This is a genomic window from Bacteroides sp. PHL 2737 (genome assembly GCF_004115325.2).
GTDB lineage: Bacteria > Bacteroidota > Bacteroidia > Bacteroidales > Bacteroidaceae > Bacteroides > Bacteroides hominis.
This window is the reverse complement of record NZ_CP040630.1, coordinates 1,384,117-1,441,787: the sequence shown is the minus strand read 5'-3', so window position 1 is coordinate 1,441,787 and position 57,671 is coordinate 1,384,117. Positions and strand designations below refer to the sequence as shown.

Genomic DNA, 57,671 nt, shown 5'->3' with positions numbered 1-57,671 from the left:
TATCTGTCGGACTTCTTTGAATTACTTCTTACTACCGGTCTCAAACAGGAGACTGGACAGTATTTCACACCTGTACCTATTGCACAATTTATCATAAAGAGTCTTCCTTTGGATTCTATTATGGCAGAAAAACTATCTCGTAAAGATGGCGAAATTTTGCCATATATGATTGACTATGCGGCTGGTAGCGGTCACTTTATCACAGAGTTTATGCACGAAATTCAGGACATCATAAACGATTGTGATATCTCTAAATATATTGAAGAGACAAGAAAGCATCTTATCAATTGGCAGAATTGCCATTTCGATTGGGCAACAGACTATGTATATGGTATTGAAAAGGACTATCGACTTGTAAAAGTTGGTAAGGTAGGCTGCTATTTGCACGGTGATGGTTTAGCCAATGTTATATTGAGCGATGGACTTGCTAACTTCTGCAATAACAAAGAGTATAAGGGCAAACTGCGCAAGAAAGTAAATGATGTTCAAAAGGACAATCAGCAGTTTGATATAGTGTTGAGTAACCCTCCATACTCAGTATCATCATTCCGTCAAACCACTCGTGATTATTATACGGAACAAGATTTTGAGTTGTATAACTCATTGACAGATAATAGCTCTGAAATTGAATGTTTGTTTGTTGAGCGTACGAAGCAGTTACTTAAAGATGGCGGTATAGCAGGAGTTATTCTTCCAAGTTCAATATTGAGCAACTCGGGTATCTATACGAAGGCTCGTGAAATTATCTTGCAATACTTTGATATTGTTGCAATAGCAGAATTGGGTAGTAATACCTTTATGGCTACCAATACAAATACTGTTATTTTATTCCTCCGCCGTAGAGATAATTATTTTGCAGCCAACACAAAGAGCGCAGTTGATACGTTTTTCCGCACATTGAATGATGTAACTATTAATGGTATAGAAACCCCTGCATCAAAATATGTAGCTCATGTTTGGGAGGGACTTGATTATACTGATTATGTTACATTGTTACAGAAATCGCCAAATGATAAAGTAAAAGCACACGAAATATATGCAGAGTACAAAAAGAAAATCTCTGCAAGAAATGATGCAAAGTTGTTTGAGGCGATCCTAAGTATAGAAGCAGAGAAACTATTGTACTTTGTTTTGGCATATTCCCAAAAGGTAGTTATTGTCAAGAGTGGAGAAAAAGATATTGAAAAGAAATTCTTGGGTTATGAGTTCTCAAATCGAAGAGGGAATGAAGGTATTCATGCCATTCAAAGAGGTAAGAACATTGATGAGTGTACTAAACTTTTTGATGCAAATATATACGACAATCCTAAGAAAGCAAGTACTTATGTATATAGGGCTTTTAAGGGAGATTACATCTCTCCTATAGCAGAAAGTATGCAATCGCATATTAGTCGTGTATCATTGATTGATATGCTCACCTTTGATCGTGATAATTTTGAGAAGAGTATATCGTTGACAACAAAAAAAAAAGTTCTAATCGATAGTAAGTATAATCAACTAAAATTAACAGACCTATCAATTTTACTTAAACGAGGGAAATCTGCCAAATATGGTAACTCAAAGATTCAAATAATAAAATCTGGGCAAGCGAGAGGTTGGTTTGATTTTGACTTCTCTGAAAAACATTATGTAGATGAAACTTTCGTTATTGATGAAAGAAAACTTGTAAGAGGTGATTTGTTGATAAATTCAACAGGTGTAGGAACTGCTGGCAGGGTTACATACTTTGGTGAAGATGGAGATTTTGTCGTAGATAGCCATATTACTATTTTTAGGCCTAATCAAAACTTAATTTTACCCGAATATGCTCTATGTGTATTGGGTGTAATAGGATTCGACAATATTGAAAATATGGCATTGGGACAAAGTGGACAAATAGAATTGTCACTTGACATAATAGGTAATATCAAAATACCTGTTCCTCCTATTGATGTCCAGAAACAGATTGTAGAAGAAATTGGCAAAGTTGACAAGTCTGTTTCGAACTCTATGCTGCAGATTAATGAGTGCGAAACAAACATAGAGAGCTTGCTATCTTCGCTTAATTTTGCAGATAGTATGCTAAATACTATTGCCCCATTTACTACCAAGTCTATTAAGTATAGTGATATAGAGTCTGAAACATATATCACAACCGACAATATGCTTCAGAACAAGTTTGGTATTATCCCATTTGAGGGGGGTGCGAATATATCATCTATTACCGAATATAAGCCAGAGGATATACTGATTTCAAATATTCGTCCATATCTTAAAAAGATTTGGTTTGCTGACAAGAAGGGTGGATGCTCGAAAGATGTTCTCGTGCTTAGGTCTGCTGATACAAGTAAATATCTTCCTAAGTATATCTTCTATATGCTTCGTAGAGATGCTTTCTTTGACTACGTAATGGAGGGTAAAAAGGGCATTAAGATGCCACGAGGCAATAAGGAAGATATTTTGAAATATAGGATTCCTATACCATCTATTAATGAACAAAAACGCATAGTGTCTCAGATAGAAGCATTGGAAATGGAGATAAATAATGCGTGCACAACCATCAAAAATGCGGCAAATGAAAAACAGATAATCCTTGATAAATATTTGTAATTATGGAAACAGCTGGTGTTATACAGGAAACATACAATATATGGAGTTGGTTGTTGCCGCTTATTAGTGGAGCCATAGGTGCTTTAATCGGTACTTATGGTGGTTCTTATTTCTTACATTGGAAGCAAGAGAAGAAAATTCAGAATGTGCGTTCAATGGCTATTAAAGCATTGGGAATTTTTAAAGAATATGCTCAACATAAGAAAAATTATGCTGATTCAGCAAATGAGTTCAATACAAAACTTAATATTTCAGAAAAGAGAGCTGTTGTCGTTGCCTTGCACAAACTTGGAATTCCATTTGAAGTTCCAACAAAAGATACTTTTGATATTAAAAGCATAAGATTTAAGGATATTACCATAGATAAGGATGAAATTATAGCAATGATTGTGCAAATTGATAATGGTAATTGCGATAACCTGTTTTTTACTGATATAGAATCATATTTTACTACTAACCTTAGACTTAATGCTGTTAGAAACGTGGGCAAGAAATATGTTGAGGAAGTTCATGCGAAAAGTTGGGTTGAGAAAGAAAAACCAAATACAATTGTGAATCCAGTAGACTGGTATAAACAGTTCACACCAGGAGAACTTCACACAATATTAGTACTTAGAACACAATTAGCAAACACTGACTATTTTTCTCAAAACGGACGGGCTGATTCGAATAAAATCAAGGATTTGATTAGAGAAATAGAAATTGGACTTTGGGATAATTATTTATTCTATGACCATGAATCTTTTACAAATATTCAAGCACAACATAATTTAGCGAATGTTGTGCAAGGTATGATAATGATGAATCAGCAACAGGTTAACAAAACCACCCCGAAAACTGAAATAGTTGAAAGTAATTAAGGCATAATTACGACGGCTTGAATGCTGTCGCAATTGTTCGTCTAAAGTTTCATTCCCCGTTTGCGCATCTTCTTCCTGCGCAATAATATCTCCGCCATCTCCTGATTGGCTTCCGCATCGGTAGCGTTGTAGGAAGAACCGTTACCGTTCAGTAATCCCAATGAACCGCTGAAAAGTTCACCTCTTGCTGTTTCGGAAGTTGCGCTTGGCGTATCCATTCCATAGCCTTTCGGCATCAGGTTCATACCTTCCTCGTTCCTATTGTGTCGCAAAGCTGCATCAATCTTGGAATAACTGAAACGCCTATCCACTTTGGAGCCGTTGAAGCGGTAACCGTTCATGATGAAGACTACGCCCTGCACCTCGTCTGTCTGCCCCCTGTGCTTGAAGTGGACTTCCACCCCCTGACGGTTCAGGTTGGCGACAAGCACATCCCAGTTGCCACACCTGCCGACTTCTGTTTTCAGGATGTCATACAACCTGTACTTCGTTCTGTCCGGCTCTTTCAGTCGGTTGCGCTTGACATTTTCCTTGCTATCAGCCATGTGCAGACCGTATTTCAATGTAAGCTCCTTGCAGATACGGGTGCTGCGTAACCGCTCGTTTCTGTCCGATATTGTCCTGCCGTCATTGCCTATGCGATTGAAGGCGATATGAACATGCGGATGCTCCTTGTCGAAGTGGCGGGCGATGAAGAACTGCGTGTCACGGATGCCCATCCTTTCCATGTATTCAAGTGCTATCCCTGCCATGAAGCGGTTTGTCAGCCGTAGTTCGTCCTCTTTGGAGAAGCTAAGGGCGATATGTCCGACCGACTTTGACACCTTGCCGTTCATCTGCGACTGGATGTTGAAACTCATTGCTATGGTGTCTTTATTTTCCATGAACAAACCCTCATGAGCCACCAACTGCACCCCTTTGTTTTTGTCAAGGATGTAGTCCACCACACCCTTGAAATTACTACCTTGTACGATTTTCGCCATCATATCCCAATCTTGGTTAAGAGTTCATGGATTCTTGCCACCGCCACCTTGCAGTCGTTGCGTTCCTCATAGAAGCCCCCTGCATTCGCCTTGCGTACAAGCTGGTTCAGGTTGTTCGCCATACCGCACAGGTTCCGCACATGGACGGCATGTTCCTCCGATAACCGCCCTTTCACATGACCGTTCCGGAAACACTCCCTCATATATTCGCTTGTTGATACTCCGGCATCAGACGCCTGTGTCAGCAGACGGAAATAGTCGGCAGCCGCCAGCTTCACCGCGACACGGTATGTCAGTTTCTCGGTAGCCCCTTTCTTCGGGCGACCGCCTTTGTTACGTTTCTTATCTTCCTTATGTTCCATTTTCAAGTATTGTCAGTATAGTTAATATATAGACCAACGGGATGCCGCCCCTTGATATTCGGGGGATGGGTGGCAAGCGGTTTCGGATGTCCCGAAACACAAACTTGCTACCCCACGATTCTAACCGAATCAATTTCGAGCAGCTCCCGCTTTTCCCTATTCGGAATGTCATAATCCCAATCCGTTTTTCGAGGCTATTCCAGAGATTTCTAGTATCATTGTTTATTTTATCCAGCCTAGACAATTAACAATTAGATAATAGATGCAATTCGATAAGCTCTTTAATTAAAGCACATAATTCCATACAATTATATAGAATTCAACAACCATCATAAGGTAAATATATCATAATAGAAACTTCTTCTACATTTGTCGGATTCCAAGTCCGATATATGTTAAAAGTGCAGGGAGTTTCCATCTGTTCACATCTTTTTCGACTTTTATTTGTTTCATTGGATACTTTTGCCGTCGATATAACTATCGAGTATCTGAAAGAGAGCTGGCAGAAGGTGTGTTAAATCAAAATAGTTATACAATGGTAAAATTTAATGCAATGAAGACTAAACCTTTACGACTTCTTCGGCAGAAGAGAGCCTCCTGGCTGAAAAGTGTATTTGTCCTGACGTGCCTACTGCTGAGCGCATCGGTAGCCATGGCGCAAACCAAAACAGTAACGGGTACTGTTACAGATTCAACCCATGAGCCCCTGATCGGCGCATCTATTCTGGTAAAAGGGACTTCTACCGGAGCCATCACCGATATGAATGGCAAATACTCCATTTCTGTTACCCCTGAAGATGTGCTTGTATTCTCGTATGTAGGATATGAAAAGCAGGAAATCAAAGTGGGGCAGCAGACTGTAATTAATGTCACGCTTAAAGACGACTCCCAAATGCTTGCCGAAACAGTAATTATCGGTTACGGTAGCGCCAAGAAACGTGACCTGACCGGTTCTATCACCAACATCAAGGGTTCGGAAATAGCCAACAAACCGGCCACTAACCCACTATCATCCCTACAAGGAAAGATTGCCGGTGTGCAGATTGTCAATTCCGGACAGGCAGGTGCCGATCCCGAAATCCGTATCCGCGGCACAAACTCCATCAATGGTTACAAGCCGCTGTATATTGTAGACGGACTCTTCAATGACAATATCAACTTCCTGAACCCGGAAGACATCGAATCGATGGAAGTATTGAAAGACCCCTCTTCATTGGCTATCTTCGGTGTACGTGGTGCCAACGGCGTGATCATCGTAACTACCAAACGTGCCAAAGAGGGACAGACGCTGGTCAATATCAACACCTCTTTCGGATGGAAAACCGTAGTAGACAAAATCAAAATGGTGAATGCGCCACAGTTCAAGGAACTCTATAACGAGCAGATGGCGAATCAGGGAAACACCCCATTCGACTTCAGCAACTGGAACGCAAATACGGACTGGCAAGACGAAATATTCCAGACCGGATTCATCACGAACAATAATATCAGTATCACAGGTGCTTCGGAAAAACATAGTTTCTATCTCGGTGTGGGCTACTCGCACGAACAGGGAAACATTAAGCATGAGAAGTATAGCAAAGTGACGATCAATGCAAGTAATGATTATAAGATCACCAAAGATATCAAAGTGGGATTTCAGTTCAACGGAGCACGAATGCTCCCGGCCGACAGCAAAACGGTCCTGAACGCAATTCGCACTACTCCTGTAGCTCCGGTTTACAACGAAGAATACGGTCTGTATACTTCATTGCCGGAATTCCAGAAAGCACAGATGACCAATCCGTTGGTCGACGTAGATCTGCGTGCCAACACCACCCGCGCCATCAATTACCGTGCATCGGGCAGCATTTACGGTGAAGTGGATTTCCTGAAGCATTTCACATTCAAAGCAATGTTCTCCATGGATTATGCCACCAATGACAGCCGGACTTACAAACCGATCATTAAAGTATATGACGCAACTGTAGCCGGCAATGTGGCTACACTTGGAACGGGAAAGACGGAAGTGAGCCAGAACAAACAAAACGAAACCAAAGTGCAGAGTGACTATCTGCTGACATACCAAAACAGTTTTGCCGATGGTACACACAACCTGACCGCTACTGCCGGTTTCACAACCTACTACAATTCACTCAGCGGACTGGATGCTTCGCGCGGACAGGGTATCGGGCTGGTGATTCCGAATAATCCCGATAAATGGTTCGTCAGCATTGGCGATCTGGCTACCGCTACCAACGGAAGTACACAGTGGGAACGCACCACCGTGTCCATGCTGGCCCGTGTCATCTATAATTATAAAGGAAAATACCTGTTCAACGGCTCATTCCGTCGTGACGGCTCATCGGCCTTCGCATACACGGGCAACCAATGGCAGAACTTCTACTCTGTAGGTGCCGGATGGCTGATGACTGAAGAGGAGTTCATGAAAGACATCACATGGCTGGACATGTTGAAACTGAAAGGTTCGTGGGGCACATTAGGTAACCAGAATATGGATAGGGCTTATCCGGCAGAACCGTTGTTGGAGAATGCTTTCGCTGCCGTATTCGGCAAACCGGCTATCATCTATCCCGGATACCAACTGGCTTACCTGCCCAACCCGCGCCTCCGCTGGGAAAAAGTAGAAGCATGGGAAACCGGATTCGAGACCAATATGTTCCGCAACCGCTTCCATCTGGAAGGAGTATATTACAAGAAGAATACCAAAGACCTGCTGGCTACCGTACCGGGATTGTCGGGAACCGTACCGGGTATCGGAAACCTTGGAGAGATTGAGAACAAAGGTATCGAATTGATGGCCTCCTGGAGAGATCAGATCGGCGACTGGGGATATTCTGTCAGCGCGAACCTGACCACTATCAGTAACAAAGTGAAGAGTCTGGTACAGGAAGGATACTCCATCATCGCAGGCGACAAAAGCCAAAGCTACACAATGGCAGGTTATCCGATCGGTTATTTCTATGGCTACAAAGTAGCGGGCGTTTACCAAAACCAGGCCGAGATCGACGCTTCACCGGCGAATACACTGGCAACCGTCACACCCGGCGACCTTAAGTTTGCCGACGTAAACGGAGATGGAAAAATCACACCGGACGACCGCACGATGATCGGTGATCCGACACCGGACGTAACATACGGCATCAGCCTCGGCCTTTCATATAAGAACTGGGAAGTCAGCATGGAAATGATGGGACAAGGCGGCAATCAGATTTACCGTACCTGGGACAATTATAACTGGGCACAGTTCAATTATATGGAGCAACGTCTCGACCGCTGGCACGGAGAAGGCACATCGAACACGCAACCCCTGCTGAATACAAAACATGCCATCAACAGCGAGAACTCCGAGTACTTCATCGAAGACGGCAGCTTCTTCCGTATCCGTAACCTCCAACTGGCTTACAACTTCGACAAAACCTTGCTGGCGAAAATACGCATGCAGGCTCTGAAGGTTTATGTCAACATACAAAACCTGAAGACGTGGAAGCATAACACGGGCTATACACCGGAAATCGGCGGATCGGCCATTGCCTTCGGAGTGGATAACGGAACATATCCGGTACCGGCAGTCTATACATTTGGTATTAACTTAACATTTTAACGAAGCAGAGTATGAAACTAAATAAATACATCCTACCCATTGCATTAGCCGTATCGGCTCTGAGCTTCAGCAGTTGCAACGATTTTCTGGACCGTCACCCTCAAGGGCAGTTCACCGAAGATGATAATCCCGGAGCACTTGCCGAAGGAAAAGTCTTCAATATCTACACCATGATGCGTAACTATAACATTACCGCAGGTATCCCGGCCTTTGCCATCGAATATTTCCGCTCGGAAGATTCGGAAAAAGGAAGTACGGCGAGCGACGGTGCCGATCAGGCTGCCATGTACGATGATTTCCAGTACAATACCAATAACGGACTGATCAAAGCCTACTGGAGCCAGAATTACGCTATCATCTATCAATGCAACGACGTGATAGAAACCATCGAGAAAGGTAACCTGACAGAAGAAAATGATCTCCGGAATAAGGGAGAAGCTCTTTTCTTCCGTGCTTACTGTTACTTCAACCTGGTCCGTGCATTCGGCGAAGTGCCGTTGGTCACTTTCAAAGTGAACGACGCCTCGGAAGCCAATGTACCGAAGACCACCGCCGAAGAGATCTATAAACAGATCGACTCAGACCTGACACAGGCTGAAGGGCTTTTACCCCGTCAATGGCAGTCTGCCTACCTGGGACGTCTAACCTGGGGAAGTGCCCGTGCACTGCATGCCCGCACGTATATGATGCGTAACGACTGGCAGAACATGTATACTGCCTCAACCGATGTAATGAATTCCGGACAGTATAATCTGGACACCCCTTATGACGTTATCTTTACCGATGATGGCGAAAACAGCAGTGAGTCGGTATTTGAGCTGCAATGTGCATCGACTGCCGCCCTGCCTGCAAGTGATAAAATAGGCAGTCAGTTCTGCGAGGTACAAGGTGTACGCGGCTCCGGCCAATGGGACCTTGGCTGGGGATGGCATATGGGAACCGAACTGATGGGTGAAGCATTCGAACCGGGTGACCCGCGCAAAGACGCTACCCTGCTCTACTTCCGCCGTTCGGATGACGACCCGATCACTCCTGAAAACACCAACAAGCCTTATGGAGAGTCTCCGGTATCACAGGCTGACGGGGCTTACTTTAACAAGAAAGCTTATACCAACCCGGCACTTCGTGAGGAGTTTACCCGTCATGGTTTCTGGGTGAACATCCGTATCATCCGCTATGGCGACGTAGTGCTGATGGCAGCAGAATCGGCTAATGAGTTAGGGAAAACAGGCGAAGCATCGGGTTATCTGGAAATGGTACGTGCCCGCGCCCGTGGCAACAACCCGGACATTCTGCCCAAAGTGACTTCATTGGATCAGACCGTGTTGCGTGATGCCATCCGGCATGAACGACGGGTAGAACTCGGATTGGAATCGGGACGTTTCTACGACCTGGTACGCTGGGGTATCGCTTCGCAAGTGCTACATGCTGCTGGCAAAACGGGTTATCAACCCAAGAATGCCTTGCTACCACTTCCACAGGACGAGATAGACAAGTCGAAAGGCGTATTGGTACAGAACCCGGATTATTAATCTCAGAGTTTCACCACAGATTACACAGATTATCATAGATATATTAAGTGCAGATTATCAATCCAATGGATCTCTTCTCTGTGATAATCCGTGTAATCTGTGGTGAACTCTTAACCATATACAGTTATGAACAAGAAATATTCTTTACTCATTCTGCTTGCACTTTTACTCCCGTTGGGGCTGCAAGCGCAAAAAGCTCCTCAGGACATGGACCGTTTTCTGGACAATCTGCTGAAACGGATGACCCTGGAAGAAAAAATAGGGCAGCTTAACCTGCCGGTAACGGGTGAAATCACCACCGGACAAGCTAAAAGCAGTGACATAGCCGCCAAGATAAAGCGAGGTGAAGTAGGTGGACTCTTCAACCTGAAAGGGGTGGATAAAATTCGTGACGTACAGCGTCTGGCTGTAGAAAATTCCCGTCTGGGTATCCCTCTGCTCTTCGGTATGGACGTGATTCACGGCTACGAAACCATCTTTCCTATCCCATTGGGGCTTTCGTGTACCTGGGATATTCCGGCCATCGAAGAATCGGCACGTATCGCAGCCATCGAAGCAAGCGCTGACGGCATCTCGTGGACTTTCAGTCCGATGGTAGATATCAGTCGCGATCCACGCTGGGGACGGGTATCCGAAGGTTCGGGCGAAGATCCTTTCCTCGGAGCTCAGATTGCCCAAGCCATGGTACGCGGATATCAGGGAAAGGATATGCGCCGTAACGATGAGATCATGGCTTGTATCAAGCATTTTGCCTTGTATGGGGCAGCCGAAGCCGGACGGGACTACAATACCGTAGACATGAGCCGCCAACGGATGTTTAACGATTACATGCTCCCCTATCAGGCTGGTGTTGAAGCTGGAGCAGGCAGTGTAATGGCTTCATTCAACGAAGTGGAGGGTGTGCCGGCAACTGCCAACCGATGGCTGATGACCGATGTGCTGCGTGGAGCATGGGGATTTAACGGATTCGTAGTGACAGACTTCACCGGAATCTCTGAAATGATAGAACACGGGATTGGCGACCTGCAAACCGTATCGGCACGTGCCATCAATGCGGGAGTAGATATGGACATGGTCAGTGAAGGCTTCGCCGGCACATTGAAAAAATCGATCGAAGAAGGCAAAGTATCGGTAGAAACCGTTAATACCGCTTGCCGCCGCATTCTGGAAGCCAAATATAAACTGGGATTATTTGACAATCCTTATAAATATTGTGACCTGAAACGTCCGGCACGTGACATCTTTACCAAAGAGCATCGTGCCGTAGCCCGGAGAATTGCCGGAGAAAGTTTCGTACTACTGAAAAACGGACAGCTCTCTCCCGGTTCCTCTCCCCTTCTCCCTCTCTCACCCACCGGTACCATCGCAGTGATAGGTCCCTTGGCCAATACCCGCTCGAATATGCCGGGTACGTGGAGTGTGGCGGCAGTTCTGGACAAGAGCCCATCTTTGGTAGAGGGATTGACCGAGTGGGTAGGCAATCAGGCAAAGATTCTTTATGCCAAAGGCAGTAACCTGATAAGCGATGCTGCCTATGAGGAAAGAGCCACCCTGTTTGGCCGTTCGCTGAACCGCGACAACCGTACTGACAAGCAACTGCTGGACGAAGCGTTGAAAATAGCTTCACAGTCGGACGTAATCATTGCCGCGCTGGGCGAATCATCGGAAATGAGCGGCGAAAGCAGCAGTCGTACCAACCTCGACCTGCCGGACGTACAACACACACTCCTGGAAGCTTTACTGAAAACAGGCAAGCCGGTGGTTCTCGTACTCTTCACTGGCCGTCCGTTGGTGCTGAACTGGGAGCAGGAGAATGTACCCGCCATCTTAAACGTATGGTTCGGAGGTTCGGAGGCAGGCTTGGCTATCGGCGATGTACTGTTCGGAGCAGTGAACCCAAGCGGCAAACTCACCATGACTTTCCCGAAGAATGTAGGCCAGATTCCGCTTTACTATGCACACAAAAATACAGGTCGCCCGCTCAAAGAAGGCAAATGGTTTGAGAAATTCCGCAGCAACTATCTGGACGTAGACAATGATGCACTTTATCCGTTCGGATATGGATTGTCATATACCACATTCCGCTTCAGTGATGTCACTTTAAGTCAACCCTCCATCGGGATGGACAATCAGTTGGTAGCCTCCGTCACCGTAACGAATACCGGAGACCGTGCCGGCAGTGAAGTAGTGCAGCTCTACATCCGTGATCTCGTAGGCAGTGTCACCCGCCCGGTAAAAGAGCTTAAGGGATTTGAAAAGATCTACCTGCAGCCCAATGAGTCGCGTACTGTCCGTTTTACGATTGCTCCGGAAATGTTGAAGTTTTACAATGCCGACCTGCAATTCGTAGCCGAACCGGGCGATTTCGATGTGATGATAGGACCTGACAGCCAGAACGTGAAAACGGCACGGTTCACGTTGCGTTGAATCGGATACACAAGGGAATAGAAAAGAATACGATTCACCACGGAGGACACAGAGGACACAGAGTTTTAATCTCTTGTTTATCAGGATATTTAAGAGAAATATATTCTCTGTGTCCTCCGTGGTGAATTAAACTCAAAACCATTACAAACAAGAAATCATTATGAATATCCAACTTGTCACTCACAACAGCAAGCTCCTCTTCTTCCTCTTCGCTCTTTTTCTTCTTGTAGCTTGCAAGCCAAAGGATAAACCTTCTTCTGCCGCTACCCTGACAGACGATGCCCTGATGGATACCGTCCAGCGACGAACCTTCAATTATTTCTGGGAAGCAGCCGAACCCAATAGCGGACTGGCACGCGAACGCTATCATATGGATGGCGAATATCCGGCCGGAGGTCCGGAGATTGTTACTTCAGGAGGAAGCGGCTTCGGTATCATGGCCATACTGGCGGGTATCGATCGTGGATACGTCAGCCGGGAAGAAGGGCTGCGCCGCATGGAGAAAATAGTCCGTTTCCTGGAAAAGGCGGACCGCTTTAAAGGCGCTTACCCACACTGGTGGAACGGTGAAACGGGACGTGTGCAACCTTTCGGACAAAAAGATAATGGAGGCGATCTGGTAGAAACAGCTTTCCTGATGCAAGGTTTGCTGGCCGTACATCAATACTATGCAGGAGGTTCAACCGAAGAGAAAGCTCTTGCGGCACGTATCGATAAACTATGGCGGGAGGTAGACTGGAACTGGTATCGCCGTGACGGGCAAAATGTGCTTTACTGGCACTGGAGTCCGGAATATGGTTGGGAAATGAACTTTCCGGTACACGGCTACAATGAATGCCTGATTATGTATATCCTTGCCGCTGCTTCTCCTACTCATGGAGTGCCGGCTGCGGTATATCATGAAGGATGGGCACAGAATGGCGCGATTGTTTCTCCACACCGGGTAGAGGGTATCGAACTGCATCTCCGCTATCAGGGTGGAGAAGTCGGTCCGTTGTTCTGGGCGCAGTATTCCTTCCTCGGACTCGATCCGGTGGGTTTGAAAGATGAATATTGCCCGAGCTACTTCAACGAGATGCGAAATCTTACACTGGTAAACCGTGAATATTGCATCCGCAACCCCAAACATTATAAAGGTTACGGGGCTGACTGCTGGGGGCTGACCGCCAGTTATTCCGTGGATGGATATGCTGCCCACGGCCCGTTGGAACGTGATGACCGGGGAGTGATCTCTCCCACCGCCGCCCTCTCTTCCATCGTCTATACACCGGACCAGTCACTGCAAGTGATGCGTCATCTGTATCAGATGGGAGATAAGGTATTCGGTCCTTACGGATTCTATGATGCCTTCAGCGAAACCGCGGACTGGTATCCGAAGCGATATCTGGCCATCGACCAAGGGCCGATAGCCGTAATGATAGAAAACTACCGGACCGGACTTCTATGGAAACTTTTCATGAGTCATCCCGACGTGCAGAACGGATTGAAGAAACTTGGATTTAACGTAAAGAAATAAATGATAAAATCAATATTTATCACCTTTTGTACTGTCCTCCTCTGCTGCAACACTCTTGCAGCAGAGGTACAAACGCCACAGGATTCTGTGCGCTTCAGCGAATATCTTCCTGTCCGCCACACGGATCCGGTTACATGGGTAACCCGATACCAAGGAGAAATAGACCGGTACCAAACAGAAAACCGGACATTGAGAGATACTTCTTGCGACGTTCTCTTTTTAGGCAGTTCTTCCATCAACTTGTGGGATAACATTTACCGGGACATGGCCCCACTGAAGATTCTCCGCCGTTCATACGGTGGTGCCGCCTTACGAGACATGCTTTATAATTACGACGTGATTGCCCGGGGATATCACCCGCGCAGTATCGTGGTTTATGTAGAAAATGATCTTGCAGGTACCCCCGAGGATCTGACTGTCGGAGAAACATTCGACTTTTTTCGTTTACTGACCAACCGGCTGCAACGGGACTATCCGGATATTCCGATATTCATTCTCTCCTATAAGCCTTCGCTCGCACGCAAGGAGATGATTCCGAAGCATGAAATCATTAATACTTTGCTTAAAGAGTATGCTTCGAAGACGGACGGACTCACTTATGTCGACGTAGCCTCTTGCTTGTACGGTGCAAACGGAGAACTGCGAAAAGATATCTTTAAACCGGACGGCCTGCACATGAATCAGAATGGCTACGATCTCTGGACCGCTATCCTGAAACCGAAAATACAGGAAAGCATCCGATAAACCTACGATTTCCCCCACAAGCCTCCCTATCTGTTGAATGGTAGGGAGGTTTATTTCTGTTTATATACTTTTTTCATAGAGTTGGTATACTAAATCTATCTGTTATTTATATATTTGCGTTTATAAATACGGAATAACTATGAATAAACACAAATTAGCCTTTTCTTTTATCGGCATTTTCATCGTTCAATTATCATACGCCGGATATTTTAAACACATAGGTAGAGAAGAAGGTCTTTCGCAATCGTCTGTTATGGCTATCTATCAAGATAAACTGGGTAGAATGTGGTTTGGTACACGTGAAGGGGTCAACATCTACAATAGTGATAGGATGACGGTTTATAAAGCATGGATCCAGAACGGGAATCAACCGGATCAGAAAGTTCTGATAGGGAATAAGGTGAGCGCCATTACTGGAAGTCAAAACGGAGATGTGTTTTTAATTGTTGATCGTGCTTTATTGAAATACGATATTCGTAAAGAGACTTTCGAACGTCTGCGTCAAGGCTCTGTCTATGCTCTAACATCTCATGCCGGTGAGATATGGTGTGCCGGGCACGACTCTATTTTCCGATACAATCCCCAAAACAATCAATTAGATTTTCAGCAAAAAACAGGTATACCATCCATCAACTATCTGATGACAGATGGCAACAGATTTTATATCGGTGCCAAAGAAGGCCTATATACGACAGAAAATAAAGGAGCGGTTCAATGCCTGATCCCCAAAGTAGATGTTTACCGTATTTTCCAAGATTCCAGTCAGGAACTTTGGGTAGGTTGCCGTACACAAGGGCTATACCATATCAACCGAAACGGACAAATTAACCGTATTCCTTATGACCCCTCATCCCCCAAAGGCATTTCCAGTGAACAAATACGTGAATTTGTTGAAGATCAGCAAGGGAACATCTGGTTCGGAACCTTCGACGGTTTACAAAAATATGATCCACACACCCAAACCTACAGCCTCATCAAGCAAGAACAACGCCCGGGAGGACTCAGCCATTCTTCTATATTTTCGCTCTATCAAGATGTACAAGGCACTATCTGGATAGGTAGTTATTATGGAGGAGTCAACTACTTCAACCCGGATAACAACACATTCAATTACTACACTTATAATCCCGATCGCAGTGACTGTCTCAACTACCCGTTCGCCGGGGCCATGACCGAGGACAAAGATCATCACCTATGGATATGCACCGATGGTGGCGGATTGGCATGTTTAGACCGCCAAGCGGGGCATTTCAGGACTTACACTGCCGGAGGACCCAACTCTCTGCCCCACAACAATCTGAAGAGTATTTGTTACGACCCTAAAAGAGACTGTTTATATATAGGTACGCATATGGGAGGTCTTTCCCGGCTCGACCGCAAAACAGGACGTTTTTACAACTACCTCAATTACTCCACGAAAGGCAAAAAAGAGCCCAATGATGTTATTTTCCAAGTATCTTTCTATAACGACCAGCTAATCGTTTCCGCACGCAACGGAGTTTTCTCCATGAATCCCGATACGAATGAATTCCGCTTGCTTTATGACGGATATTACTATCAAACTTTCACCATTGACCCCAAAGGCTTTCTCTGGTTGTCGGCAGGTACTAACTTATATAGTATAAACCTGAAACACCCCGAAGAAGTTAAATCATTCAGCCTGCCTGCATCCATTGGACAGTTCGGCATCAGCAAGATTTTGAAAGGTAACAATCAATATCTTTATATCGCCACTTTAGGTTCAGGACTTTTTTGCTATAACGAACAAACTCAGACCTGCATCAACTATACTCCCGAACAGAACCAACTACTTAGCAATTATTGCTATAATCTTCTACAGACTTCGACAGATAACATACTTATCACAAGTGATCGGGGTATCACACTATTTAATCCAACCACCGAATCATTCCGTTCCATTGAACTGGATAACGGACTGTCCCTCTCATCCATCATTAATGGTTGTGGTGTATGGATGTGTAGTGACCATACAATATTTATCGGAGGTACAGGAGGGCTTAGTTCTTTTCTGGAGAAAGACCTGAACAAAGAATATCCCAAACCTAAACTCTATTTTTCAAGTTTATCCGTCAACAACGCACGGATAAGTCCGGATGACAAAAGTCGTATACTGACAGAAGGGCTCCCTTTTGTCCGGGAAGTAAATCTAAACGCCGCTCAAAATAACCTGACTATTGAGTTTGCTTCTTCCAACTATGTGGATATACTGAATAATACTTGGTATGAGTATCAGTTAGAAGGTTTTGACAAGCAATGGTCACTCACCTCACAAACAAGCCTGAAATACACCAACCTTGATCCTGGAGACTACGTGCTACACGTACGCCAAAAAGGCAACTCGCTGAAAATGCGCAAAGCACAAGAAATCTTATTACAGATACATATCAGCACTCCCTGGTATCTTACTTGGTGGGCATGGCTCAGTTACATCACCATCAGCATTTCAGTGACCTACTTTATATGGCGCGAAAAAAGTTCCAGAAGAACTTTGGCGATATTACGGCAAAATCCCTCTTCTCTCACCTATCATCAGATTCTTTTTAATCCGGCTATTTAAATAGACCATGAGTCCATATTGATTAAATAGTTTCTTTACGAGCATAAATTTACTTTCAGATGTTATTAACTTAGGTCATTTAAGATTTTCCTGTTTAGCTCCTTTGCGATATTCCATCGGAGTAACGTTATATTGGTTTTTAAAACAACGACTGAAATAGCGCGGAGAACCGAAACCTAACCTATCGGATATTTCTGCTACCTGCAAATAAGGTTCGTTCTTCAACATCAGTGATGCTTTTTTCAATCGGTGATTTAGAATAAATTCATTGGGTGTCATTCCTGTCAATGCTTTGAATTTTGTGTGCAACAACGTCCGTCCCATTCCAAGTTCCTGACATAATATACCAATATCAAAATCCTCATTATCAACATACTTATCTACCACTTTGATTACTCTATCCAAGAAACTTTTATCTATCGGATTAGCAGCCAACAGGTTGACTTCCGAAATCTGATCTTTAGCAAAACGGCTTTGCATCAACAAGCGGTTACGGATCAAATTATTGCAACGGGTTATTAAGATTTTTGCATTGAATGGCTTGGTGATATAGTCGTCTGCCCCACGACGTAGTCCTTCAATATTTTGGTCTACAGTGTCAAGTGCAGTCAACAATACAATCGGAATGTGACACAGGTTTATGTTATTCTTTATTTTCAGGCACATCTCCGTTCCTGTCATTACCGGCATCATAACATCACTCACTATCAAATCGGGAACTTCTGCAAAAGCCTGTTTTAATCCCTCCTCGCCATTAGCTGCCGTCACCACCTGATAAAGTGATGAAAATATTTCTTTGAGTACATGCAGAAGTTCCACATTATCTTCTACCAACAGAACTTTCCGTTTCCCTTCCCGCCCATCTATCAAGGGAGTTTCGAACATAGAATCATCCTTTTCCATAAAGTTCTCATCCGGTATGGTACTCTCTTGTATCATAGGCTCTTTTTCTGGAGATTCCAGAAAAACGACTTCAGTATCCTTTTCAAAACAAGCACGAGTTTTAGGCAACTTCACAATAAAACAGCTTCCTTCATTTAACTCACTTTCTACCTCAATTGTACCATGATGTAGCTGAATAATACTTTTCGTTAATGCGAGCCCGATACCAGTGCCAACATGAATCGCTTTATTCCGATTGTCCGCCTGATAAAAACGGTCGAATATCCGCTCCTGTTCTTCTTTACTAATGCCATTTCCAGAATCTTTAACCGCAATAATTACCTGATCCGGCGTAGTAGAGGTCAATATATTTATTTTTCCTTTATCCGGAACATGTTTAAAAGCATTCGAAAGCAAATTAAACAGAACCTTTCTCATTTGCCAGTCATCTATCCAAATAAATACATCCTGCTCCAGTAGCTTCAGATGATAAGAAATAGACTTCTGAGAGGCATAAGCTGAGAAAGACAGATAGACCTCCTCCAAAAATGTATTCAGACTTTGTTCCGATAGTTTTAATTGGATATAGTTTTGATCGAATTTCCGGAAGTCAAGTAATTCTGAGATTAGGAGTTTCATTTGTTGGGCATGCTTCCTTATCCTGAAAATACTGTTGTGCAAAGATGGAGGTATTGTATTCTTCTGTAACATAAGTTCTACCTGACTTATAATGAGAGTTAAAGGAGTACGGAACTCATGGCTCACGTTGGTAAAGAATCGTAATTTAGCTTGATTCATTTCTTCAATATGTTCCTTTTCAATACGTTCTTTCTCCAGCGACATCGCCAAAGTTCTTCTGGAACTTCTACTGAGTTAAGAACAATTAGTGCCTATACTGCGAACAAAAATAGCATAGAGAGGTCTGCTTCACGACATAGTCCGATTCTTTCATTTGTTTTTTGTAAAGTTTAATAGTATACGGATCATGAAAAAGAACAAATTATGCCCAAAATCCCTATTCAATTTAGCATTTTATCACAAAATTTTGTACATAAAACCATATGGAAAACACAGATTAGGACAGCTTCCAAATAGGCTCTGAATAATTAGTGCCCCTATTGAGAATAAAAGTATCACATCGGATCAGATCAGTTACCGTAGTTTTGCGATGTATTTAACACTTTTATTAACTCAATCTAAAGTATTATGAGAAAAAGCAAATTACATTTGCTACCCTTATCTTCTAAAAGGGTACTTGTAAGTACATCGTTAATAATGCTTTTAAGCGGTAGTGCCTGGGCTGTTTCTTCACAAGAAACAGTTGAAAACGGAGATGCGATCACAGCAGTCCCCCAACAGCACAGAACGATTAAAGGTATTGTAAAAGATGCAAATGGAGAACCGATTATCGGAGCTAACGTCATTGTAAAAGGTAATAAAACTATTGGCGTCATCACAAACCTGAACGGAGAGTTTAGTCTCGAAGTACCGTCCAACGCAACACTACAAATCTCTTACATCGGCTATCTCAATAAAGAAGTCAAAGTAAGTGGCAACCAAGTGTCTTTCAACATCCAACTGGAAGAAGACAGCAAAACACTCGACGAGGTGGTAGTGGTAGGGTATGGCACACAGAAGAAAGCAAATTTAACAGGTGCCGTATCTTCCGTTGATTTTGAAGAACAAACTAAATCACGCCCCATTACCACAGTATCTTCGGCATTAGCCGGTCTAAGTCCAGGACTTCAAGCCAGTTCGGGCTCGGCAATGCCGGGAGAGGATAACACAACCCTACGGGTACGCGGTAACGGTACAATGAATAATGCCTCACCTTTGATTATCATCGATGGCATGGAAGGTTCATTGAATGCCATTAACCCTCAGGATATAGAAAATATCTCTATTCTAAAAGATGCAGCTTCTTGTGCTATTTATGGTGCCCGTGCTGCCAACGGAGTCATCTTAGTCACAACAAAAAGCGGCGATCGCGACAAGATACAGGTAAACTATAGTGGACGCGTCTCTTTCAACAGCCCGACACGCATGATAGAAACTATGAGCAACTATGCGGATTATATGGAATTAATGAACGAATCTTGCGAAAATGTTGGCTCCGGAACTCTTTTTGACCAAAAGTATATCGATTTGTGGAGAGAGAAATCAAAAGATCCCAATGGAGTAAACGAAAACGGTGTTCCTAATTACATCGCATACCCAAATACCAACTGGCTGAAAGAGCTATACTCAGGAGGTATGATACACGAACATAATCTTTCGGTTTCAGGAGGATCCAACAAAATTCGTTTCTTATTGTCAGCCCGTTATCAGGATAATGAAGGTATTGTAGACAATACAGCCAACAAAACCTACTCTGTACGTGCCAATATTGAAGCCAACCCAACTCAATGGTTGACTTTAGGTACGCGCACTTATGCCTCACAAATGGACCGTGAAGTGGGTGACTTTAGCAATGCCAATACTTTCCTCCGACAATCTACAGCCGGTACTTATCCCGAATGGAACGGAAGTTTCGGCTACCCGGAATGTCCGGACGAACGTGCAACAGCCAATAACCCACTATATAAACTGGCACGGAATGATGGCTTCAAACGCTACAACCGTTTCAACACGACCCTGTTTAGTAAGGTCAAGTTCTTTAAAGATCTAAGTTGGGATTTCAACTTCAATTACAACCGTTACATCTACGAAACCCGCCAATGGGGAGTACCCGCTTATCAGACACGTTTCAGTGACGGGGTAATTGTCGATGGTATCACTCCTCCTTCTCAATTAAGCACAAGTTTCGGTTATGAATCCAATTATTCTTATACATTGGAAAACCTGTTAAACTACCATCACACATTTGCTCAGAAACACGATGTATCCGCATTGTTAGGTTATCAGGAATTCTACAAGAATTACTATACTGTAGATGCCGCAAAGAAAGGCTTGATCGACGAATCACTGAACCAGTTTGATGAAGCAACCGAAATGACAAGTACCAAAGGTGCAACCCAGGATTATGCCACACGTTCTGTATTCGGACGCGTGAACTATGCATATAATTCCCGGTATTTATTTGAGGCGAATTTCCGTTATGACGGATCCTCACGCTTCCATAAAGATCATCGTTGGGGATTCTTCCCTTCCTTATCAGGTGCATGGCGCATCTCAGAAGAAAGCTTCATGGAAAATACCCGTGCCTGGCTGGATAACCTGAAAATCCGTGCATCCTGGGGTAAATTAGGTAACTCTGAAATTGGTAACTACGAATACATGTCGGTATACAGTACCACCAACGCAGTATTTGGAAATGCCTTAAATTCTGCACTGTATATGGGTGCCATCGCCAATAGCTTACTGCAATGGGAATCTACCACCTCTGTCAACTTTGGTGTTGATGTTAATTTATTAAAGGACCGTCTGAGCATAAGTGCCGACCTGTATCAGAAGAAAACCGACGGTATCTTATACCGCCCAACTATTCCTTATGTATTCGGAACAATGACTGCCCCCCGTCAGAACCTCGCCAAAGTGAGCAATAAGGGAGTTGAGTTATCACTGGGATGGCGTGATAACATAGGAGGGGTGAGCTACTCCATTAACGGCAACTTCTCATACAACAAAAGCAATATAGATGCCTATAACGGCTCTTATGAAAGAACATGGGTAGAAGATCCGAGTAACAAACTGACCGGAGGTAAATGGGAAGATAATATCGGTAAAGTGTCCAGTGGTGGCACAACCCCCATTGTTGAAGGCCGCATGATGAATGAATACTATTTACGGAACGTTTATCATGGCAATGGCTCTTACTACAATGCGGATGGCAGCGTAAATCCTCAAGGAGGACCTAAGACCGGTATGATCCGTACAGAAAAAGATATGACATGGGTAAAAGACATGATCGCAGCCGGATATGAATTTCAACCAGGCAAGACGGTTGCCAAAAACAAGATCTGGTATGGTGATTACATCTATGCCGACTCCAATAATAATGGAGTATATGGTGACGATAACGACTATACTTTCCAAAAAACATCCAATAAGCCCAAATACAATTTCGGTTTTCAGGCCTCTGCCGCATGGAAAGGATTCGACCTCTCTATGGTATGGGCGGGAGCTGCCGGATTCAGCATATACTGGGGAGCAACCACTGGCTATAATGCCGCATCTACAGAATGGGGTAGCACCATCGCACAACGGATTGCCGAAAACCATTATTTCTACAATCCCGAAAATCCGGATGATCCACGTACCAACATCAATGCGAAATATCCGCGTATGGCTTATATAGACGGCTATGTACAAAATCGTCATGGAAATACAACTTTATGGCTATACAAAGGTGATTATATCAAATTGAAGAACCTGTCTTTAGGTTATACTCTACCGAAAAACTGGGTTTCAAAAATCGCTATGCAGAATGCACGTGTTTACGTTTCAGCTGAAAATCTGCTGACAATTACCGGATTTGAAGGCCAAGACCCGGAATCTGCTACCGGTATGGGCTATTCTCCGTTTAGAACAATTGCAATAGGTGCCAATATAACATTCTAAATAAATCTTGAAATCTTATGAAACTATTAAATAAATTATTCATATTAACAGCCACAGCAATTGCTATAAGCAGTTGCCAGGGAGATTTACTGGACACAAAGCCATATGATAAAGCATCATCGGGCAGTATGTGGAGTAATGAAAACTTTTGTACTATGGGAGTAGCCTCTATCTACGCCACCCTGCGCGAAGGGTATGTGGCAAAAGAGGCTTATCTAATGGAGGCATTCAGCGTGGGTGCAACCTGCCGCGACAACGATTATCCACTGCTGGCCGGTACAGCTTCTATCGGTTCCGGAATATTCTCAGACTATTGGAAACAACATTATGCAGGTATCTATCGTGCCAATGATGCCATTGTACATCTACCCGACGCACCGATAAGTGAAAGCGTAAAAGGCAAATTATTATCCGAAGCAAAAGTATTGCGTGCGTTTTATTATTACAAACTGAATGCAGTCTTCAGGGGTGTTCCTTATTATAATACGCCTATGGAACTTGATCAAGCAGACAAACCACGTGAAAGCGAAGAGAATATATGGAATTTCTGCATACAAGATTTAACCGACGCAATAAACGATCCGAATTTCCCCGACCGTATCGCTGCCGGTAAAGCAGAATGGGGTCATGTCACCAAATCAGTGGCTTATGCACTGCGTGGCAAAATCTATCTGTGGACCAAAGAATGGAGTAAGGCGGAAGCAGATTTCCGTAAAGTAGGTGAATTGGGACATTCATTATTTCAGGATGGTTACAAGCAACTCTTCAAGGAAGCTAATGAACAGAGTGATGAAGCTATCTTCTCTTTGCAGTGTATCGATAACAATGGCAGCACTTACGGAAATTCCATGAGCTTCCGTTATGGTGGCCGTACTACATTTGGTTCTTGCTGGAACACCATGTTGGCCAGTGTGGATTTTGTAGAAACCTACGAAAATATAGACGGCAGTAAATTTAACTGGGATGAATACATTCCGGGGTTCTCAAGCTTAGATATTAAAGACCGTGAAGTATTCTTCTTGCGTAATACTGATCCGGCAACAGTAAAAGCACAGTATCGCGAAATCGGCTTTGACGGTACGGAAGAGGCATTAGACGATATGGTAAAAAAAATAAAAGCAAAAGTAGACGGACGTCTGGAAAAGCTGAGTGACAAGGCAAAAGCATTCTATCTGCCGGCAGGAAACGAGGCCCGTATTAAAGCTGCTTATGACAGCCGAGATCCTCGTTTAGCCCAGACTGTCATCACTCCATATGCTACATATGATGGTTCCGGAAACAGCGTAGACCACACCTTCACTTCACGCTGGCCTTATTATGGTGCCGACACCGATTATCCTTATGACTTACGCACTGACACCCAGAGCCATTTATACTATTTGTTCCGCAAATTTGTTGCCGAAGGTTCAAGTGAAATGACCAATCGCGAACAATCTCCGATTGACCTGCCAATTATCCGCTACGCAACTGTCGTCATAGGATTGGCTGAAGCATTGAATGAGCAGGGTAAAACCGACGAGGCCATCGAATGGTTGAATAAAGTACGCCAACGTGCCGGTGTTGCACTGTTGAACAGCAATACTGCCACTATGGTCCAGGGACAGGAAGATATGCGCATTCGCATCCAGAATGAATTCCGCTGGGAAACAGCGGGTGAAGGGGTTGACTTTTACGAAGAACTCCGTTGGAAAACATGGAAAGAAAGTAAGTTTAATAATGCTGATGGTACAGCCGGGATGAAAGATGTATGGGGTACTGTCACCTATCCTTATACATGGGGAGGAGACCAATATTATGTATGGCCAATCCCAAAACATGAAACTGATATGAATAAATCACTGACTCAGAACTCGGGCTGGAATTAAACAAATACGTTTAAGCTACTGATTCTTATAAACCAAAGGGGTGTGTCAAAACTCTTTTCGCCACAGATTACACGGATTATCACAGATTATCAACATAGATAATCAATGACTTAAAATTCACTTTGTGTTACTCAGTGTCTTCTGTGATGAGTTTCGACACACGCCCTCTATTCCATCTGAAAAGAAAGTTCTAAATAAACTCTCTTATCGACTTTTCCTCTTTTGAGGATTGACTCCCTCAAATATCCAACTAAAATAGAAAATTTATATAGCATTAAGAACCATTTAGTAAGATGAAATAGCAATAAATTTTGTTACTTTGCCTACGTTAAAATCTTAATTTTATTACGATGAAGAAATTATTAATATTCACTCTCTTGCTATGCTGTACTGTAAGAGCCCTCAGCTATACAGAACGGAACTATCTTCAAAAACAAGCCAGCGTAAGCAGTTTGCAGGAAGTGCTTATATTAAATCAACAATGGGTCACTTATCCTGCTTATACCGACCGAACCGGATGGGACACTTTTTTAGGCTCTTTCAAGAATGAATGTATCCTTCGCGGAGAGAAGCAGCTGAATTATCAATGGCAGGTTGTGAAAGCTACTGATTATATGGAATTTGAACGCAGCGGCAACCGTAGCGTTATGGAAACTCCCTTCGCCAACAATAACAATGCCATAGCCGACCTGCTACTCGCTGAACTCGCAGAAGGGAAAGGACGATTTATCGATCAGTTGATCAACGGTGTATATCATTCCTGCGAGATGACTTCCTGGGCATTGGCCGCCCATTTGAATGCACAACAGTCTCACCGCTCACTACCCGATTTTAAAGAAAACATCATAGACCTGACAGCAGGTGACCTGGGCTCTTTACTCTCATGGACCTATTATTACATGCATCAAGAATTTGACAAACTCAATCCTGCCATATCCGAACGTTTACGGCATACGCTCCAACAGCGTATACTGGATCCTTACATGAATAACGATCACTTCTGGTGGATGGCAGTGGACTATAAACCGGGAATGATGGTCAACAACTGGAATCCTTGGTGTAACAGCAACGCCTCAATGTGTTTTATGCTGCTTGAAAATGATAAAGAAATGTTAGCGAAGGCAGTATACCGCAGTATGGTTTCGGTAGATAAATTCATCAACTATACCCATACCGACGGTGCATGTGAGGAAGGTCCCTCCTACTGGGGACATGCCGCAGGAAAAATGTTTGATTATCTGGAATTACTGTCAGCCGTTACCGGAGGAACTGTCTCCATCTTCGATAATCCCATGATAAAGAATATGGGCGAATATATATCACGTTCATACGTGGGCAAAGGATGGGTGGTTAATTTCGCTGATGCCTCGGCGAAAAGCAGTGGAGACGCTCCCTTGATATTCCGGTATGGCAAGGCTGTAAACAGTAACGAAATGAAAGGATTCGCTGCTATGATTAACACCAATAAGCTTCCTTCCGGACGCGATATATACCGTACGCTTGCTGCTATAAAAATTGCGAACGAACTAAAAGAAACTCAAGCGGCACATCTCACTCCCCCATTCTCCTGGTATCCGGAAACCGAATTCTGCTATATAACTGACAATAAAGGAAACTTCCTGGCCGCTAAAGGAGGATATAACGACGAAAGCCATAATCATAATGACGCAGGTACCTTCTCATTTTGGATAGACCAAACTCCTTTTCTTATTGATGCCGGAGTAGGGACTTATACACGCCAGACATTCAGCAAGGATCGCTACACCATTTGGACCATGCAGAGCAATTATCACAATCTCCCCCTGATTAATGGCGTCCCCCAGAAATACGGAGCAACATATAAAGCAACACAAGTACAAGCTGACAAAAGGAAAAACACATTCACAGCCAATATAGCGACAGCCTATCCGGCCGAAGCAGAAGTGGAATCATGGATACGTTCCTATTCACTTCAGAAAGGACAATTACGGATTTCAGATTCTTTCCGTCTGAAGACAGCCAAACAGCCCAATCAAATCAATTTCATGACATGGGGGCAGGTGTGTACGGAAATATCGGGAAAAATTCAATTGGAAGTAAAAGGAAAGAAAGCCGTCATAGAATATGATAAACAACTGTTCGATGTGAAAACAGAAATAATCCCACTAACAGATCCCCGGCTATCCAATGTATGGGGTAAATCGATTTGTCGCATTACACTCACAGCAACAAACATTCATAAAACAGGAAATTATTCTTTTACCATAAAAAAACAATAAAACATGAACTTAAAACCCTTATTGGGAGCAGCCTGCGCAATGATATGTGTGGCTTGCTCAAGCCACAAACCCACAGTACCGTCTTTTATAACAGAAAATGTAGAATTTGCCAAAGCACAACTCGGTTTGGCCATCGACACCATCGAGGCCAGCGGAAAATGTCTCAATCCTGTAACTCTCAATAGAGATGGATCTGTATATTACTGCGGATATGCCGATTGGCGCAGTGGATTTTTTCCCGGTAGCATCTGGTATCTGTACGAACTGACAGGTGACACCAGCTACCTCCCACTGGCCAGAAAATATACTGAAGCCATCCGCCCGGCCGAGCACCTGACTTGGCATCACGATATAGGATTCATCATTAATTGCAGTTTTGGTAACGGCCTGAGGCTCGCTCCCGATACAGCTGCATATAAAGACGTAATGGTACAGGCAGCCAAATCACTTTGTACGCGTTTCCGCCCCAATGCCGGAGTCATTCAAAGCTGGGATGTAAAGGGTAATAGCTGGCAAAGTGAAAGAGGCTGGGAATGTCCGGTTATCATTGACAACATGATGAACCTGGAACTTCTGTTCGAAGCAACCAAACTATCCGGTGATTCCACTTTCCATAAAGTAGCCGTAGCACATGCCGACCGTACTCTTTCCGAGCATTTCCGTCCTGATGGAAGTTGCTATCACGTAGTGGACTATAATATTTCGGACGGCTCCGTACGCCATAAACAAACAGCACAAGGATATGCTGATGAATCGGTTTGGTCACGCGGACAGGCATGGGCCATCTACGGCTTCACTATTTGCTATCGTGAAACGAAAGACCGCAAATATCTGGATCAGGCACTGAAAACATTCAATAGGATGAAAAATGATCCGCACATGCCCGAAGACCTGATACCTTATTGGGACATGGACGCACCCAATATACCCGATGAACCCCGGGACGTCTCTTCCGCATCCTGCATCGCTTCTGCCCTGTACGAGATCAGCACATATGACGTCCCCGATGCCGCTTCCTACAGGGAATATTCAGACCGCATCATGCATAGTCTCGCCTCACCTGACTATCGGGCCACATTGGGCACTAACGGCAATTTTATCCTGATGCATAGCGTAGGCAGTATTCCGCATAATAGTGAAATCGACGTACCTCTGAACTATGCAGACTACTACTTTCTGGAAGCCCTGAAGCGTAGAAAAGATTTAGATAAATAATTTTATTATAAAAAAGTATCATGAAAACACAAGTGTTTAAATTAGCCTGTTTAATTATCTGTTTATTAACGATAGTTCCCAATTGCCATGCCGGCAGCAAGTGGAAAGCCAAACATGTAGTCTTGATTGGGTTGGACGGCTGGGGTTCCTACAGTGTAGAGAAAGCGAATATTCCCCATATCAAACAATTAATGAATGATGGTTCTTACACACTGACCAAACGCTCTGTACTCCCTTCGTCCAGTGCAGTGAACTGGGCATCTATGTTCATGGGAGCAGGCCCGGAGCTACACGGATACACGACTTGGAATTCAAGCACTCCGGATCTTCCTTCGAAAGAATTAAGTAAAGATGGCATTTTTCCAACTGTATTCCAATTGCTCCGCGAAGCTGACCCGAAAGCTGAAATTGGCACTCTCTACGAATGGATCGGCATCAAATACCTGGTAGATACGCTGGCAGTAAACAAATACAACCAAGGGATTAACTACGAAAAACATCCTACGGAACTATGCGAAACAGCCGTGAAGTATATTAAAGAGAAAAAGCCGGCTTTGACACTTATCGCTTGGGATAATCCGGATCATGTAGGACATAAGGAAGGACATGACACACCGGCTTATTACCAGAAGCTTGAAGAAATAGACGGATACATCGGCAAAGTGATTGACGCGGTGAAAGAAGCCGGAATGCTGGATGAAACGATTTTTATAGTAACATCCGACCATGGCGGAATCAATAAAGGACACGGAGGAAAAACAATGCTGGAAATGCAGACTCCGTTCATCATCTCGGGGAAAAATATCAGGAAAGGGCATGAGATTCAGGCCAGCATGATGCAGTTTGACGTAGCCGCTACCGTGGCTGCCATTTTCAAACTGAAACAGCCACAAGTATGGATCGGAAGGCCTATAATGGAAGTATTTAAGTAAAAAAGAATGCTAACAAGTTAAAGACATAGGATGAAACGAACCAACAGACCATTATTCATTCATAATACAGCAAGAGGGAGAATAAAATTTCTTCTTCTTGCTCTATTTGCTTTTCAAGGCTTACAAGCACAAAAGCTATTCCCCGCTCCTTCTACGATAGAGACACATAAAGGCACATTCTCTTATGACGAAATTTCGGCTAAGTGTGTACGAACTACTATCTCTAAGTCTCTGCCTGCCATCGGTACAGCATATTCGGATGAAGCATATCAACTGGAAATTACGCCGGATTCTATCTTCATTGATGCCACTTCTGAGAAAGGCGCATTTTATGCCGGCCAGGCCATCAGACAACTGGCACAGCACGGACGGGGCAAAATCCGCTGTTGCCGGATTTACAGTTCGCCACGCTACGCATGGCGCGGATTTATGCTCGATGAAAGCCGCCACTTCTTCGGCAAAGAGAAAGTAAAACAATACCTCGACCTGATGGCGAGACTTCATCTCAATGTATTCCACTGGCATCTGACAGACGAACCAGGATGGCGCATTGAAATCAAGAAATATCCTAAGCTGACGGAGATAGGAGCCGTCGGTAATTGGCATGATGCCAAAGCAGCTCCGCAGTTCTATACACAGGACGACATTCGGGAGATCGTGGCCTATGCAGCCGAACGCCAGATTATGGTGATTCCGGAGTTCGATATGCCGGGACATGCCACGGCAGTCTGCCGTGCCTATCCGGAGGTATCGGGGGGAGGTGAAGGACGCTGGAAGCATTTCACATTCCATCCTTGCAAAGAAGAAACTTATCGTTTTATCAGCGATGTGCTCGATGAAATAACCGCTCTCTTTCCGGCTCCCTATATCCATATCGGAGGTGACGAAGTGCACTATGGTAACCAGAACTGGTTCACAGATCCGGATATCCAGAACTTCATAAAGGAAAAAGGGCTGGCCAATGAAACCGGACTGGAGCATTACTTCATCCGCCGTGCCGCCGATCTGGTAGCAGCCAAAGGCAAGAAGATGATCGGTTGGGACGAAATAGTGGATGCCGGTATCTCCCCCTCGAAAGCACTGGTAATGTGGTGGCGTCACGACCGCAAGTACCAGTTGCTGAAAGCGCTTGAACAGGGCTATCAGGTAGTGCTGACTCCGCGCCGTCCACTGTATGGCGATTTCGTACAGGATGCCTCACATAAAGTGGGACGCTATTGGGATGGATTCAATCCGTTGCAAGATGTCTACGCTTTTCCCGAACCGGTCAGTCATCTCTTTAAAGGATACGAAGATCAGATACTGGGTATGCAGTTCACACTCTGGACCGAACGGATCGCGGATGCCAAACGACTGGATTTCATGACCTTCCCGCGTTTGATAGCCTTGGCAGAATCGGCATGGACTTCACCCGGCGCAAAAGACTGGAGCCGTTTCTGCATGCGGTTGCCGTCCTTCCTGGACTATCTGAAGGAACAAGGCATCTATTATTTCGATGTGATTCACCCACAAGAAACTCCCGAACCGGGCGGACCGGAGAAAGCGGACGTATTACAAAACGGATAGGGAAATACAGATGATCTCAATAATAACATCATTAATCAATACATAATCAAGAACATATGAAACAGCAGAAATGTAACTATTTTCCCTCCTTATGGCGGAGGGGCCGAGGAAAAGGTTTAAGCCCCTTTCTTCTCCTACTTCTCTTCTCTCTCTCCCTTCACGCCCAGCGTCAGGATATTCTACTCAACAATAACTGGAATTTCCGTTTCTCGCATCAGGTACAGGGAGACACCCGCAGGGTAGACCTGCCGCACACCTGGAATGCACAAGATGCGCTTGCCGGCAAAACAGACTACAAACGGGGTATCGGGAACTATGAAAAAGCTCTATATGTTCGTCCCGAATGGAAAGGCAAGCGCCTGTTTCTTCGCTTTGAAGGTGTGAACAGTGTAGCCAACGTGTTCATCAACCGCAAACACATTGGCGAACACCGGGGCGGATACGGGGCCTTTATATTCGAAATCACAGACTTAGTGAAATACGGAGAAAAGAACTCCATTCTGGTACGTGCCAATAACGGTGAGCAACTGGACATAATGCCACTCGTAGGCGACTTCAATTTTTACGGGGGAATCTACAGGGATGTACATCTGCTGATTACGGACGAGACTTGCATCTCGCCTCTGGATTATGCTTCACCAGGAGTTTATCTGGTTCAGGAAGCCGTCAGCGCCCAAGAAGCAAAAGTATGTGCCAAAGTGAACCTGTCCAACCGGGCAACCGATGGAGCGGCCGAACTTCGGATCCAAGTGACGGACGGCTCTAAAGTGATTTGCAAAGAAAACCGGAGCATATCGCTGAAACAGGGGACCGATATTCAGGAACAGCTTCCTTTACTGATTCAAAAACCGCGTCTTTGGAATGGTTGTGAAGACCCGTTTATGTATCAGGTCACTGTCAGCCTCCACAAGAACGGTAAACAGATCGACAGTGTAACACAGCCATTAGGTCTACGCTATTATCATACCGATCCGGCTCAAGGATTCTTCCTGAATGGCAAGCATTTACCACTTCATGGGGTATGCCGCCATCAGGATCGTGCCGAAGTGGGTAACGCACTCCGTCCCCAGCATCATGAAGAAGATGTGGCACTGATGCGCGAGATGGGAGTCAACGCCATCCGCCTGGCACACTATCCGCAGGCAACTTATATGTACGATTTGATGGACCGGCACGGTATCGTCACTTGGGCTGAGATTCCGTTTGTCGGTCCCGGAGGATATGCGGATAAAGGTTTTGTCAACCAGCTTTCCTTCCGTGAGAATGGCAAACAGCAACTCATCGAACTGATTCGCCAGCACTACAATCATCCCTCTATCTGCTTCTGGGGCCTGTTCAATGAACTGAAGGAAATCGGGGACAATCCTGTAGAGTATATCAAAGAACTGAATGTACTGGCGAAACAGGAAGACCCTACCCGTCCGACAACTTCCGCCAGCAACCAGAACGGTGATTTGAACTTCATTACCGATAACATTGCCTGGAACCGTTACGACGGTTGGTATGGAAGTACTCCGAAAACATTGGCAAGCTTTCTGGACCGTACACACGAGAAATATCCCGAAATACGTATCGGCATCAGTGAATACGGGGCAGGAGCCAGTATCTACCACCAGCAGGACTCGCTCAGGCAACCGTCCGCTTCGGGATGGTGGCACCCTGAGAACTGGCAGACCTACTATCATATGGAGAATTGGAAAATCATAGCCGAACGTCCGTTCGTATGGGGTACATTCGTTTGGAACATGTTCGACTTCGGCGCTGCCCATCGTACGGAAGGTGACCGCCCGGGTATCAATGACAAAGGTCTCGTCACCTTCGACCGAAAGGTGAAGAAAGACTCCTACTACTTCTATAAAGCAAACTGGAACAAACAGGAGCCGATGATTTACTTGGCAGAGAAGCGATGCAGGCTTCGCTACCAACCGGAGCAGACTTTCATGGCATTCACCACTGCCCCGGAAGCCGAACTGTTTGTAAACGGTGTCAGTTGTGGCAAACAAAAAGCAGACACTTACTCAACAGTTGTATGGAAAGGTGTCAAACTGAAGGCAGGAGAAAATATCATCCGTGTAACTACTCCGGGGAAAAAGCCACTTACGGACGTAGTGATAGTGGAATATAAAGAAGACGGATCGCTTCAATGAAACGGATCATCTTAATTATTGTATGGGGATTGCTGGCCGGAGGATGGCCGGCAGTCCCCTGTCTTTGGGCACAGTGCCGGCCAGGAACTGCCGACCGGGATGTCTGGGTAAAGACACTTGTCCGCCTGGCCGATCCGGTACTCAGTAATCTGGCTAACGAAACACTGAAGAAAAGAATGCCATACCAATCGCTTGCCCCCGACCGGCAACGTTTCTCTTATCTGGAAGCAGTAGGACGTACAGTTTGCGGCATGGCTCCATGGCTGGAATTGGGAGCGGACGATACGCCGGAAGGACAGTTACGCAAGAAATACATTGAACTGACTGTAAAAGGAATCAGCAATGCCGTTAACCCCTCCTCACCCGATTACCTGATTTTCGGAGAACCTTCGCAGCCCTTGGTAGATGCCGCATTCCTGGCAGAAGGATTGCTGCGCGCCCCCAAACAGTTATGGGGTAATCTCTCTGCATCTGCCCGCAAGCGGGTAGTAACGGAGTTGAAGCGAAGCCGTGCCATTAAACCCAACGAAAGCAACTGGTTGCTGTTTGCCTCTATCATAGAGGCTGCATTGCAAGAATTCACCGGTGAGTGCGACACGGTACGCCTTAACTACGGAGTACGCAAGTTCAGGGATCTTTGGTATAAGGGAGATGCCCAATACGGTGACGGGGCTGACTTCCATCTCGATTATTACAACAGCTTTGTGATTCACCCCATGCTAACTGACATATTAATCGTCATGCAAAAGCACCGGATGCCGGGAGCTGAATTTCTGAAAGTACAGCAGAAACGCTTGGGACGCTATGCCGAACAGCTGGAACGGTTTATTTCACCGGAAGGAACTTATCCGGTAATCGGACGGTCTATCGTGTATCGTACCGGAGTATTTCATGCGTTAGGGCAAGCTGCCCTACTACATCTGCTTCCCGAACATATTACTCCCGCCCAAGTACGTTGTGCAATGACCAAGGTCATTGAAAATCAGTTTCGGTCAGCCGACAATTTTGACGCAAACGGTTGGTTAAGGATAGGTTTCTCCGGTAATCAGATAAGAATGTCGGAAAGCTACATCAATACGGGAAGTACTTATCTGTGTCTGACCGGGTTCTTACCACTGGGATTACCTGCTGACGATGCCTTTTGGTCAGCTCCTCCCGCCGAATGGACCAACTTGAAAGCCTGGTCGGGGAAAGAGGTGCCGGCAGATCATTCATTATAAACCGGCAACCGGACGAAATGGGGTGTGCCGGAACTCGTATTCACCACAGATTACACTGATTTACACAGATAAATATTCAGTAGTTATTAATAGATCAAGTTCGCTCTATGGGACTCTGTATTACTCTGTGGTGAATAATGACACATCCCCATTCAAAAACAGAAAGGTGTAGCTACCACTGCGGATAGCTACACCTTTCTGTTTTTATCTTTACCAGAAGTCCTGACTCTTAGTTAGCACCGCCTTGACCACCCTGGCCACCGCCACCTTTCACATCATCATTATTGATACTGCGGGCAGCTTTCTTCACGCTGGCTTTCAACTCACCGATACGATAACTGAGGCTGATACCAAAGCTACGGCTCGGATAGCGGCTGCTATTCTTAGACAAGAAGTTTTCACCGATAGTAGTGTTGTTGAACGAACGATATTTCTCGAAGATATTGCTAACATAAGCACTTACCGTAAAACGATCTTTGATGAATGAACGGTTCACACTCAGGCTATAGTAATAGTAACCCGATCCCTTACCCTGCAAGCTAATGTAAGGAGTACTTCCTCCGGCATTCAGACTGGCGCGTATTTTCAATGGGAAAGTATGCTGAATGCCGCCATACATAGAAGCGCTCCATCCATAATTATGTAATCCTTGGGCCGGACTCTTAATATCAGCGTAGCTACCATCACCATTCAGATAGATACGAGTATTGGGAGAAGCATTCCAGTTAGCATAAAGGCTCAGACCTGTATTACGGTTCTTACCGATATTTTCGTACGTGCTGTACAATGCACCTTCGGGAGCATGATGTCCTCCGGGGAAGTCCTCACCGCCTTTACCGATCAGACGGCTCACCCGCTCAATACCATTGTTTCCAAATGAGTGACGCAAAGAAACATTCACATTGAACTTCATACTGAACATACTATAGCTCAGATTGAACGAGTGGCTCTTTTCACTTTCCAGATTCGAATTACCCTGGCTGATAAACATCGGGTTACGGTCGTCAAAATAAGGATTCAAGTTCCAGATACCCGGACGCCAGATACGCATGTTGTAACCACCACGCAAGTTCTGTGTCTTACCAATCTTAATACCCATCGTAACAGATGGAACAAAATCATTATAGTTGGTGCTGAAATCTGCTTCCGGACCGATAGCTCCAGCCAAATATTTTACATCCTGAGCGGTATATTCATAACGTACTCCCGGTTTAAAAGAGAAGCCCTTATAACGAAGAGTGTATCCTAAATAAGCAGCAAGAATGTCGTTCATATGCTTGTACTTACTGCTACGGTCGTTGTTGTATTCATAATCGTCGGTTGCCCCTTTAGCTTCGAACAACTTATTATCACTTAAATTATTACGGATAATATATTTGCCACCTACTTCTATCGTATGTAACTTTCCGATAGGAGTGGTGTAGTCCACCTGGAAGGTATGTTCAGTAGTATTCGTTTTTCCATCCGAGTGAGAGTTGTTTAATAGGAACTTCTCAATGATTTCCAATTCAAAAGGATCCTTTATATCTCTATACTTAGTGTAGTAATCCGAATTCTGGGGTTGAGTACTGATCTTGTAGGAAAGAGTAATCATACGGTCCTTATTCTTTTTAGACGTACGCTGGTAGTCGACATTACCCCGCATCGAATACCACGAACCGCTTCCATCACTCAGAGAGCCATATTGATAAGCCAACACATCTCTGTTTGCATTCCACATCGTAGTCAGTCCGTCACTGTTATTATCATTACTACCTCCATACATACCGAAAGAAGCAGTCAGCAGGCGTAATGTATCAATTTCGTAACTGGCTTCCAGATTACCGTACTGGAAACTACCGTCATAATCGGAAGTACTGTTTGATTCCAGATATTTCTGATCTTCCGAGTCAAAGTTTTCACGGAAACTATTTGAGTAGCTCTTCGGAGTTGTATTATAATTGTAATTATAGTTACCGGTCAGAGTCAGTTTACCCGACTTAATAGTGGCATATCCGCCCGCACCGGCACCACGGTTACTGCCACTGGCACGGAAAGTAGCGGTATACCCTTCAAAGCCACCGCCTACAGTAACGATATTCAGGATACCGCCTACACCTTCTGCATCATATTTAGCTCCCGGAGAAGTGATTACCTCGATATGCTTAATTGTATTAGCAGGCATACTTTTGAGCACATCTTTCGGATTATTGCTCATCATGTTATTCGGCTTACCGTTTACATGGATTTTAAAACTGCTGCTGCCATTCACCTTAATGTTGTCTTCACCGTCCACTGTAACCAACGGGACTTTACGAAGCATTTCCATCACTGTGTTGGTCTTTGAGTCCGGGTCGTCCTCAATGTTATATTCAATCTTGTCCACATCCACCTTTACCAATGGTTTCTGGGCAACGATCTCTATGCCCTTCAGTTCGTTAGTAGCCTCAGCCATATTCAATTGTCCGAGGTCAATTACTTTATCTCCTGCCTTTACGGTGAAGTCTTTCACCAATGTCACTTTACCTACAGATGAAAAAGTAGCGACATAGTTTCCGGGAGCGACAGTCAATTTTTCCTGGAATTTACCATTCAAGTCAGTTACGGCCATTTTCAAGGCTTTTTGGGGAGCACTCTTTTTCACGATTTTGATCGTAGCATAAGGTTCTCCCTCTTGGGTCAGCGAGTCAAGAAGCACGCCTTTCAATGTATAAGATGGAGCTGCTGTACGTTGCTGGGTTTGCTGAGGTTTCTGCTGTTGAGCATACATCATGCCGGATGTTATAAACATCAACAGCAATAATAGTAGTAGTTTGTTTCTCATGTGAAGTTATGTTTTAGTTTATAGTCTATCAGACGCAAAATCATAGTATTTGTTACAGATTGGCAACGAAAATATCGACTTTATATTCGTTTACGAAACCCTCGGAGTTAAGAAAGGTGAAATAGGGCAATTTTTATTCTTTTTTATCAGAAGTTGTTCGATAACGCACATTAAATCAGATAAAAGAAAAAAAGTACGACAACATTTGCCGCAATCACACAGCCGAAACCGCCTAATATCCATGAGCGCAACTTACTCTGTTTACCCGAAAAGAAAAGTGCATAACACATATTCACCACAATATTGCTGATAATGGCCTGCATGGTACAAGCCATCACAACAGTGACCGCCACACTCCCGGTTCCCTGCAATAAGTTCAAGATGAAAGGAGTGATATCACTGAATCCGGACACAAACGATAATAAGTTCAATCCTCCGGTACCGGCATAAATCAATGTGTAATGTGTCAACACAGTAAAGATAACGAATAGTCCGGCAAAAATCAGTGCTACTTTGAACTCCAAAGGGTTACTGCTGTCATCCTCTTCTTCCACAAGATCAGCATCAGGCGTCCGTTTCCGCCGGCAGTGGATAAACCAGGCAACACCGGCTGCAACAGCAGCCATAATCAAAAGATAAGGATAGATAGAGGCAAAGATGGTGGAACTGAAAATAAGAATTAAAATCATAAAACGCAGAAACATCATACTCACAGCCAACAGCATAGCAGCAACGTATTCGGGTGCTTCCTGCGAGTGGATATTCCTGCTTTTACGCGCCAATACCGAAATAGTGGCCGTACTGCTATACAATCCACCGATGATACCGGAAACCAATACTCCCGATTCACGAAAGACATATCGCTTCAACAGATAAGAAAGGTAAGAAATGCCCGAGACAACTACTGTAGCCAGCCAAATGGTATAGGGGGTCAGATTAATATCCGGAATGATATTCTCATTGGGCAGCATGGGGAGAATAATTCCACTGATAGCCAAAAATTTGGCAAGTGTGATCATTTCATCGTTTTTCATTCGCTGTGCAATCTCCGTAAAGGTATGCTTCAATTCAGTGAACAATAAAACGGTTACAATCACCATGACATAAAACCAGGAAGGCTGTGTAGAAACAATAGGAGCAATGCAATAAGTGATCAGCGCAATGATGATGGTCGTCACCCCGAATACGTGAAACTGGGTTTGTTTTACATAATAGTTCAATCCCAGAAGCATACCGAGTATCAACCCGCCTCCCATAAAGAGCCGCATCTCTTCCGGATCGAGGATATACAAAAGGTACCCTAACATCCCAATAAACGTAAAGGTGCGGTCCGTACCGAAAAGAGTGGTTTCTCCTTCACGCTTCAGACTGATCTTGCGTTGCGAGAGTCCTATTAAAAGTGAAAACAAGGTGACCAGAATAAAGGTCACCAGCTTTTCCGGCAAGTAGTTGTACAGTTGTTCCATATATCTTTATTCTTGAGCCCGTAACTAAAGAAACAAATATACGGATTATTTGTTAGCTACGGCCAGGTAGTATACGGTTTTTTCATTAACTGGGAATTATAGTAGCGAACATCCCCAGTTACCTCTTCCCCGATAAAGTCAGGTTTTACAAACATTTCATCCTCTGCCCCCAATTCAACCTCAGCTACTACAAGTCCTTCATTCTCACCGTAGAATTCATCTATTTCGAATACGTGTTCCCCGCTACGAACCAGGTATCGGGTTTTATCGATCACTCCCGGTTCACAAAGTTTCATCAGTTCCTCTGCCTCAATAAGCGGCAGTTCTTTCTCCCACTCATAGCGGCTCAACCCTGAGGCATCGGAGGCTCCTTTAATAGTCAGGTAACCTTTCCCATCGCGGATACGTACCCGGACCGTTCTTCCACGGGCACTGCTGATATATCCCTGAACAATGCGACTCTGCGCAAAAGCCTGTGATTTATAGTCTCCTTTAACGAGAAACTTACGTTCTATCTCTTGTGGCATATTTAAAAATTCAATTGTATACGGAGTCCCAGAATGCCATATGCATTCCCCCCCTTCCCCAACGATTCGTCTACTTCCTCGGGTTTGTAAGCAATCTCTCCGTTCGATTTATACCCCACCGCTGCCTGTCCGAAGGCATTGGCATATTTATCATTATCTACATACGAATAGTTAATCTGGAATTTAAGATTCCGGGTAGCATAATAATTCACCCCAAACGTCCATCCGTTGGCCGATCCGCCCATCACCTCTGTTCCGTTCAGGTCGATACGGTCAAAACGAGCTGCCAGTTCTATGTCGCCCCAACTACGCCCAAACGACGGCTGTGAAAAAGCGCCACGTGATTTACTATACCGCTGCTGTCCGCCAAACAGCAGATAAGCAGCCTGTACATAGAAACCATTGAACTTCTCCGTCGCTAATCCTTCCATACGCACTGTGTTGTTCATAATGTATTCTCCCTGAAAACGAAACCCTCTGTAGAATCCGGCCAACTCGGCACCCGCCAGCCAGTCGTGACTGACCGAGGCAATAGGCGACGTATCCAGAAACTTGATTTTATTGATATAAGACAGCGACCTTGTACTGTATCTCACCGTATTTGGCATCAGTGAACCAACCGTAGTCTTCGGAGTGCGATAAGATGCAGCAATTCCCAGATGAAAGCCTTTCACTTTATCTGCCGAAACAGGTTGCCAAACCGCACGGGCAGTCACCGATATTCCTTCATCTTCTCCGGCTTTGTTGTTACTTTCAGAATAATCTTTTTCTTTATTACCTTCAATTCGCTTGAAATGTACACCTGCTACCCCCAGGAACTGGTCATGTTCCCAAGTTCCCTGTACGCCAATATGATATTCAGGAGCAAATGCCGATACCACATTCGCTTTCTCCATAAACCATAAATCGCCCGAAGAAGTCATTGCAGCCATCCCAAAACTCTCTTTAAAATTACCTGCCCTAAAGTAGAGCCCGTTGGGAAAAGCATATTTAATGAAACAGTCTTTTAACGAAAATCCGCCATCGGTCAGATCCATCTCTATTTTACCGGATAATCTTTTACCAAATGCAGCAGTGGCACCTAAACGTACACGCCTAAATCCGACACCATTGCCTATGGGCTGGTAATCCTCTCCAAAAAACACCGCTCCATCTGCCTGGATACGGCCATTGAAAGTCAGTTTAAACTTATTGTCCTCCGAACTGAAGGTTAATGATTCTTTCTTCACCTCAGGAAGAAAAGATTTAGACTCCTGGGCAGAAACCATCCCCAGACAAGTAATTGAGAAGATAGAAAAAATAGTAATCAGTTGCTTGTTCATCCGTCTTTTTAGTGATTTGCGATTAATTGGCAGTGATTAGCAGCTAATAACCGGTGATTAGTACAATTCATCTATACGGTACTAATCACTAATTGTCAGTCACTAATCACTCACTCTTAGCCCAAAAGAGAAAAACCGATAATCATAGCCAATGCCAGAATGACCAGCGAGACAAAAACTACCTTAACAACCTTTTTGGCTTGTTCTTCTTCTTTCTTGCTGTGTGTTACTTTTTTCTTATTCTTACTCATAATCGTTAGCTTTAAAGTTCAACGCTAACAAAGTAAGAACAAATCTTTTAACCAGCCAAAAATATGGAGAATAAAATGATGAGCAAAGAAAGGAAATAAAAAAAACATCCTCCGGGGCAGAAAACCCCGGAGGATGTTACAATTCTGTTATGTTTAAGCCTCTTCGGACGAAAATTCCATCAGATAAGCCTTGATAAAGCCTTCTATTTTACCATCCATCACTCCGTTTACATCAGAGGTCTGGAAGTTGGTACGATGGTCTTTTACACGACGGTCATCAAATACATAGCTTCGTATCTGCGACCCCCATTCGATTTTTTTCTTACCGGCTTCCACTTTGGCCTGTTCGGCCATGCGGTGCTGCAATTCTTTATCGTAAAGAATAGAGCGCAACTGACGCATCGCATTCTCCCGATTCTTAGGCTGGTCACGGGTTTCGGTATTCTCAATCAGGATTTCCTCTTCCTCTCCGGTATAAGGGTCCTTGTACTGATAACGCAAACGAACGCCGGATTCCACTTTATTTACGTTCTGTCCACCGGCACCTCCCGAACGGAAAGTATCCCAAGAGATACAGGCCGGCAAAATATTCACTTCAATGCTATCGTCCACCAACGGAGTGACAAACACGGAAGCAAAAGAAGTCATGCGCTTACCCTGCGCATTGTAAGGGGAAACACGAACCAAACGGTGTACACCGTTTTCACCTTTCAGATATCCATAAGCATAGTCGCCTTCGATCTGGATGGTACAGGTTTTAATACCCGCTTCATCACCTTCCTGCAAGTTGGCCATGGTTGCTTTATAACCATTGGTCTCGGCATAACGAAGATACATACGCATCAGCATCGATGCCCAGTCCTGACTCTCCGTGCCACCGGCACCGGAGTTAATCTTCAGCACGCAACTCATCTGGTCGGCTTCATCACGAAGCATATTCTGCAACTCCAGGTTTTCCACATGTTCCAGAGCCTTTGCATACGCCTCGTCCACCTCCTGCTCGGTGACCAGTTCGTCTTTATAAAAATCGAAAGCCAGTTCCAGTTCGTCTGCCAGTGTTTTGACTTCGTTGTAACCGTCAATCCACTTCTGTAATCCTTTCACCAGTTTCATTTGTGCTTCGGCCTTCTTCTGGTCATCCCAGAATCCCGGAGCCTGTGTTCTCAATTGTTCTTCTTCGACCTGAATTTTCTTCCCGTCGATGTCAAAGATACCTCCTCAGCGCATCAGTGCGCTCTTTCACGTCTTTAAGTTGTTCAATAGTAATCATACTTCTTATTTATGGTTTTCGTTAATAATGGGGAGCAAAGATATACAAAATTTCGTGTTCTTACTCCTCATACATTTTATCAATTACCTCTTTATAATTGCGTGCCACTACCGGGCGTTTCAGTTTCAGAGTGTTAGTCAGTTCTCCCTTTTCCATACTGAACGGTTCAGGAAGCAATGTGAAACGTTTAATCTGTTCGTAGTGGGCAAATTGTTGCTGCAACGTGTCAATACGTGCACGGAACAAAGCAATAATCTTAGGATGCTCCAACAGTCCGGCCATGTCCTTGTATTCGATACCTTTCTCTTTGGCATACTGTTTCACAAAGCCGTATACGGGTACAATCAGCGCAGATACAAATTTACGCTGGTCGGCAATAATAGCTATCTGGTCGATATAACGGTCAATAACCAATTTGGTTTCCAATGCCTGGGGAGCAATGTATTTTCCATTCGATGTTTTGAACAGATCCTTGATGCGTTCCGTCAGATACAACTGACCATTTTTGAAATAGCCGGCATCTCCGGTATGGAACCATCCCTCTTCATCAATAGCAGCTGCCGTAGCTTCCGCTTTCTTATAATATCCCTTCGTGATCGTTTTTCCCCGAAGCAGAATTTCATTGTCTTCCCCGATCTTTACCTCTACCTCCGGCATCACTTGTCCTACCGAACCGATGTCATAACCGGTCTTCGAAGTACACGAAACAGTCGCAGTAGATTCCGTCAAGCCATATCCCACCAACATATCGATACCTACGGAATGCACAAATTCACAGATTTCATCAGGAACAGCGGCACCGGCCGTCGGGAAGAAGTTACCATTCTCTATACCGATAGTCTTTTTCAATAAGGCATAAATAGTCTTTTCGTAGAACTTATATTTCAGCTGAATCATTTTGGGAGGCGTCTTACCTACCCGCAGATACTCAAGATTGTGGATACGCCCTACCTTGATGGCATCCAGCATCAACATTTTCTTGATACCGGTAGTCTCGGCAATTTTCTCCTGGACACCTGCATATACTTTTTCCCAAAAACGGGGTACACTGCACATCAACGTCGGACGAATTTCTTTAATCGTCGTCTGGATGTCGGCCGGACGGAGATTGATACATACCTGTACTCCTTTATGCACACAGAGATAAGTCCACGCCTTCTCAAACACATGGGTCAGAGGCAGGAAGTTCATCGAAACGTCCTTATCGGTCATATCCACCAAACGAATATCGTGAATGCGGAATGCTTCCAGATAGCAAGAATGATGCAACATCACTCCTTTGGGCTCACCGGTAGTACCGGACGTATACAATATATTTGCCAAATCATCGGCACTGGCACGTGCCGTACGTTCTTCCACCACTTCGTTGTGCGGCAAATCTTTTCCTTTGGCCAGAAACTCGTCAAAGTAGATGGAACTCATATCACGCGGGTCTCTTACTACTGCCGGATCGAAAATAATTAACTGGGTAAGTGAAGGGCAAAAGCCAAATACACTGAAAGCAGCATCGTATTGGAACTGCTCTCCTACAAATAAGAAACGTATCTGTGCATCATTGATAATGTATTGTGCCTGTGCCGGAGAGCTGGTTGCATAGAGCGGAATCGTCACCGCACGATTAGCAAAAGCGGCAAAATCCGTAAACAGACATTCCGGCTTATTTTGAGAGAAAATACCGATGTTTTCTTCTTCCTGTACCCCCAGTTCCACCATGGCATTGGCGGCCTGCCTTACAGTTTGCGAGAATTCATTCCAAGAGATAGGGATCCACTGTGCCTTCTCATAGTCACGGTATTTCAGAGCTGTCTTGTCGCCATACTTTTCAGCCTGACGATGAACCAAGACAGATAAATGATGATAAGTCATATCCTTTGTTGTTAGTTATTCGTCTGCAAAGGTATCGTTTAATTTGGAATTATCAGGTGTGAACACTGAATTATTTTGCTTAACAGAGTCAGGCACTTAGCCATATAGTACCTGATAAATAGTTGTCTGACAAACTGAAAGATTCAAGTATTATTTGTACATTTGCATCCGTTCAAAGCAAAAAAAGAAATGATAGACGAATCCATTACATCCGAAGCTGTCGGCTTGCTGAAATCTCTGATCAGCATCCCTTCGCTCAGCCGCGAAGAAGAAAAAGCAGCCGATTACCTGCAAAACTATATCGAGGCCGAAGGTATGACCACAGGCCGTAAAGGAAACAACATCTGGTGTCTGAGTCCCATGTTCGACCTGAAGAAACCGACAATCCTGCTCAATTCCCATATCGATACCGTAAAACCGGTCAACGGTTGGCGAAAAGATCCGTTCACTCCCCGCGAAGAGAATGGGAAACTTTACGGATTGGGCAGCAACGATGCCGGTGCAAGCGTAGTGACACTCTTACAGGTGTTTCTGCAACTATGCCGCAGGCAACAAAGTTATAACCTCATTTATCTGGCATCCTGCGAAGAAGAAGTATCGGGAAAAGGGGGTATCGAAAGTGTATTGCCCGGACTTCCTCCTATCAGTTTTGCCGTAGTGGGAGAACCTACCGAAATGCAACCTGCCATTGCCGAAAAAGGGTTAATGGTACTTGATGTCACTGCCATCGGAAAAGCAGGACACGCAGCCCGTAATGAAGGTGATAATGCTATATATAAGGTATTGGACGACATTGCCTGGTTCCGCGATTACCGTTTTGCCAAAGAATCGTCTCTGCTGGGCCCTGTCAAAATGAGTGTCACGGTGATCAATGCCGGTACACAGCACAATGTCATCCCCGACCGTTGCAATTTCGTAGTGGACGTACGAAGCAACGAACTTTACTCCAATGAAGAACTGTTTGCCGAAATACAAAAACATATTTCCTGCAAAGCCGAAGCCCGCTCATTCCGCCTTAACTCTTCACGTATCGAAGAGAGTCATCCGTTTGTACAAAAAGCAAAAAAACTGGGACGTATACCTTTCGGTTCCCCTACCCTTTCTGATCAGGCGTTAATGTCTTTCCCTTCGGTAAAAATGGGTCCCGGCCGTTCTTCGCGTTCGCATACAGCCGATGAATATATCATGATTAAAGAAATCGAAGAAGCATTGGAGTTATATCTGAAGATACTGGACGGCTTGGAAATCTGCCCCTTCCGTCTGTAGTGCTGTCGGCCGGTGGAACAAATTCGTGCAATGTATCAGCTATTTCCAGACCATAAAAGGTTCTATAACTTCTCATCAATTATATTGAGGGTGTCCGAAAAGGGTACCCTCTAACTTTTTTCTTTTTTTGTGATTTATCCAACAACTTATAAAAATGCCCCTCATGAAACTCAATTTTCTCCCTTTATCAGTCTTATAATCCTTTCCATCCCTCCCTTTCTTAGCCTTTTTCTGCTTGCAGATCATTTTTCCGATGTTAAATGCAATAGCCAATATTCCAAAGTCCATGACAATCTTCTCCAAGCCTTTATGCCTGAACCTCTTGTACTCTTTATTCCATTTTATTTGCCCGAAGACCGCTTCCACCTCCACCGGTCTTTTGCTCCTATGTTCAAGCCCTTTTGATGAAGTGAGTTTCTCACGTGCCAGTTGCTTGTACCGCCTTAATTTATGATTCACCTTGATCTCCCTGTTTCCTCTCCCTTTGTGACATTTATTTTGTAGGGGACATCCCTGACAGTTCTTAGCACGGTAAACACTTATTTCACTTTCATATCCATTATCATTGACAGCCTTTATCGTGTAGGCAAATTTCATATACTGTCCCATCGGACATACAAAGTAATCTTCCGGTTCGTTATAATACAAATTATCTTGTTTGGAGATGTCACATTTCCATTTTTTTGTTTGTTCCATATGAAAATAATTATATTTCACATAAGCGCTTATACCGAAGCGTTCCATAAACTCATAATTTTCCTCACTTCCATATCCGGCATCCGCACAAACCTCTTTCATGAACCGGCAGTATCTCATCCGGCCATACAATAGAAATGAAATCAACGTCAACGTATCACCCGGATTGTGATAGAAAGCATAGTTTGTTATGAACTGGTTTTCCGTGGATATCTGTAGATTATATCCCGGTTTAAGCTGACCGTTCCTCATGTGGTCTTCTTTCATGCGCATAAAAGTCGCATCAGGATCTGTTTTGGAATAGCTGTTTCTTTCCCCCATTATTTCCAAGTGTTTCTCATATTCCTGCAGCTTAGGTAAGTACTCCTCATTAAGCTTTTTAATCTGACGAAGTTCACGTTTATTGCGGTTCTCCAGATTAATGGCATCTATTTTTTCTTTCAGAGCATGGCTGTCAATAGGAAGAGTTGATTCTCCAGGAGCGGTGTTGTCACCGAGAATACCCTCATCAATTTGAGAAAGTATACATTGAATCTTATTTTCCAGACGATCCTTATACTTTTCCACACTTTTGCGCCAGACGAAAGTATAACGGTTGGCTGCCGACTCCATCTTGGTCCCGTCGATATATTGTTTTTCCAGGCTGATATATCCCAACTCAACAAGCATGAGCACAATCTGAGTGAACAAACTGTGGATACAACTCTTCAAACGCTTGCTGCGGAAATCATTGATGGTACGGAAGTCGGGAGTGGACTTGCCCGAAAGCCACATGTAAAGGATGTTCTCCTGAAGTAGACGTGCTATCTTACGACAAGAGTACACATTGTTCAGGTAGGCGAAGAACAACACTTTCAAAAGCATGCGGGGATAATAAGCAGGACAACCACCACCCTTATAAGTAGATAACAACGGACTGATGTCAAGCTTATCAACAATCTGGTTGACAAGCCGGACCGGAGCATCCGAAGAAATATTTTCATCAAGACGGCAAGGAAATAAGGAATCCATACCTTGAGAATACTCCTTAAATTGTATATTTGCACTATCGATTAACATGCTCTAAGATAAACATTTTAGAGCAAATTAAAAAGTCCGAGCTTGGGAAAGTTCGGACTTTTACATAAAAAAAGAGGGTACCCTTTTCGGACACCCTCATCACTTGAAGCCATGCAGGCAGAGGCTTTAGGAAACAAAGGTCCTTTGATTAGGTTCCAGCTGATAAATAGAAGGTTATAAGTGTTTATATCACATTGAAGGAACACTTGTTTTAACGATCTGTTAAAACAAGTGTTTTGATTGTAAACAACAAATCTTTTACATGCAAAAGACTTGTTGTTTACAATCTGTCAGCAAAACTTTCCGAAGCGGTATTAACAATGTTAATTCCCATAACGATAACTTACTTCCCAAGCACGACAATCGTATACGAGTAAGCAGGAAACGAATAAGTAAAATCAGATCCGGCAGCCTGCATCCAGATAGCTTTTGGAAGAATCCGGGTCGGCGTATCGGGAAGATTTTCGTCATTCAGTTCTCCACTCAAAGTATATGTTTCCATATTTCCCTCCGGAATGAAACCGGACAAGTTTATCTGGCTCCGCCGTACCTCAGGTGAAGTGTTCACAACATGCAGAACCACTTCATCACGTGCTTCATTCGTTGTGGCTGTCACATCCAGTTCTCCTTTCACTTCACTCCACAAACGTAACGGATGGTGATGGGCAGCAGACATCTGCTGTGCATAGAAAGTCGGCATTCCCCAAACCTGTCCCGGTGTGAAAAATACCTGCCCCTGATCCCAACCATTGTCATTTTGCAGATAGGGTTGAAGGGCATTGGCCGCACAGGTAGTCAGGATGAAGTCACCATGGCGACGAACTACATTCTGAACGGTAGCATGTACAATGGCACGCTGAATGTTATGCAGGTTTCCATTTTCTTCAAAAATGGCACAACGCATCGTTGTATTCGGATTCCATTTCAAGAACTTGGCCTTCATATCCGTCAACTCCCTGTCTATGTTCTCACGGCTACCGAGATCATCCGTCCAAGGGTGATAATCCCAATAAGCAGCTTTTCCGTCAAGGGCTTTAAATACTTTTTCCATGTTAGGCGATTCGGGACGCCACCAGGCAGAATGAATAAATTGCACCTCCGGATCTTTGGCATGAACCGCTTCATAGATATCATTAAAACGATCAATGTAATGCTGATAGTCTGCCTCGATATCCCCCCAGATGACCTCTTCGTTTCCAATCTCCAGATACTTCAATCCGTAAGGTTCGGGATGCCCGTTCGCGGCACGCTTCTTCCCCCATTCCGTATCTACCGGCCCGTTCAAGTATTCAATCATGTCCGCCATATCCTGCGCCGACTCTTCTACATTCACTGCATAAGCAGGCACAAACCCTGCCTTCTCGCAGAACCGGAGGAAATCCTCGATACCGAAACCGTTAGTCGAATAAGTATACCAGTGGCCTTTATAAGGCGGACGCAGTGCACGATCACCAATCATATTCTTAAAACGGTATTCGGGAGCATTAACCATCGTACCTCCATAGCGCAGGAAACGCAACCCCTGATCCACCATTGCCTGCCCGATATCATTACGCAACGGCAACCCACGAAACTGTCGGTCGGCACCGTTCATCAAAGTGACCATATCTACCAGAAAACGCCCTTTCCCTTTCAAATAAATAGCAAAGCGTGCGTTTTCATCGGTCTTGTCCGGAATCAACTCAAATGTATACTTTTTCCAGTCACCGGACTCGGTACGGATACACTGTACAGCATATTCTTTTTCACCATCCACGCTTTGAAGGGCTACCCATACTTCTGCCTTCCCTTTCAAATAAAGGCTACCGGTTTTCTTCTCACCCTGACGTACGGAGATCCCCCAGCGATTCAAACTCCGGTTGGCAATGCCCACTTTACCGATACCTGCCAGACACTCTACTTGCTGAGCATAGTGTCCATGAAAAGGTCTGTCCGAAACCTGTTTATATGAAGCGGCCGCATTCAGATCTGCAAAAGCATCCCACATGCCACTGACCTGTGGTGCCGATCGGGTTAACAGCTTGACAGGAGTACCATCTCCGATGGTCAGGTTACGGAAAGATGCACCGGCACCCCAATTGCGGAAAGCGACTTTTCCATTACGTAAAGTAGTAAAATGATCTTCGAAACGCAATACTTCACGACTGTTCAGCAGAATCACCTGTTCATCACCCTCCATCTTCACTTCCATACGATTCCATTGCGACGGATCTACATCTACCGGAACTGTTTTCAGTTCCTGCCAGTTGTGCAGATGCTTACCTAACAGCACGCGTTTGCCATCGGCAAACAGGCTGACTTCGTATCCATCAAAATTATCCGCTCCACCTCCGTATTCACCGACGCGCAACAAAAGTCCCGCATTATTGGCAGACGAAATGTCATCGGTAAATTTTATATCGACTCCGACCCTACCGTCAGAGAACTCCGCATCATCATAAACCAATTTCGCCCCCGGATGCGACGATACGGAAAGTTGATCATCTTGCATCTTCCATACCCCTTCGCACCGGGTAAACCCGATAAAGTTATCCATGGAGGCAGGTTCCTCAAAGCTCTCGCCAAAAATCTGCTGATCATAAATTCCCCCATAAATCTCATGATTTACATCTTCCATGCAAGCTCCATATAAATAAGGAGTTATTTTATTTTCGACCTTACCCGCATCCACTCGGATCACAGCGTCCTGTGCCGCTACTACCGAAGCAGACAATATCAGAGCTAACAAACAGTTTACCCTCATCTTACAATTGTGTTTATGTTCGTTCGCATTATTTACTTGCCGGAATCCAAACCGCATAACCCTTATCCTGGCGATTGCCCAAAGCATAATAAGGAATAGCCATAACCGGTACTTTCTTTCCTGTCTTATCCAGTGCCTGACCTTTAATTACATTGATTCCATTCAATAATCCCTTTTCAAAAGTGATCGACAGGGGAGAACGCATATCAACCTTCAAATCAGCCAAACCTTCATTATCACATCCTTCCAGACAATATACAAAGGGACCGGCGGCAATGGCTACTTTGTCCTGTAAATCCACCACTGCTTCATTGGCTGTCACCAAACGCGGCTGAACGGGTAGTGTCAGCTCAACTTGATCCCCCTTTTTCCATTTCCGTTGAATTTCGGCATATCCTTTGAATATTTTTAGTGGAACCGACTTACCGTTTACCTTCAGGCTTACGGCAGACCGTACCTCCGAACGATACAGGCCATAAGGATTCTCCACACCTTGCGCCCATCCCGGGATACGCACTTTCAATATAAAAGTCTTCTCTTTTTCGGGTTCAACGGTCATGGTGACAACACCCTCCCACGGATAACCGGTCTTTTGCGTCAAACGTACCCGGTTCCGATCCGCCAGAGTCATTTCCGTTTCGCTACCAACAAAAAGGTTCACATAAACGTCACTTCCCTTCTGCGAGTAGATAAATCCGGGCATTGCAGACATCATCTTAAGGAACATTGGCGGACAACAAGGACAATCGTGCCAGCTCCAACGGGCATGCTTAGCAGAGTTCAGCGGATTCTGGTAAGTGTATTGTGTGCCGGAAAGAGAAATACCTGTCAGGACGTTATTATATAAGGTGCGTTCCAATTCGTCCATATACTTGGCATCACCTGTCAGCTCGTTCATTCTTTGACTGAAGAAACCGGCACCGACAGCAGCACAAGTTTCCAGATAAGCATCTGTAGGCAGAAAGTAATCGGGTCCGAACTTCTCGTCAAAGTGAACAGCACCTACTCCGCCGGTGATGAACATACGCTTTCCAATCATATTATCCCATAAACGACTAACGGCAGCGATATATTCCGGTGAATGATTCTCAAGTGCGGCAGCCGTTGCTCCGGTAGCAAACAAAGTAGCACGAACGGCATGTCCTTCAATAGTCTTCTGTTCGAAAAGCGGAATGGAATCTTGTGCATAGTCCCCCCATGACGGACGGGTATGATTCCCGAATTCGGGAGCTTCATATTTCCGGTCACGTATCCATTGTTCGGCAGACGGATTACCCCATGTACCCCACAAAGGGAATCCACAGTGATGTCCTCTGCCTTCGATCCAGAATTCGGCCAATTTGAGATAGTCCTGCTCAGCAACCGGGACATTGATTTGCTTTTTCAGTTCCGGATTGTTTTTATAAATGATATAAAGTTTCACCAAAGCCTCTTCCGGACCGGAATGGGCCGGAACCACATTCTTTTTAGGGAAAGCCCCCATGTATCCAGCCATCAGATTGGCACAGCGGGTTGCCACTTCCAGCAACTTCGTTTTTCCGGTTGCATTATAATAATGTATCCCTGCTTCCACCAGCATACCGGCATTGTACACATCGTGTTGCCAACGAAGCATTCCTCCCCGTTCTCCCCACTGATGGTCAGCTTCCATCAGTTGAGTATAAGTATCGATATAACCATTGGGCTCCGATGCCTGTGCCTTAGCTATTCGGTCGATATATCCGTCGACACGTTTCTCCAAAGCAACATCCGACTGTCTTGCCATCAAGTCTGCCACCCCACGGATTGTTTCGTAAACAAGTCCGTCAAACCAGGGAGCACCTGCATGCTGACCGATATTTCGCTCGCCCTTTGCTACACGGTCAAAGTTCTCAAACGTATTACAGAATTTTCCCGGATGTTCCAGATGCTTCCCTTCAAACTTGTCAAAGACATCATTCACCGTCACCTTCTGCCAAAGATCCAATTTGGGTTTCCAAAATGCATCTTCTATTTTCACCTGGCTTACTTCCGGAAACTGAATGCCGGAACCTCCTTTATCAGACGACTTTGCCGTCAAACCTCCGGTCGCAGTCATTGCAAGCAACACCGGAAACATAAATCTGTACGTTCTCATTGTTTTATTTATAGTTTGTTGTTTTCCCGTCTTTCTTTCTTGCTTATGAATCTTATGATCCAAGCAACAGTGCAAAGATAATGAAAGCCATCAAAACTGATACGAACTGGTCTGTATTTTTATTATGTTACAAAACATATACTATATCCGGAGAATATCCATAGCCTTTTACGTTTTTTATCCTATCTTTGCAGCACCAAAAACAAGAATATGAAAAGGAATGAATCAAAATACAAACAAGTAGTAAATCACGTTATAGACGGCATCAACAATGGTAGTTATAAAAAAGGAGACTGGATTCTCTCTATCAATGAATTCAGAAAGAACTATAATCTATCCAGAGATACGGTATTCGCAGGTTTGAGCGAGCTTAAATCAAAAGGAATTATCGATTCCACCCCGGGTGTAGGTTATTACATAGCAACAACCCGAATTGCGCAAAAGCTAAATGTATTCCTCCTTTTCAACGAATTCAACGAGTTCAAGGAAGATCTTTACAATTCATTCATGTCTTCCATCAAAAAGACCGCAAACGTAGATCTCTATTTTCACAACTATAACCGCAAAGTCTTCGAGACGCTCATCAATGAAGCCAACTATAAATACACCACATATATCCTGATGCCGGGCAAGTTCACCAACATAGCCCCACTATTGGAGAGCCTATCCGGACGGGTCTTCCTACTCGACCACTTTCACCCGGAACTGGCAGGCAAATACTCCTCCGTTGCACAGAATTTCGAGAAAGACACTTACGAAGCTTTGGTACACGGACTCCCGCACCTGAAAAAATACGACCACATCATCATGGTCCAGAAGGAAGAGAAAGAGCCTATCGAACGATACAACGGCCTCTGTACTTTCTGTGAGGAACATCAGTTTACACACGAATATACCGACTCCGTAAAGGACCGGATGATCAAGAAAGGGGAAATATTTATGACTGTCAACGACCGGGATTTGGTAGATCTGCTTAAACAGGCGCAACTACAGCAGTTTGTTCCCGGTAAAGACTTCGGTATCATCTCTTACAACGATACTCCGCTGAAAGAAATACTGGCCGGAGGTATCACTACTTTATCCACCGACTTCAAGCAAATGGGGCAAACCATGGCTTCACTTCTTACGCAGAAAGAGATAAAAACCATAGAGAACCCCTGGGAACTGAATATCCGGCACTCACTTTAATGAGATGATCTCCACAAAATTACCGTTCCGGTCGAATCTGACTTGCGAACCGTCACTCAGTTTGTATACCCAACCCTCTATGCTGTAAGAGCCGAGATACATATCCAGGTCATTGGGATAATGATAACGCATATACCTGTACACCTTCTCTGAGGCGCTCAACTCTATCTTTTCTTTCCCAAGAAAATCTCCCTGTGAGTCGAACATCAATCCGTCTCCGTTGGTTAGTTCCACCAAATAGGAAGCTGCCACCGAACGGTCTACCCGTGTAATTTCAGAGTTCGAATATCCCGAAACATAATCGGTAATCTTTTCCGGCAACGATGCCACGAGCTTCTCCGGAAACGCAAATCCGTTTCCGTCTATATTAATCCATACACTGGCATCTTCGTTAACAAGCATATTAAAGCCGTTCGGCAGGCGGACGGTAAAGTTGAGCACATCCGAATGCAGCGGATGACTGATAGAGATGGAACTCTGCTTACCGAAATACTCTTCTGCAAGTGCCTGTGCCTGCATCAGAGGTACCACTATCGGTTTACTCTCGGGATCGATAGTCACATACACAGTCTTGCTGACCTGAATTGTATAACGGGTACCCTCCAGACGAATGAAGGTGACTTGTGCATTCGGATAGTTCCGGTGCAAATCTTCCGTCACTTTCGCAGGTAATGTTTCCAGAATCGAAGTCGGCAACAGTTCGGTTCCTCCATTCACTTCCGTCCACTCTCCCCGATCATCAAGCACGCATTTAAATCCGTTCTCCAACCAGAAAGTATAACCGGCAGGAAACTCCCCGTCAGGTATATGTTCAATCACAGCCTCAAAGGTTCCATCCGGAAAGTATTTTTCAGTAAACTCCCGCACCGGTTGGGGCAATGAAGATTCACCTTTTATATCCATTTCATATCCGACACAGGTCTGGTCGTAGTAGAATGCTACTTTCTTGCCACTGTTCAATAACACACATTCTCCGTAGCAGGTGTTCTCCACACCGACAAACGGATCATTAGAGAAGTGTTGTTTTACATATGCGATGACTCCTCCAAAAAGGGATTGAAGTGATTCGGGCAAGTTTTGATTTGGAACCATCAGACTCTTCCATCCTCCATTTTCATTAAATTCCACTTTTACCTCATCGGGAAAAGCAACCCGGTAGAGCAACTGATCGTCCTCCTGCCCGGTCATCGTTCTTTCTATCTTCTCCGGAGATTGTCCCGGAAAATAATTAGATAAAAAGAACTGCGCAGTACCTGGCAGCTGGTTTATTTCAATCTCCCCGGATGGTTCATTATCTTCCGAACATCCCACCACGGAAAAAGGCAGGCAGAGCAAGAAGCATAAATAAAAGACGGAATAAAAAGTCTTCATAGTCATGTGGTTTTATGTTTCAGGCAAAGTTAAAGGATAGTGCTGAATATAAGCACCTAACAGAGTTAAACTTCATTAAGAGGAAGGTCAAACTTCAACACATCACTCCCTCCCTCTTCCGTTATATTCAGTCCCAATACATATCTGCCGGATGGATCAACAGCAATTCTCTCCAATTTTACATCTGTGTGATAAATGGCAACCGGAACACCTTGCCAGGTAAAGACCATAATCTTTGATTTACCCGAAGTACCCGGGAAACCGTTATAAAGGGCATAAAGATAATTGGGGGTGCCACAAAGAGAAATGAAATATTTAGGTGCATTCGGAAAATCAAGAAACTCAGGATCATAGTCCGGGTATTTCAGCTCTTTCCCTATTACTATTTCTTTCATCAGATTTCCTTTTAAATCATAAAAACAGAGAGAGTTCAGGTTCAGCAATCCCGTACAAGCTGCCTTTGCATCTTGATTTACCATTAAACAGCTCTCGTATAGATAAGATAAATGTCCTTCCGGATATCCGGACTTAATATCACGATGATAATCCACTGTCTTAACCCGGGCAGTATGCTTATCATAAATGAAAAACAAACCATGCTGCATATCTACATCAATGCCATATACACAAGAGTCTGTTTCATTATAATCCCTGACTACAGGCATCTCCGGCAATTGTTGTGCCTCAACAACAGAAACAGCGACAGGACCGGGAGATGCTGCCGAATGAATCGCAACAGTCTTTTTATTCCAACTATTCAATTCAATGAACGATAGTTTTCCCTTGCCTCCCCTGCCTATCGACTTCTCAAAAAAAGGAAAAAGAAAATCATCCGGCCCCTCTCCTTTCATCCCCAATCCGACAAAAGCAGGAGGAACTGTAACTGTGAAAATCTTTAATAATGTATCATTACGTGCGTCCAAAAAAGCACAAAAAGAATCAGTTACACACAAATCATAGAAAATATTCAGTCCTTCTTCTTCCGACAAGAAGATTTCGTGTTGAAGAGTATCCGTACACGTATCGGAAATATACACAGTTAACTTTTCCTGCTCCGATCCGCAAGAGATCATCACTATCGCTGCCAGACATATCAATAAGAGTTTAACCATAATCGCGTCTAAAATGAAGAATGTGTGTTTTCTTAATACTGCCCTTTAAAGTTATCGCAACAAAGATAACAACCTCAAATCAGAATTACGAAAGAAACAAATGAAATCTGCTCCTTTATAAATTAGTTCGGCATCAAAAGAAACATGCCATATAGCTTTTTGACAGTTTGCTAAACAGCCCTTCTCAGGTTCGATTATTTCAGTACATTAGCCAGGTTCGTACTAAAAATCGTCTCCATTTCATTTTTCGGTTTATCATATTGCAGGAATCCGGACGTTTTCACAACACAATGAATGCCCAAAGGGGGAACCAAGAGCACTCATGTTTGTTTTTCGTAAAAAGAAAGTGCTTTTAGAAAGTCAGAGAGGGATCTCCTGTACTTGTCAACCAGAAAAGAAAGGAGGAAAATAATCTCTCTATTCCGGAACAATATATGTAATCGGGCAAAACATTAGGAGATTTTCAAAAAAGAAGTAAGCATTTTCGGAAATTGCTTACTTCTTTCAGAGTAAATACTTACTTCTTTTGTGCCGGATGCTTACTTCTTTTCCGGGAAATGCCGGCTTCAGAGTCCCAAAAGTCCGGCTTTTCATTGCATTTACCCCGGCTATCGCCCTCCTATCCTTCCGGTTGAACAGAAAGAAAGGAAGAGGCAGTTATCAGAAAAAGCATTTCAGTTACTTTTTGAAAGCTGATACAGGAAAACAGGATCATATTGTCAAATCACTCTCTCTGCTTTACTTTACCAGCTCTGCAGTAATATAATCTTTGCTAATGCGCATACGGTCCACACCATTCACCTTTTGAAAGCTGACAGAACCAATATACATTCCACGCGGATGAATATGCTCTTTATCCTTATGTGCATGATAAACGATACGAAGTTTACCCTCTTTATCTTTGAACATAGCGCTATGCCCTACACCCTGCAAAGTACCGGGGTTCTGCAAAATAGGGTTTTCATCATATTTGGTCCATTCGCCCATTATATCGGTTGCCGTAGCACAGCCTACCCCATAGAACGGACTTTCAAAGCTATTGCCGGAATAGGTCATATAATACAGCCCCTTGTGTTTAAGCACATAAGAGCCCTCGTTGACCCGAGGCCAGACTTCTTCCCATGCTTGGGACACATGAACGCAAGGACGCATGGTTTCTGCTTTGATCGTCATATAATCATTTTCCAGTTCGGCTACCCACACGTTGTTGCCGTCGTTGAACCGGACAAAGAAAAGATACGGCTTCCCGTCATCATCAATAAACAACGAACTGTCGATCATTTTCTCGTCAGCTATCATTGGTTTCTTTTCCTTCTGCCTGAACGGTCCTACGGGTGAATCGGAAATCGCTACGCAGATGTGTTCGTCCGCCGTATAATACATATAAAACTTACCATGGATCTCATAAATCTCAGGTGCCCAGAAGCGGCTATCCGCCCACACATCTTCTTTATTCAGTGCCAGCCCATGCAGTTTCCACCGCTTCAAGTCCTTTGAAGTATAGACTTCAATGCCATCTGCCGCATGCGTTCCATAGGCATAATAAACGCCGTCGTGCAACAGAATGAATGGATCACCCAATGGAACCGACTCTCCCATAGCTTTCACTTCGGGGATGTCCGGCTTTTCAGTAACTCCTGTATACGAACAAAACGTAATCAGTAATCCCAGCAACATTGTCCCGCCAATAATCATTTTCTTTTTCATAACTGTAAGGGTTTTGAGTTTAATTCACCACGGAGGACACAGAGAACACAGAGAATATCTTTCTCTTAAACATCTTAATAAACAAGAGATTAAAACTCTGTGTTCTCTGTGTCCTCTGTGGTGAATCGTATTCGTTTCTGATCAGTATTAAGCCAACCGACTATTTTCTTCGGCGCTTATTAAACTGAAACCAGTCTAACTTCAACAGGTTATCGGTATCAATCTTACCTTTAGTTTGTGTATGTGTTGTGGTATGAACATAAGGAATTAAAAAAGGCATAAGGATATAGAATCAGACCCGTCGGATCCTATGTTCCTTATGCCAATACAACTAAAAACGCTTGTGATTATTTGCCGTTGTCAACCGAGAACTTGAATATACAATGACTGTTATATTTCTCACCCGGGCGCAACACAGCCGAAGGCCATTCGGGCTTGTTCGGTGTATCGGGATATTTCTGAGTCTCCAGACAGACAGAAGCACGTTGATTGTAAGTAATGCCTTTCTTTCCGGTCAGCGAACCATCGAGGAAGTTGCCGGCATACACCTGAATACCCGGTTCGTTGGTATATACATCGAGTACGATACCTGTCTTGGGCGATTCGAGAGTTGCGGCTTTCCGGGTAATATCTCCCTTGGCATTCAGCACCCAGTTATGATCGTAGCCATTGCCATTCTTCAACTGAACAAAATCAAAATCGTTGATACGTGCACCAACCGGAGTCGGTGTGCGGAAGTCCATCGGAGTACCTTCCACTGTCACAATCTCACCTGTAGTCATAAAGGTGCTGTCCACCGGAGTGTAAGAATCGGCGTCGATAGTCAGCAGATGATCTGCGTTGCTGCCGGCATCACCATCCAGATTGAAATAAGAGTGGTTGGTCATGTTGACGATAGTCGGTTTGTCAGTTTCGGCTTCATACTGAATATCAATCGCATTATCGTCTGTCAGTTTCATGATTACTTTGCAAGTAATGTTACCGGGGAAACCTTCCTCACCGTCTTTTGAGCGATAGGTCAGTTCAAGTTCCTGAGGACCGGTCTGAAGAGCATCATATACCTGATAC

At 44.3% G+C, this 57,671-nt stretch carries 35 protein-coding genes (2 of these 35 only partly in view); 18 read left to right on the top strand and 17 right to left on the bottom strand.

What is annotated here, in order from left to right; all coding sequences use genetic code 11:
• Both DBK98_RS05990 and DBK98_RS05985 read left to right on the top strand, forming a co-directional pair.
• Nucleotides 1-2,589, top strand: partial view of an N-6 DNA methylase gene (locus tag DBK98_RS05990; protein WP_005811963.1) — the 3' portion only. Its footprint begins 1,134 nt before the window's first position; 2,589 of the gene's 3,723 nt are visible here — the last part of the coding sequence; its start codon lies beyond the left edge, outside the window; its stop codon occupies nt 2,587-2,589.
• A 2-nt stretch (nt 2,590-2,591) separates the two neighbouring features.
• Nucleotides 2,592-3,449, top strand: coding sequence for a hypothetical protein (locus tag DBK98_RS05985; protein ID WP_022012551.1), 858 nt, complete (start codon nt 2,592-2,594; stop codon nt 3,447-3,449).
• Nucleotides 3,450-3,490: 41 nt separating this feature from the next.
• Here DBK98_RS05985 and DBK98_RS05980 read toward each other — a convergent pair whose 3' ends face one another.
• Both DBK98_RS05980 and DBK98_RS05975 read right to left on the bottom strand, forming a co-directional pair.
• Nucleotides 3,491-4,435, bottom strand: a complete 945-nt coding sequence (locus DBK98_RS05980) for a relaxase/mobilization nuclease domain-containing protein (protein WP_032536772.1) — start codon at nt 4,433-4,435, stop codon at nt 3,491-3,493.
• Complete coding sequence (locus DBK98_RS05975; protein WP_005811968.1) at nt 4,432-4,794, bottom strand: MobC family plasmid mobilization relaxosome protein; 363 nt, start codon at nt 4,792-4,794, stop codon at nt 4,432-4,434. Before DBK98_RS05975 ends, DBK98_RS05980 begins: the two co-directional genes overlap by 4 nt.
• Nucleotides 4,795-5,329: 535 nt before the next feature.
• On the opposite strand from DBK98_RS05975, the gene DBK98_RS05970 reads away from it, so the two are divergent.
• The 6 genes from DBK98_RS05970 to DBK98_RS05945 all read left to right on the top strand — a co-directional run bounded on the left by DBK98_RS05970 (nt 5,330) and on the right by DBK98_RS05945 (nt 17,195).
• Nucleotides 5,330-8,398, top strand: a complete 3,069-nt coding sequence (locus tag DBK98_RS05970; protein ID WP_080714577.1) for a TonB-dependent receptor — start codon at nt 5,330-5,332, stop codon at nt 8,396-8,398.
• Nucleotides 8,399-8,409: 11 nt separating this feature from the next.
• The gene (locus DBK98_RS05965) at nt 8,410-9,930 is read left to right on the top strand and encodes a RagB/SusD family nutrient uptake outer membrane protein (protein ID WP_005779130.1); all 1,521 of its coding nucleotides are present in this window, start codon (nt 8,410-8,412) and stop codon (nt 9,928-9,930) included.
• Between the two features lie 126 nt (nt 9,931-10,056).
• Nucleotides 10,057-12,357 (top strand): beta-glucosidase BglX, encoded by a 2,301-nt coding sequence (gene bglX, locus DBK98_RS05960; RefSeq protein ID WP_005811975.1) that lies wholly within the window; start codon nt 10,057-10,059, stop codon nt 12,355-12,357.
• Between the two features lie 160 nt (nt 12,358-12,517).
• Entirely contained in the window at nt 12,518-13,873 is a 1,356-nt protein-coding gene (locus tag DBK98_RS05955; protein WP_005811977.1) for a glucoamylase family protein, read from the top strand.
• Nucleotides 13,874-14,617 (top strand): SGNH/GDSL hydrolase family protein, encoded by a 744-nt coding sequence (locus tag DBK98_RS05950; RefSeq protein WP_005811979.1) that lies wholly within the window; start codon nt 13,874-13,876, stop codon nt 14,615-14,617.
• A 139-nt stretch (nt 14,618-14,756) separates the two neighbouring features.
• Nucleotides 14,757-17,195, top strand: a complete 2,439-nt coding sequence (locus tag DBK98_RS05945; RefSeq protein ID WP_032536773.1) for a two-component regulator propeller domain-containing protein — start codon at nt 14,757-14,759, stop codon at nt 17,193-17,195.
• A gap of 75 nt (nt 17,196-17,270) precedes the next feature.
• On the opposite strand, the gene DBK98_RS05940 is transcribed toward DBK98_RS05945, so the two are convergent.
• Nucleotides 17,271-18,920, bottom strand: a complete 1,650-nt coding sequence (locus DBK98_RS05940) for an ATP-binding protein (protein WP_022012545.1) — start codon at nt 18,918-18,920, stop codon at nt 17,271-17,273.
• Between the two features lie 363 nt (nt 18,921-19,283).
• Here DBK98_RS05940 and DBK98_RS05935 point away from each other — a divergent pair, with 363 nt between their 5' ends.
• From DBK98_RS05935 to DBK98_RS05900, 8 genes are all read left to right on the top strand, one after another.
• Nucleotides 19,284-22,637 carry a TonB-dependent receptor gene (locus DBK98_RS05935; RefSeq protein WP_005811985.1) on the top strand — a complete coding sequence of 1,118 codons (3,354 nt, stop codon included), beginning with the start codon at nt 19,284-19,286 and terminating at the stop codon, nt 22,635-22,637.
• A gap of 17 nt (nt 22,638-22,654) precedes the next feature.
• Nucleotides 22,655-24,502, top strand: coding sequence for a RagB/SusD family nutrient uptake outer membrane protein (locus DBK98_RS05930; protein ID WP_005779141.1), 1,848 nt, complete (start codon nt 22,655-22,657; stop codon nt 24,500-24,502).
• Between the two features lie 350 nt (nt 24,503-24,852).
• Nucleotides 24,853-26,760: a heparinase II/III-family protein gene (locus tag DBK98_RS05925; protein WP_032536774.1), complete on the top strand. Its 1,908-nt coding sequence runs from the start codon at nt 24,853-24,855 to the stop codon at nt 26,758-26,760.
• Nucleotides 26,761-26,763: 3 nt separating this feature from the next.
• Nucleotides 26,764-27,975: a glycoside hydrolase family 88 protein gene (locus DBK98_RS05920; protein ID WP_032536775.1), complete on the top strand. Its 1,212-nt coding sequence runs from the start codon at nt 26,764-26,766 to the stop codon at nt 27,973-27,975.
• Between the two features lie 20 nt (nt 27,976-27,995).
• On the top strand, nt 27,996-28,907 hold the full coding sequence (locus tag DBK98_RS05915) for an alkaline phosphatase (RefSeq protein ID WP_032536776.1): 912 nt from the start codon (nt 27,996-27,998) through the stop codon (nt 28,905-28,907).
• Between the two features lie 30 nt (nt 28,908-28,937).
• The gene (locus DBK98_RS05910) at nt 28,938-30,473 is read left to right on the top strand and encodes a beta-N-acetylhexosaminidase (RefSeq protein WP_032536777.1); all 1,536 of its coding nucleotides are present in this window, start codon (nt 28,938-28,940) and stop codon (nt 30,471-30,473) included.
• Nucleotides 30,474-30,529: 56 nt separating this feature from the next.
• Nucleotides 30,530-32,620, top strand: a complete 2,091-nt coding sequence (locus DBK98_RS05905) for a glycoside hydrolase family 2 TIM barrel-domain containing protein (RefSeq protein WP_032536778.1) — start codon at nt 30,530-30,532, stop codon at nt 32,618-32,620.
• Nucleotides 32,617-33,840 (top strand): DUF2264 domain-containing protein, encoded by a 1,224-nt coding sequence (locus tag DBK98_RS05900; protein WP_032536779.1) that lies wholly within the window; start codon nt 32,617-32,619, stop codon nt 33,838-33,840. Before DBK98_RS05905 ends, DBK98_RS05900 begins: the two co-directional genes overlap by 4 nt.
• A 229-nt stretch (nt 33,841-34,069) precedes the next feature.
• Here DBK98_RS05900 and DBK98_RS05895 read toward each other — a convergent pair whose 3' ends face one another.
• The 7 genes from DBK98_RS05895 to DBK98_RS05870 form a co-directional block, all read right to left on the bottom strand.
• Entirely contained in the window at nt 34,070-36,643 is a 2,574-nt protein-coding gene (locus tag DBK98_RS05895) for an outer membrane beta-barrel family protein (protein ID WP_033572610.1), read from the bottom strand.
• Nucleotides 36,644-36,813: 170 nt separating this feature from the next.
• Nucleotides 36,814-38,109, bottom strand: coding sequence for a DUF4010 domain-containing protein (locus tag DBK98_RS05890; protein WP_032536780.1), 1,296 nt, complete (start codon nt 38,107-38,109; stop codon nt 36,814-36,816).
• Nucleotides 38,110-38,165: 56 nt separating this feature from the next.
• Nucleotides 38,166-38,636, bottom strand: a complete 471-nt coding sequence (locus DBK98_RS05885) for a CYTH domain-containing protein (RefSeq protein WP_032536781.1) — start codon at nt 38,634-38,636, stop codon at nt 38,166-38,168.
• Nucleotides 38,637-38,638: 2 nt separating this feature from the next.
• The gene (locus tag DBK98_RS05880) at nt 38,639-39,958 is read right to left on the bottom strand and encodes an OprO/OprP family phosphate-selective porin (RefSeq protein ID WP_005779161.1); all 1,320 of its coding nucleotides are present in this window, start codon (nt 39,956-39,958) and stop codon (nt 38,639-38,641) included.
• Nucleotides 39,959-40,074: 116 nt separating this feature from the next.
• Nucleotides 40,075-40,209: a hypothetical protein gene (locus DBK98_RS23155; protein ID WP_005812004.1), complete on the bottom strand. Its 135-nt coding sequence runs from the start codon at nt 40,207-40,209 to the stop codon at nt 40,075-40,077.
• Between the two features lie 153 nt (nt 40,210-40,362).
• Nucleotides 40,363-41,479, bottom strand: a protein-coding gene (prfB, locus tag DBK98_RS05875) for a peptide chain release factor 2 (RefSeq protein ID WP_122142574.1) whose coding sequence is annotated in 2 segments (ribosomal slippage) — nt 40,363-41,415 and nt 41,417-41,479 — 1,116 coding nt in all. Because the reading frame shifts where the segments join, the coding sequence is not laid out codon by codon here.
• Nucleotides 41,480-41,539: 60 nt separating this feature from the next.
• Nucleotides 41,540-43,345, bottom strand: coding sequence for a long-chain fatty acid--CoA ligase (locus DBK98_RS05870; RefSeq protein WP_032536782.1), 1,806 nt, complete (start codon nt 43,343-43,345; stop codon nt 41,540-41,542).
• A 189-nt stretch (nt 43,346-43,534) separates the two neighbouring features.
• Here DBK98_RS05870 and DBK98_RS05865 point away from each other — a divergent pair, with 189 nt between their 5' ends.
• A complete protein-coding gene (locus DBK98_RS05865) occupies nt 43,535-44,611 on the top strand; it encodes a M20 family metallo-hydrolase (RefSeq protein WP_032536785.1) in 1,077 nt (358 codons plus the stop codon).
• A gap of 75 nt (nt 44,612-44,686) precedes the next feature.
• On the opposite strand, the gene DBK98_RS05860 is transcribed toward DBK98_RS05865, so the two are convergent.
• The 3 genes from DBK98_RS05860 to DBK98_RS05850 form a co-directional block, all read right to left on the bottom strand.
• Complete coding sequence (locus DBK98_RS05860) at nt 44,687-46,366, bottom strand: IS1182 family transposase (RefSeq protein ID WP_033572611.1); 1,680 nt, start codon at nt 46,364-46,366, stop codon at nt 44,687-44,689.
• Between the two features lie 343 nt (nt 46,367-46,709).
• Nucleotides 46,710-49,109: a family 16 glycoside hydrolase gene (locus DBK98_RS05855; RefSeq protein ID WP_032536444.1), complete on the bottom strand. Its 2,400-nt coding sequence runs from the start codon at nt 49,107-49,109 to the stop codon at nt 46,710-46,712.
• A gap of 28 nt (nt 49,110-49,137) precedes the next feature.
• On the bottom strand, nt 49,138-51,225 hold the full coding sequence (locus DBK98_RS05850; RefSeq protein ID WP_032536445.1) for a glycoside hydrolase family 127 protein: 2,088 nt from the start codon (nt 51,223-51,225) through the stop codon (nt 49,138-49,140).
• A gap of 210 nt (nt 51,226-51,435) precedes the next feature.
• Here DBK98_RS05850 and DBK98_RS05845 point away from each other — a divergent pair, with 210 nt between their 5' ends.
• Entirely contained in the window at nt 51,436-52,413 is a 978-nt protein-coding gene (locus DBK98_RS05845; RefSeq protein ID WP_005779176.1) for a substrate-binding domain-containing protein, read from the top strand.
• On the opposite strand, the gene DBK98_RS05840 is transcribed toward DBK98_RS05845, so the two are convergent.
• The 4 genes from DBK98_RS05840 to DBK98_RS05825 form a co-directional block, all read right to left on the bottom strand.
• On the bottom strand, nt 52,405-53,784 hold the full coding sequence (locus DBK98_RS05840) for a PepSY-like domain-containing protein (protein ID WP_032536500.1): 1,380 nt from the start codon (nt 53,782-53,784) through the stop codon (nt 52,405-52,407). The genes DBK98_RS05845 and DBK98_RS05840 overlap by 9 nt on opposite strands.
• A gap of 65 nt (nt 53,785-53,849) precedes the next feature.
• Nucleotides 53,850-54,896 (bottom strand): hypothetical protein, encoded by a 1,047-nt coding sequence (locus tag DBK98_RS05835; RefSeq protein ID WP_032536446.1) that lies wholly within the window; start codon nt 54,894-54,896, stop codon nt 53,850-53,852.
• Nucleotides 54,897-55,634: 738 nt separating this feature from the next.
• Complete coding sequence (locus DBK98_RS05830) at nt 55,635-56,603, bottom strand: glycoside hydrolase family 43 protein (protein WP_032536448.1); 969 nt, start codon at nt 56,601-56,603, stop codon at nt 55,635-55,637.
• Nucleotides 56,604-56,950: 347 nt separating this feature from the next.
• Nucleotides 56,951-57,671, bottom strand: partial view of an aldose epimerase family protein gene (locus DBK98_RS05825; RefSeq protein WP_005779199.1) — the 3' portion only. It continues 416 nt past the right edge of the window; 721 of the gene's 1,137 nt are visible here — the last part of the coding sequence; its start codon lies off the right edge, out of view — the gene reads right to left on this strand; it ends in the stop codon at nt 56,951-56,953.

Excerpts from the sequence above, each read along its gene's own strand:
- DBK98_RS05975 (WP_005811968.1), bottom strand. The coding sequence starts at position 4,794 with ATGGAACATAAGGAAGATAAGAAACGTAACAAAGGCGGTCGCCCGAAG.
- DBK98_RS05890 (WP_032536780.1), bottom strand. The coding sequence starts at position 38,109 with ATGGAACAACTGTACAACTACTTGCCGGAAAAGCTGGTGACCTTTATT.
- DBK98_RS05895 (WP_033572610.1), bottom strand. The coding sequence starts at position 36,643 with ATGAGAAACAAACTACTACTATTATTGCTGTTGATGTTTATAACATCC.
- DBK98_RS23155 (WP_005812004.1), bottom strand. The coding sequence starts at position 40,209 with ATGAGTAAGAATAAGAAAAAAGTAACACACAGCAAGAAAGAAGAAGAA.
- DBK98_RS05930 (WP_005779141.1), top strand. The coding sequence starts at position 22,655 with ATGAAACTATTAAATAAATTATTCATATTAACAGCCACAGCAATTGCT.
- DBK98_RS05870 (WP_032536782.1), bottom strand. The coding sequence starts at position 43,345 with ATGACTTATCATCATTTATCTGTCTTGGTTCATCGTCAGGCTGAAAAG.
- DBK98_RS05845 (WP_005779176.1), top strand. The coding sequence starts at position 51,436 with ATGAAAAGGAATGAATCAAAATACAAACAAGTAGTAAATCACGTTATA.
- DBK98_RS05985 (WP_022012551.1), top strand. The coding sequence starts at position 2,592 with ATGGAAACAGCTGGTGTTATACAGGAAACATACAATATATGGAGTTGG.
- DBK98_RS05980 (WP_032536772.1), bottom strand. The coding sequence starts at position 4,435 with ATGATGGCGAAAATCGTACAAGGTAGTAATTTCAAGGGTGTGGTGGAC.
- bglX (WP_005811975.1), top strand. The coding sequence starts at position 10,057 with ATGAACAAGAAATATTCTTTACTCATTCTGCTTGCACTTTTACTCCCG.
- DBK98_RS05850 (WP_032536445.1), bottom strand. The coding sequence starts at position 51,225 with ATGAGAACGTACAGATTTATGTTTCCGGTGTTGCTTGCAATGACTGCG.
- DBK98_RS05860 (WP_033572611.1), bottom strand. The coding sequence starts at position 46,366 with ATGTTAATCGATAGTGCAAATATACAATTTAAGGAGTATTCTCAAGGT.
- DBK98_RS05865 (WP_032536785.1), top strand. The coding sequence starts at position 43,535 with ATGATAGACGAATCCATTACATCCGAAGCTGTCGGCTTGCTGAAATCT.
- DBK98_RS05835 (WP_032536446.1), bottom strand. The coding sequence starts at position 54,896 with ATGGTTAAACTCTTATTGATATGTCTGGCAGCGATAGTGATGATCTCT.
- DBK98_RS05905 (WP_032536778.1), top strand. The coding sequence starts at position 30,530 with ATGAAACAGCAGAAATGTAACTATTTTCCCTCCTTATGGCGGAGGGGC.
- DBK98_RS05880 (WP_005779161.1), bottom strand. The coding sequence starts at position 39,958 with ATGAACAAGCAACTGATTACTATTTTTTCTATCTTCTCAATTACTTGT.
- DBK98_RS05910 (WP_032536777.1), top strand. The coding sequence starts at position 28,938 with ATGAAACGAACCAACAGACCATTATTCATTCATAATACAGCAAGAGGG.
- DBK98_RS05965 (WP_005779130.1), top strand. The coding sequence starts at position 8,410 with ATGAAACTAAATAAATACATCCTACCCATTGCATTAGCCGTATCGGCT.
- DBK98_RS05950 (WP_005811979.1), top strand. The coding sequence starts at position 13,874 with ATGATAAAATCAATATTTATCACCTTTTGTACTGTCCTCCTCTGCTGC.
- DBK98_RS05900 (WP_032536779.1), top strand. The coding sequence starts at position 32,617 with ATGAAACGGATCATCTTAATTATTGTATGGGGATTGCTGGCCGGAGGA.
- DBK98_RS05940 (WP_022012545.1), bottom strand. The coding sequence starts at position 18,920 with ATGTCGCTGGAGAAAGAACGTATTGAAAAGGAACATATTGAAGAAATG.
- DBK98_RS05885 (WP_032536781.1), bottom strand. The coding sequence starts at position 38,636 with ATGCCACAAGAGATAGAACGTAAGTTTCTCGTTAAAGGAGACTATAAA.
- DBK98_RS05920 (WP_032536775.1), top strand. The coding sequence starts at position 26,764 with ATGAACTTAAAACCCTTATTGGGAGCAGCCTGCGCAATGATATGTGTG.
- DBK98_RS05970 (WP_080714577.1), top strand. The coding sequence starts at position 5,330 with ATGGTAAAATTTAATGCAATGAAGACTAAACCTTTACGACTTCTTCGG.
- DBK98_RS05830 (WP_032536448.1), bottom strand. The coding sequence starts at position 56,603 with ATGAAAAAGAAAATGATTATTGGCGGGACAATGTTGCTGGGATTACTG.
- DBK98_RS05855 (WP_032536444.1), bottom strand. The coding sequence starts at position 49,109 with ATGAGGGTAAACTGTTTGTTAGCTCTGATATTGTCTGCTTCGGTAGTA.
- DBK98_RS05840 (WP_032536500.1), bottom strand. The coding sequence starts at position 53,784 with ATGAAGACTTTTTATTCCGTCTTTTATTTATGCTTCTTGCTCTGCCTG.
- DBK98_RS05945 (WP_032536773.1), top strand. The coding sequence starts at position 14,757 with ATGAATAAACACAAATTAGCCTTTTCTTTTATCGGCATTTTCATCGTT.
- DBK98_RS05955 (WP_005811977.1), top strand. The coding sequence starts at position 12,518 with ATGAATATCCAACTTGTCACTCACAACAGCAAGCTCCTCTTCTTCCTC.
- DBK98_RS05915 (WP_032536776.1), top strand. The coding sequence starts at position 27,996 with ATGAAAACACAAGTGTTTAAATTAGCCTGTTTAATTATCTGTTTATTA.
- DBK98_RS05935 (WP_005811985.1), top strand. The coding sequence starts at position 19,284 with ATGAGAAAAAGCAAATTACATTTGCTACCCTTATCTTCTAAAAGGGTA.
- DBK98_RS05925 (WP_032536774.1), top strand. The coding sequence starts at position 24,853 with ATGAAGAAATTATTAATATTCACTCTCTTGCTATGCTGTACTGTAAGA.